The following is a 57,671-nucleotide window of genomic DNA, read 5'->3' as shown; positions in this document are numbered from 1 at the left end:
GGGTTGCCGTTAATGGTACATATCGGTTCAGCACCGCCAGATATCAGAGAGGTTATGCCCCTTTTGCAGCGTAAGGATATCGTGACCCATTATCTCAACGGAAAAGAGAATAATTTGTTTGCTGCGGATGGTCAGCCGCTTCAGGTACTGACTGAGGCCATTGAACGGGGAGTTCATCTCGATGTGGGACATGGAACAGCAAGCTTCTCTTTTAAGGTAGCTGAGGCTGCTAAACGTAATGGTATTGGACTGAATACGATTAGCACGGATATCTATCGAGTGAACCGAATGAAGGGACCAGTCTTTAGCATATCTAATGTACTTTCCAAGTTTCTATGTTTGGGCTATGCTCTGGATGAGATTGTGGCAGCGGTTACTTCCAATGCGGCGGAATGGCTGGGCAGGCCGGAGCTGGGCCGAATTCAGGTGGGAGATCCTGCAAACTTGACTCTCTTCACCCTGCAGCATAAGTCTGCAGTGCTTGTGGATTCTGAAGGAGAAGAAAGAATGACGGATAAAGTAATCCATGCAAAAGGAGTGGTTATAGGTGGGGAATTCATTAAATGCGAAATACGGGCTTAAACGCGTAATCAATGCAAGCGGCAGAATGAGTATCCTGGGGGTGTCGGCTCCGTCTGACACAGTGATGGAGGCTATGAAGCAAGGCGGACAGAGTTATGTGGAAATAGCGGATCTGGTGGATAAAGCCGGAGATTACACGGCACGAATTCTCGGCGCTGAAGCAGCGCTTATCGTTAACTCAGCCTCCAGCGGTATTGCATTGTCCGTTGCGGCGCTAGTGACCCAAGGCAATCGGCGCCGCAGTGAACGTTTGCACCAAGAAGCCATTCCACGCAATGAAATCATCATTCTGAAGGGGCATAATGTACAGTACGGAGCTCCTGTGGAAACGATGGTCTATCTAGGTGGTGGGAAACTAATTGAGGTCGGTTATGCGAATGAAGGCCGGGCCGAGCATATAGAGGATGCCATTTGTGAGCAGACGGCTGCCATTCTGTACGTAAAGTCCCACCATGCAGTTCAGAAAAATATGTTATCCGTCGAAGAAGCATGGGAGATCGCAAACCGTAGGGGCATTCCACTAATCGTAGATGCCGCAGCGGAAGAAGACCTCTGTAAATATGTGAAATACTCTGACCTGGCAATTTATAGTGGTTCTAAAGCTATTGAAGGGCCTACATCCGGTATTATCGCCGGCAAACGTAATTATGTGGAATGGGTTAAGGTCCAATTGTATGGAATAGGACGCAGTATGAAGGTTGGTAAAGAAACTTCCTTTGGTCTGCTGCAAGCATTAGAGGAATACATGGTCAAGGAAGACAAGAGTGACACCGAGAAAGCGTCTTTGCAGGGATTGATGGTGTTGAATGATCTTCCGGGAATTCGTGTAACCATTGTGCAGGACGAGGCGGGCCGTGCCATCTATCGCGGCCGGGTTCAGGTTGATCCACAGCAGGCCGGAATTACGGCGAAAGAATTGGTAGAGGGGTTGCAGCAAGGCGAAATTGCGATCTATACCCGCGATTATGGAGTGAAGCAGGGATATTTCGATATTGATCCACGGCCGCTTCTGGGGGATGATCTGCACGTGATTGTAGACAGCATTCATAAATTAATAGGGGGACAATAAGATGACGATTTCACAACGTTTTTATAAGGGCCGCACCGCATTAAATGTACTCGCTAAAGATATCGCTAATGCTAAAGAGATTTATGAAGCGGCGGAAGGATATGTGCTGGTCGGTGTGCTCTCTAAGGATTATAAGTCGGTAGAAGAAGCCGTAACAGCCATGAAGCAATATGGTCAAGAGATTGAAGATGCGGTATCCATTGGCCTAGGTGCAGGAGATAATCGCCAAGCGGCAATTGTGGCCGAGATTGCTAAGCATTATCCGGGTAGTCATATTAACCAGGCATTCCCGGTGGTTGGAGCTACACGCGCTAATCTTGGTGGGAAAGACAGTTGGATCAACAGCATGATCGCCCCTTCTGGTCACGCTGGTTATGTGAATATTTCTACAGGAGTCTTCAGCGCTGCGCAGAGTGAAGCGGCGATTGTACCTATAGCATCGGCAATTGCGCTTGTTCGGGATATGGGTGGTAATGCACTGAAATATTTCCCGATGGAGGGATTAAGCCGTGAAGAGGAATACCGCTCTGTCGCTAAGGCCTGTGCTGAGGTAGGGTTCGCACTCGAACCAACCGGTGGAATTGATATGGACAATTTCGAGGCTATTCTGGAGATTGCGCTTGAAGCAGGGGTGCCACAAGTGATTCCGCATGTCTACTCATCCATTATCGATAAAGAATCGGGCCAGACCCGGACCCAGGATGTGCGTGATTTGCTTGGAATTATGAAGAGGCTGACAGATAAATATGCCTAAACGAATCGGGGCATTCGGAGAAGTGATGATGCGTCTGCAGGTGCCGGGAGTTCAGCTGCTATCCCAGGGAAACAGCTTAAACTATTCATTCTCTGGTACCGGGGTTAATGTCAGCGCTGCACTGGCACGCTTCGGGCATGAAGGTTATTTGATTTCCCGTTTGCCGACTACTTCCTTGGGAGAGGCCGCCGCCGCGTATTTGCGGAAGCTGGGCATCTCTTCTAGCCTCGTTATACGAGGAGGAGAATATCTGGGCTTGTATTTCTTGGAGAACGGATTTGGTGCACGTCCAAGCAAGGTAACTTACAGCAATCGTCTGGAGAGTAGCTTCAATACGGCTCCTGAGGAAACTTATAATTATGAAGAGATTGCGCGAAGTCTGGATGTGATCCATTTCTGCGGCATTACGCTGGCTATGAACGATAGTGTACGTCATCATATGAAATCCTTGGCTAGAGCTGTCAAGCAGCAGGGTGGGACTGTGATCTTTGATTGCAACTATCGTCCGTCCTTGTGGGGACCGGAAGGCTATTCACAAGCGAAGCCGCATTACGAGGAGATGCTGCAGCTGGCCGATATCGTAATGATGAATGAGAAGGACGCAATCTTTATCTTGGGGATCAGCACTGAACAAGCTGAACGTGAAGAGCAGCTGATCGAACTGATTCCAGCAGTTGCGAAGCATTACGATATCTCGGTGATCGCAGGCACCCATCGCAGTATTCATGGCGACAACTCACATTCACTGCGTGGGTTTCTTTATAAGAATCAGAGCTTCTTCTTTTCGGATACGCTGAGATTTCTCGTCTATGATAGAATAGGGGCTGGAGATGCCTATACGAGCGGAATTGTGCATGGCGAGCTAACAGGATTTACACCTGAGCAGACAGTACGGTTTGCCGCTGCTGCTAGTATGTTAGCCCATACTGTCGAGGGCGACACTCCCATGGCTTCAGAAGCGGATATACTTCGAGCTATGACTCTATCCGTAGGCGATGTAGAAAGGTAGTGAACCTCTTGAGTTTGTCCCGAAAAGATAAGCCCTTATATATGCAAATTGCAAATATTATAAAGGATCGGATTCTACACGGAGTCTATCCTATTGGATTGAATATTCCTTCCGAGCCTCAGCTAGAGCAGGAATTCAATGTCAGCAAGATCACTGTACGCGGTGCCATTCAGGAGCTCGTCCAAGAAGGATTTCTGGAAAAGGGGAGCGGCAAGGGGACGAAGGTGATCCGTAATACCTCATCATCCAAGCTGTCCAAGTGGAAAAAATTCACGGAAATTCTAGTGGATGAAGGGCACCAAATTCGGAAGCAATGGCTGAAGGCGGAGCGAGTATATAATGAAGTCGAAAGCGAAGCCTTTCGTTTATTCGGCGAACGTTGTATACGCTTGGAACGCATATATAGTCTCAATGATATTCCATACGTTCATTACACGCATTATTTAGTAAATGGTATGGATGATTTGGATCTACTGGACTTAAATGCCCAGTCCTTGTATGAACTGCTTGAAGAGCGGAGCGTTTCCTTAGAGAAACTGCGTGATGAATTTTCCGTTGCCGTTCCTCCGCCTGATGTAGAGGAGATATTGCTCCTTGATAAGAAGTGTCCCTTGCTGAAGCGAACTCGTTATTCTTATGATGAGCTGGGCAAGGTAACTGAGTATAGTGTAGGCTTTTACAATACAGAGCTGCAGAATTATGTAGTGAACTATGAGGTGTAGTTAAAACGACTCGTGATATCGCGGGTCAATGATTCATTAGCAAGAAAACCATGCTCAATCACATCTCCAACATAATGCAGAAATTAAAAGTTAAAGGCCGTTCACAAGCGGTTGTCGAGCTGATTAGGCTTGGGGAGCTAAAAGTGACGCATTTATACCTTCTCCACCTTTACGGGTGTGGGGAGGTTTTTTGTTGTAGAGGAAAACTAAACCAAGCGATTGCTGTCCACTGATGGATGTCATCGCTTGGTTTAGTGTTTAAGATCGATATTCATGGTGTCAAAATCAACCTTGCATTTAGCTCTTATCATAAAATCAATACCAACAATTCCATCAAAGCCATAAGGCTCTTGTATCGAACCAAGCTGAATTGGTAAATCAGTCAAAGTAATATGTTCAATGAGTATGTCAGGAATCTGCTGCTCATAGCAAATTTCGCTAGTCCCCCCAACCCCATACATTCGTTTTGCTCGTCCATTAATAAAATCAATATGGATGCCTATTACAGCTAATGCATCGGTATCAAAGACGGTTGCCGCACTCCTAAAAAAAATTCTTCTATAACCTCAACGTCGTTTCTGCTCGTATGAAATACATACAACTCACGCGTCGGATGAAGCTTGTGTAGTTTTTTGTAGCCGCTCCAAGCTTCTTGCGGATTATCGTAGTCTTGAATGATCGATATATAATGGAAGTGAATGTTATAATTGTAGTTATATGTGCGGTTGATAAGACCTACATAAATTTCTTATATCTGAATCAATACCATATAAGCGATTGTACCGAATGCTATGGATAATAGCATATTTCTTCGCCAGAGATGAAGCAACGCGACGATTGCGACGGATATTAGCTCCGGTAATCCGTGATTACCGGACAATACGTTAGTGTTCTTTAGGCTATAAATAACAAGGAGTCCAATCGTTGCTGATGGAAGAACTCTACCTAGGTATTGAATGTACTTTGGGGTTGGACGTCCCGGTGGGAAAATAATGAACGGAATAAAACGTGTCATCATCGTGCCTAGCACAACCATGGCAATTGTAATGATCTGCTGAAAAGTAGACATCGTCATGCGGTTTCACCTACCGGTTCCTGTTGTTTACGAGTGATCGTAAGTGCTGCAATAATCAGGATCATTGCGGGGATCATAAAGCTGTCACGTCCAAATATGATAAGGCACAGTATGGAGATAACAACGCCTACTAGAGCACTTCTATGGGTCGATCCACTCTTCCATTGCTCAATAAAGATAACAACGAATAGTGCTGTCATCACAAATTCGAGACCTTCCATATTCATGTGAAAAATCGATCCGAATACTCCCCCGATACAAGCGCCTACGACCCAATAGCAATGATTTAGCAGCGTGACGAAGAACATATACCAACCGCGATCCACTCCTTCAGGGATCTTCGCGGAATAATTGATGGTGAATGATTCATCACAGAGACCAAAAATCAAATAAAGCTTCTTCAGCCCCGTACCTTTAAACTTCTCCAGCATAGATATGCCATAAAATAGATGTCGTGCATTAACCATTAAAGCAAACAATAATGCACTTAATGGATGATAAGCACCTAATAACAAGTGAACCGTTAGAAATTCCATCGATCCAGCATAAATAAGCGAGCTCATTAGAAAGGTATAGATCACATGAAACCCTGATACATTCATGTAAATTCCGTAGGCGATCCCCAAGAATAAAAAAGCGGCAAGAATGGGAAAGGTAGCGGGAGCCGCGGTGCGGAATGCTACATAAAGTTTGTTATTGTTACGCATGTTACTTACAACCCCTTAGCTTATGTCCATGTCATTGTAGCAGTGCGAATCCATACAATCAACGGTATAATTGTATGGATTACAATTTTGTGGGAGGACAATATGCCGATCAATTCTTTTGTTAATTACCCGATGTCGTGGCGACCTGACAGACATACGCTGAAGCGTCCGATCTATCATTCCATAGCCTCATTGCTTGAACAAGATATAGCTAGCGGTCTTTTGGTACCCGGAACGAAGCTTCCCCCTCAACGTGAGCTAGCGGATTTTTTAGATGTTAATTTCACAACAATTACACGCGCTTATAAGCTATGCGAAGCTAAAGGACTCATCTATGCTATTACAGGAAGTGGTACCTTTGTGGCAACGAATGCAACGCGCTCGATAGCAATATCGAAGGACAAAATTTCTCATGACTGTATTGATCTGGGGCTAGTTGCTTCGTTTGAGCAGAGTAACTCGATCGTAGCTCAGGTCGCAAGAAGGGTTATGCATAGAGGCAATATAGAGGAACTATTAAATTACAATGATCCTACAGGAATGCCACATCATAAACTGGCAGGCCTATCATGGATGCAAGCATTTGGAATACAGGCAAATATCAATAACATCGCAATTGCATCCGGTGGCCTGAATGCGTTGGTCATTACGTTATTTGCTCTCTTCGAACCTGGACAACGGATTGCCGTTGATGTATTCACCTATTCTAATTTTATTGAGCTTGCCCGAATGTATCGTATTCAGCTTGTTCCAATTCCAGGCGATGCCTCTGGAATGCTACCGCAAGTGCTGGATAACCAGTGCCAGCTGCTGGATATACGTGGTATATTCCTGATGCCTTCTTGTACGAATCCTACAACCGTTATGATGACTGATGGGCGGAAGCGTGATATTGCTAACGTTATCCAGAAACATAACTTGCTGCTCATAGAAGATGATATTCATGCGTTCTTAACGGCAGGTCATTTAGAAGAATACAAACAACCGATGTACTCATTGCTTCCTGATCAGACCATCTATATTAGCAGTACGACAAAATCTATTTGCTCTGGACTTAGGATCGCTTATATCGTATTTGGAGAGAAATTCAAAGAGAGAATTGAGCGGGCTATTTTCAATATTAATGTGAAGACATCCTCCCTAGATGCCGAGATTATTTCTGAGCTTATTGTATCGGGTAGTGCTGCTGAGATTGTCGCATATAAAAAAGAACTGGTCCAAGCTGCGAACAAGCTATTTTCGACATATTTTCCACAAACAGCAGCAGAAGGGCACCCCTTAAGTTTTTTTAAATGGATTCCCTTATCAGGATACCGTACAGCCGCTGAACTGGAGTCAGAACTGTTACAACAAGGCGTTCGAATATACCATTCCGATTGGTTTCTTAGTGGTGCCAGCACACCGGACAAGTATGTACGTGTAGCCTTATCGTCATCATCCTCATTGGATGAGCTGGACACTGGACTGAAGATTCTGAAGCAACATATGTCCTTAGACTAGGATATGTCTGAAAGCTCAGCTTACAGAGAGATTCTCTGTGGGCTGATTCGGATTTTTTGCATCTTAGTATGTGATAAATATAACTATTTAAATTTATGAATATACAAGCTGTGATGACTGATGTAAAATTACACTACCTGAAGCGTTCTGGAACAGCTTAAGGGCTTTTTGCATGCTCTTTTGCAGATTGCAAAGAATAGGGGCATGTCTACTATAGAAAGATTAATGGAGGTAGGAGAGTTTTATGAAGAAAAAAGCATTAAAAAGAATGTTGATGTTGTCGATGATGGTCGTTGTCGTCGCTGTACTTGCAGTAGGTTGTGGTTCAAAGAATAACACGAATACAGCATCGACAGAGGGTAACGCAGCAGAGGACTCAAAAGAAGCTGTTACTTTGTCGCTTGGCTTACTGCCTTCGATTGATGCGATTCCTTTTGTAATTGCTCATGAGCAAGGTTTTGATAAGAAGCATGGAGTGAACCTAGATATCCAAACGTTCAAGAGTGCAAAAGACCGTGATGTCGCCTTTCAAGCAGGCAAGTTAGAGGGGATCAGTGCTGATTTGGTTGCAATTTCTATCTACAATGAAGCCGGGCTGGATGTGAAGATTACTAGCACAACTTTTGGTGAATTCGATTTATTGACTGGGAATGACGCCATCCAAGATGTGAAGGATCTGAAAGGAAAAACCGTGATTTTGTCCAAAAATACCTCCACACAATATACTGTGGCAATGATGCTGAAACAAGCGGGTTTAACGGAAGATGATATTACGGTAACTGAGGTTCCACAAATCCCTACCCGTTTAGAATTGCTTAAGAACAATAAGGCGGATGCAGCTATTTTACCTGAACCATTTGTAACTATGGGTAAAGCTTCAGGTTTGCGCGTGCTTAGCTCCACGCATACAGCGGGAGTGAATCCATTTGTACTGGCTTTCCCACAAACCGCTATTGATGCTAAGGCAGATGCGATTCGCAACATGTATGCTGCTTATGACGAGGCTGTAGCGTATATGAAATCTCATGATCAATCCGAATATATCGATCTTGTGATCAAAGAAGTTGGTTATCCAGAAACGTTGAAAGATGAGATCAAGGTACCTGATTATGTCCCTGCCAATCAAGTGGATGTGAAAGAAGTAGAAGCCGCATTTGCATGGGCACGGGAAAAAGGTTTGCTTAGCAAAAATATCTCGGCTGAAGATGTGATTTCTGATGTCCAATTCAAAAAATAAGGGACTCGTCATTAAGGGTCTTAAAGTAGAGTACAAGACAGGTCAACTGGCCTTAGGAAAGATGGATCTATCTTTACCGGAACATGGGATTTACACGATCATCGGACCCTCTGGCAGCGGAAAATCAACTTTATTACGGGCGATTGCGGGCTTGCTGCCAAGCTATATGGGGCAAATTCTTTTTAATGAAAAATCCGTGCATGATAAAGAAACTCTGATCGGCCTGGTACCGCAAAACTACGGGCTTCTTCCATGGAAGACTGTACATGATAATATTCAAATCGCGATGAAAATCTCGCATACTGCGAGCACTTCCAAGCAAGAACGGGAGAATCAGATTAATCAGTGGCTGTCATCGATGGGAATCTCTGATTTAGCTGATCGTTATCCTCTTTCTCTTAGTGGAGGACAGCAGCAAAGAGTGGCAATCGCCAGAGCGTTCGCCATTTTGCCCACTATTTTACTGCTGGACGAGCCATTCTCCGCACTGGATGCGATTACTAGGGAAACGCTACAGATTCTCTTTTTGGATAACTGGTTAGCGCATCCGGCGACTACCTTATTTGTTACCCATGATGTGGAAGAAGCTATTCTGCTGGGGCAGAAAATTATTGTTATGCCGTCTAATAAAAAAGAAGCTCCGGAAATGATCGATAATCAATTAGTGTTTCAGATGAAGCATGAGGATAAGCGGGACAGTGTAGATTTCTTTGAGCAGACTAAGCGAATCAGAAAGGTAATGCAGGAGATATGGTGAGAAAAAATCGGATTCATCACATAATAAGACTGTTGTTTGTGTTCTTTTGTATGAATGTGGTTTGGTATATTGCCTATTTGCTTATGAATCATTCGATTTTGCCGAGTCCATTCGCGGTATATAACGCTATGTTTCACTTAGGTGGTCAGGAGATTGCTTTAAATGTAGGGTATAGCTTGTTCAGAATTTTTGCAGGTGTAGTGCTAGCATTAATCATTGGACTGCTCATTGGTCTTCTGATGGGACGTTCGCTGACCTGGAATAAGCTGCTTGACCCTGTGGTCTACTTGACCTATCCTGTTCCCAAAATCGCCCTGCTTCCCGTTGTGATGCTATTCTTCGGACTTGGTGAAACGTCCAAAATCTTAATGATCATGCTGATTCTCTTGTTCCAGATTATTATCTCCGTTAGGGATGGTGTGAAGGCTATTCCTGAGAATACCTATGATGTCTTAACGAGTATAGGGGCAAGTACAGTGCAGAAATTCTGGCATGTGACACTGCCAGGTGCACTGTCGGTCATTCTGAGTACGATTCGTATTTCACTGGGAACAGCGATATCTGTACTCTTTTTCACGGAGATTTATGGAACTGAGCATGGCATGGGCTTCTTCATTATGGATGCTTGGTTAAGACTGGATTATCCGGAGATGTATGCGGGAATTATGCTGTTCAGCTTGGTGGGATTTGTCCTCTTCTTACTTGTTGATTATCTTGATTACAAGTTTATGAAGTGGCGGAATTAAATATAGTTGAAGATTTAACTATAGCTTTCCTTTGTCGATTTTAGGCAAGGGGGAGCTTTTTTATGTGATTTTTGAGTGGAAATAAAGGGTCTTCAAATTAGTACGTCAATTCGGTTAAGATGGATAAGTATTCGATAAACTGTAATAGAGATACACATCCAAACTAAGGGAGTAAAACGATGAATAAGCGCACATCGGGATTTGAGCACAGCACAGCATCCTTTGCTGAGAAGAAAGTTACCTGGCTGGAACTATTTTATGATCTGCTTTTTGTAGCTGCAGTTTCAAAAGCGAGTCATGTCTTGTTGCATGTAGAAGCGGGTACAATTCCACTTGAATATTTATCTAAATTTATCTTAATATTCATTCCGATCTGGTGGGCCTGGGTGGGACAATCTCTTTTTGTAAATCGGTTTGGACGGGACATCTTTTCACACCGAATATTTCTGATTCTACAATTATTTTTTGTATTAATAATGACGGCCAGCTTATCGGTTAACTTTGATCAATACTATATGCCATTTCTAATCGGTTATGTTGGCTTAAGAGCTATGACTGCCATTCAATATCTTACGGTAAATAAGAATGAAGCAGCTGATAGAAAGGACACTGCCCGTTACCTGGGAAGTCGTTTTTGGATTGGATTAGTGATCTCTGCTTTATCACTTTTCTTTGACTCTTGGATACGTTATGTAGTTTTGTATACGGGAATTACTATAGACATTTTGCTTCCATTAATCGGTCGGAGATACTTGGTGAAAAGCCCGATAAACACTCATCATTTATTAGAACGTTTCTCGTTGTTTACCCTCATTCTACTTGGCGAATCAGTGGTCAGTATACTTGCAGTCTTACAGTCTAGCCACTGGACGTGGCAATCTATTTTATTTGCATTATTAACTTTTCTATTAATTATAGCTATGTGGTGGCAATACTTTGATAATGTTGAAAAGAAAGTGGACAAAACCATAGAGACTGCCGGGCAAACTATAATTTATGGGCATTTATTTATTTATGTATCCTTAAGCATGATTGCAGCTTCAATCCAACTGCTATTTTTAGAACAATTAAATTACACATTTATGGTATGTTTTATTTTTGGATCGGTCCTGCTCTACTTCTTCTCTACCTCACTGGTCTTCCATAAATATAGACGTATACAGCAACGGTTAGGGATATTTCATTTGGCGTTATTATTAGGTATACTTGGAGTTTTTTTCGCAGTAGATTTGTTGTTCCTTATACCCAATTACCTGATCATTGGAGAAATGGTGTTATTTTTTGCTGTGTATGCAAAATTAACGACTTGAGCTTCGTTGTATCGAAGCTGAATAAATTGAAGAAGGAAGCCGGGTCATTGCAACCCGGCTTCCTTCTTTCATAATGGGAGTGTGCGGTATCCCCCTGTCGTTATTGCCCAAGAAGCGCTGGCACGATAAATCGGCCGAACACATTAGCTGGTGAGCCTTTCTTGTATTTATCCGCAGTAATGACTGCAACCAGCTCATAGGATGGAACCACAATAATATGCTGGCCCATGAAGCCAAGCGCAAAATAATAAGGGATCTCCTTTGGCTGCTGCTCCGTACCTGCATTGAATGATGATACCCACCAGTGCCATCCGTAGAAGCCCTTCTGTGGTAGCGTGGCTGCGACATAGGGGCGAGTGGACTTCTGAACAGTACCCGAATGAATGAGCTGTTGATCCTTCCAGCGCCCTTCTTGCAAATAAAGGAGACCAAATTTCAGCATATCCTCAGGCATCATATAAAGGCCAAACCCACCAGTATGTATGCCTTGTGGATCACTGTCCCAGCGATAGCTTTCGATGCCAAGCGGCTGAAATAGCTGATCTTCAGCAAATGCTGCAACGTCTTGTCCAGAACATTCACGCAGGATAGCGGATAAAATCTGGGAGCAGCCGGAGTTATAGTTCATCTCAGTGCCTGGCGTATGAGATAGCGGCTGGGCGAGCACAAACTTTATCCAGTCTGCGGTTCTAGTCATAGTCGGAAAGGAATTTTGCCCCCCAAATTCTGTCCAGTTAAAGCCTGCTGTCATTGTTAATAAGTGACGGATAGTGATTTCTCTTTTTCGTTGATCTTGATCCTCTTTTAATAAAGGGAAAAATAGAGAAATAGGTGTATCAGGTGGCGGAACGATTTGTTTATCTATGGCTATGCTGACTAAGGCGGCGAGCACGCTTTTGGTGCATGAGTTAATTTTACCTAGCTCTTTAGCGATTTCAGGCTCACGATAATGCTCCAGTATAGGTTTTCCATGTTGAACGATTAGACAACTGCGAATTTCTAGGTCAGTAATACCGTCTATAAGCGGCTGAAGGTTCCAATCAGTGATGTGAATGGCCCCCTTTCATAGATGTTTAAGCTGTAGCTGCCTACCATTATAGCTTATATAGTATACATTACATAAACCTTGTAATTTCCTGTCGTTAATTAAATATGGAAAATATAAGTAATTATCTGTATAATGTTATGAATCACGTGTTAGAGGAGGATGAATTCTTTTGAAAAGCAATAATACTCACTTTGTTCATCAGACAGCTAAAACGGTATTGATTACTTCAGTGGCGCTCGCGTTATTATTACCCCCTGGCTTGGCCGCAGCCGATTCTACATCTGTTAGTAGCAACACTACGGTAACACAGGTTAGCACACAAGCGCCGGTGACTACAACGAACTCTGAGGCAGATCTTACAAAAGTGAAATTCACGCAGGAGCAAGCGATTGCGAAGCTAAAAGAATTATTCCCATCCCTAAAAGATGCAACGGTAAACAATGTACAACTGGGATCTAATCAAAGCTACCCCCCTCCAGCAAATCAAATGATCTGGAATATTCAGTGGCAGATTCAAGAGGGGAGTATGGGATATGGCTTTAGCAGTGAGGTAGATGCCATTAGTGGAGATATCATTAGTACGTATATTTCATACCCACGTGAGAATAACGAATCCTATTATCCTCCGAAAATATCGCAGCCTCAGGCACTGGAGATCGCCAAGGCTTTTGTGGCTAAGGCAGCCACATCGGTTAAGAGCAGTGATCTGCAATTAAATGAGAATGCTGGTTATAATTATTTTTCGAACACTTTATTCGGTCCTGTTCAATACAGCTATTACTTCAGTGTCATGAAGAATGGTCTTCCTTCTGGATCGGATAACATTAACATAGCTGTGGATGGCAACGGTAATGTAATTCAATTCTCTAAGTTTTCTCAAGGACTTGAGTATCCATCTGCACAGCCGAAGATTACCTTGGAGCAAGCACAGAAGCAATTTGCTGAACAGTTTGATGTAGGCCTTTTTTACATTCCTACTTATAAGAACGGAAAACCTAACAACTGGATCCTAGGCTGGCGTCCAGTGGATCAGTCTCTATATCCTATCGATGCATTGACAGGCAAGAGAATAGATTATGAAGGAAAAGAATCCGTATCTACCGCAGTCGTGTATTCAGATGTAGCAAAGAGCAAAGATGTCTTTCAAGCAAGAACTTCAACTACAGAGCTTACTGCAAAAGAAGCGGAACAGCTTGTAAAGAAGGTTGCATATATTCCAGCAGATCGTAAATTGATCTCCCAAAGCTTGAGAAATGACTATCAGGATACGAATCGGAAGATCTGGCAGTTATACTGGGGTGGTAGTGGAAATGAACGTTTCATTGGGGCTGGCTTTCCAGAACAATCCTCTGCTGAGATCGATGCAAAGACCGGTGAAATATTACAGTACCAGATTCAAACATATGGTGCTACTCAGGATAATAAGAAGGAAGAACCGGCTCCTGCTGGAGGGAAGAAGCTTAGTGAGGCTGAAGCTAAGACTAAAGTACTTAGTATAATTAATAGCCTGTATCCTCAGGCGAGCCAGAAGCTAAAGCTTTTAGAATATGGAGATAACTCAAGCGTGACTTCAGACGGAACAGGATTTAGATATCAGTTTATTAGATATCATCAAGGGATTCCTGTGAGTGACAGTAACCTTACGGTAAGCTTGGATCTTTACGGCAGACTGATTTCTTACATGGGGAATCGGATAGACGGTATCGATGAAATTACACTATCGCCGAAGGCTACAATTTCCAAGAAGGAAGCGCTCGAAAGTTATAAACCTAAATATCAGACTAAGCTAAGATACACTCAGGTTGGAGGATACTATAGTTATAATAGCTATGCCGCGCCAAAGGTGAAGCTGGTATATGATACAACTTTTGATGAATCTAATGGATTATATCAGGTTTTAGATGCAGCCACTGGTAAATGGGTTGCGGTCTATGATTACCTCGGTCAGCAAGATGCTCAAATATCTGCAACGGATATCAAAGGTCATGCAGCAGAACAACCATTATCAGAATTAGTAAAATATCATGTGATTACTCCGGATGCCGATGGTAAAGTAAACCCAGATCAAGAAATAACAGTTGGCGATTGGTTAACATATCTTGCCAAGGCTTCTAATCCGAATTTCAGCAGTTATATTGCTAATAATGAACGGAAAACTGTGGCAGGTGTGAAGCCTGAGAATTCATATTATGATGTTGTTACTTATGCAGCAGATCGTAAGTGGATCAACAAGGATCAAAGCCTGCAAATTGATAGTAAGTTAACCCGGGAACAGCTTGCTGTTCAGCTGGCTAATTTTTTGAAATACAACAAACTCACAGCCTATCTTGATAAAGATGTAACGGTAAGTCAGTTCAGTGATAGTGCATCTATAAACAATAAGGGTGCAGTGGCTCTTGTTGTGAAATTGGGAATCCTCAAGGATGACAACGGCAAGTTTAATCCGCAGCAGACGGTAACGAAAGCACTGGCGGCTACGGTGATTATGAAGCTAGTGGAACTGCAAGGTAAGACTGATCAGATCATAGGTCAATAAGAATATATAATGCAGAGCCTGCTTCCCATTTGATGGTGGAAGCAGGCTTTTCTGTATGAGGAGCAAAATAGGGAGTAAAAGAAAACAACCCGAAAGACAAACACCTTTACAGAAGGGGTGTGTCTTTCGGGTTATATTTGTTTTTGCTATTCAAATACAATTAATGGAGCTGTTTATCTACTTCTTTAACTGGATTCTCGTTAGCATTCTCTTCTACCTTGCTGCTCATAAACCAACCGATTGCAGCGATGAGCACGAGTACAACATAGAAGGTAACCTTCCAAATGGTACTATGCGCGAAATCCTCGGAAAGAACACCAAGTGAAGGGTGTGCCAAGGTAATGACTGCGAGCTTAACACCGACCCAGCCTACGATGAAGAAGGCTGCAATTTCAAGACCTGGACGGGTGTGAAGCAGCTTAACGAAGAAGGAAGCTGCAAAACGCATAATGACCAATCCGATAAATCCGCCGGCAAAGATGACGAGGAATTGTCCACCGTCAAGGCCTCCGATTTTTGGAAGACCACTTGCAGGTAGTGCAACCGCAAGTGCAACTGCGGCTAGGATGGAATCCACCGCGAAGGCGATGTCAGCAACTTCTACTTTAAAGACAGTAAACCAAAAGCTGGATTTCTTTTTGTTGACTGCGCCGTCTGTACCGCTTTCAGCTGCTTCATCCGTAACGGGCTTCTTGATTAATAGTTTTCGGAAGATATGGTTCCCCGCGATAAACAGTAAATAAAGTGCGCCGATGGCTTGTACTTGCCAAATATCAACCAGGTAAGAGATGACAAATAGTGAACCGAAGCGGAACACGAAGGCTCCGGCTAATCCGTAAAATAGTGCTTTTTTTCTTTCCTCATCAGGAAGGTGTTTAACCATAATTGCCAATACCAGTGCGTTATCTGCGGCTAGTAGTCCTTCAAGTGCTACAAGAACTAGTAATACCCAGCCGTACTCTAATAATAATCCCCAATCCATTACTGTTGTCCTCCCTTTTCTTATGCAAATATCTACTAAAAGATACTTACCTTACCATTTTAACCAATTTTATATAAAAAAGACCTTTACCAAACAGATTAGCCTTTGGAATAAAGGTCTAACCTGATTGGTAAAGGTCTCGCTAACAATGTTGAATTGCCAATAAAGCCGGAGAATATCCTCATATTCTCGTATTGACGACTTTATTTAACAGCTACTCCCCTTTACGGGATATATTAAATTTTTGATTTAATTCGTTGTGATTTTGCCTAAGGAGATCATATACGAGTTGAAAGTTAATGTCAATAAAATGTTGGAGGAATAAGAGTTGATAGTAAGGGAATGTTGGAGGCTGTAAATCTGGATTGCATTGCTAGGAATAGGAGAGTTTAATTTTTCTGAGAGGGAGATTAAAAGTACATGTATGTCTTTTAATCTATGCTGATAATCAATGAAGAAGTTTATTTAAATAACAAATAAAAGGGCACTTACTAGACGAATATCTATGTTCTCCTATAGGTAATTGGAGTAGTATACATTAGGTTTTCGTGGAGGTGCTAAAAATGGGCCATTCCAATCACATATCTAAGAAAAGCTGCAAAAAAAATGATTCTCCGTCAAAAAGAAAATATCATTTGGTTAAAAAATGTTCTTCAAAGAACTATTGTTGTAAGCGAAAAATCATCAAAAAGAAATGTGCTAATAATCGCACCCGCGGCATCACCGGAGCAACGGGCCCTACCGGAGTCACGGGAACGACAGGCTCCACGGGAGCAGCTGGAGTCACGGGGACGACAGGCTCCACGGGAGCAGTGGGAGTCACGGGAACGACAGGCCCCGCCGGAGTAGCGGGAATCACGGGAACGACAGGCTCCACGGGAGTAGCTGGAGTCACGGGAACGACGGGTCCGTCCGGAGTAGCTGGAGTCACGGGAACGACAGGCCCCGCGGGAGTAGCTGGAGCCACGGGGACGACGGGCTCCACGGGAGCAGCTGGAGTCACGGGAACGACGGGCCCCACGGGAGCAGCTGGAGCCACGGGGACGACGGGCTCCGCCGGAGTAGCTGGAGCCACGGGAACGACGGGTCCCGCTGGAGTAGCTGGAGCCACGGGAACGACGGGCTCCGCTGGAGCAGTGGGAGCCACGGGAGCGATGGGCCCCGCGGGAATAGCTGGAGTCACGGGAACGACGGGCCCCGTAGGAGTAGCCGGAGTCACGGGAGCGACAGGCCCCGCGGGAGCAGCTGGAGTCACGGGAACAACGGGTCCGGCAGGAGCATCCGGAGCTACGGGGACGACGGGCTCCGCCGGAGCAGTGGGAGCCACGGGAACGACGGGCCCGGCCGGAGTAGCCGGAGTCACGGGAGCAACAGGCCCCGCGGGAGCAGCCGGAGTAGCTGGAGTCACGGGAGCAACAGGCCCCGCTGGAGTAGCTGGAGTCACGGGAACGACAGGTCCAGCTGGAGCAGTGGGAGCCACGGGAACGACAGGCCCCGCCGGAGTATCCGGAGTCACGGGAGCAACGGGCCCCGCCGGAGCAGCCGGAGCCACGGGAACGACAGGTCCAGCTGGAGCAGTGGGAGTCACGGGGACGACGGGCCCCGCCGGAGCACCCGGAGCCACGGGAACGACAGGTCCCGCCGGAGCAGCCGGAGCCACGGGAACGACGGGCCCCGCTGGAGCAGTGGGAGCCACGGGAACGCCGGGTCCCGCCGGAGTAACCGGAGCCACGGGAACGACAGGCCAAGCGGGAGTAACGGGAGCCACGGGAACGACAGGCTCCACGGGAGCAGCAGGAGTCACGGGAACGACGGGCCCCGCCGGAGCAGCCGGAGTCACGGGAGCAACGGGCCCCGCCGGAGCAGCCGGAGCCACGGGAACGACAGGTCCAGCTGGAGCAGTGGGAGCCACGGGAACGACGGGCCTCGCCGGAGTAACGGGAATCACGGGGACGACAGGCCCCGCTGGAGTAGCGGGAGTCACGGGGACGACGGGCCCCGCCGGAGTAACCGGAGCAACGGGAACGACAGGCTCCACGGGAGCAGCTGGAGCCACGGGAACGACGGGCCCCGCCGGAGCAGACGGAGCCACGGGGACGACGGGCCCCGCAGGAGTAGCGGGAATCACGGGAACGACAGGCCCCGCGGGAGATGTCGGCCCCGCTGGAGCAGCAGGAGCCACGGGAACGACGGGCCCTGCAGGAGCAGCAGGAGCCACGGGAACGACGGGTCCGGCCGGAGTAGCCGGAGCCACTGGAGCTACAGGTGCCGCAGGCGGAATAGCTCAGTTCGGGTATGTTTATAATTTAGGGGCTCAGGTGGTTCCAATAGAGGCGGATGTCTCTTTTGATACAAATGGACTTCTAACACCTGGAATTACACATGCCCCTGGGACCACTACAATCTCGGTTACTAATACGGGTAATTATGAGGTTGATTTTTCAGTTTCAGGTGTGGAGCCCAATCAATTCGCATTATTCTTAAATGGCGCCGAGGCTGCAGGTACGGTATATGGTTCAGGTGCTGGCACTCAGCAAACTAATGGGCAGGCGATACTCGCTCTCTCATCGGGCGATGTTCTTACGCTGAGAAATCATAGTTCAGCTGCTGCAGTTACTTTACAGACATTGGCGGGAGGCACTCAGGCAAACGTCAATGCTTCTATAGTTTTAAAGCAATTAAGCTAGGCAACAAAGAAATAGATTCTTCAGCATTAAAAAAGCGTGCAGGACTCTATTAGAGTTCTCCACGCTTTTTATGTTAGCCCTTAACCGCTCCAGCGGTAATTCCTTTTGTCATCTGTTCTGTGAAGAGCAGATAGATCAGGATGGTTGGGATCGCAATGATCGTCATAACAGCAAACTGAGCACCGTAGTTGGACGAGTATTCTCCGGCGAATTTCATAATGGAGAACGGAATGGTTTTGAGATCCTCCGAGGTGAGGAAGGTGTTCGCCATAATAAATTCATTCCATGTGCTGATGAAATTGAGTACACAGATGGTAGCTAGTGCGGGTTTCGTAATTGGAAAGATGATGCGGAAGATCACACCGTAAATGCCGCAGCCATCGATAACCGCTGACTCTTCAATCGCACGAGGGATGGTCTCTAGAAATCCAGTCATGATGAGCACACTCATTGGGATGACAATAGCCGAATAAGGCAGAATCAGCGTGTACATATTGTTCAGCATTCCGAGCTTGTTAAACAGGATAAAGTTCGGCAGCAGTGTCGCGTGAATGGGAATAATCATGCCCATCATGATAAGTGACAACACGATACCACTTAGCTTCCATTTCATACGAGTGAACGCATACCCCATCATTAGTGACACTAGTGCGGACAGTGCAACGGTAATTACTGTAATGATAAGACTGTTGGCAAAATAGCGTGGTACACGCCCATAGGTAAAAGCGTTTCTATAATTCTCCCATTGCGGGGGGGATGGCCATTTCAGAAAAGAGCTTCCGAAAAAATCACCACTCTTTAGCAGGGAGTAATCGATCAGCCAGATGAGCGGAAATAACTGAATTAAAGCAATGAGACAAAGAAACAACATCATTAGGATTTTGCCAGTTGTAGGTTTACTGCGCTTCTGTTTATGAAGCTTCAGATTGAGGGGCGAAGCGGCAGGTGCTAATGAATTATTCATATGATTTCCTCCGGTTACAGGGATTCTAAAACTCTCCGATATCTTTCTTCAGAACCTTGTTGAGTATTACGGTCAGTACAAGGCAGAACACAATGAATAGGATGGATATGGCATTACCGTAGCCGTATAGCGACGAGGAGAAGGCGGTTTTGTAAAGGTAGTTTCCTAAGAATTGCGTGCTATTAGCCGGGCCACCGTTGGTCATTAAGAACACGGTTTCCATTTGCTTAAGACAGGTTGTAACCGCGATGATAATGGCAACTCGCATCATAGGCGAAAGAAGCGGTATGATGATGCGCGTGTAGAGAGTATAGTTGTTCGCGCCATCGATCTTTGCGGCTTCGCTTAGATCACTTGGAATGCCTTGCAGACCTGAATAATATAGCAGCAGTGCGTATCCAAAACCTTGCCACATTACAACAATGATGATGCACCAGATCGCTGTCTTCGGATCTCCAAGCCAATCATGTGTGAGTGAATCCAGCCCAACGCCGCTAAGCAACTTGTTAAGCAATCCGTAATTGGGATGGAAAATCCCGCTCCACAGCTTGGCTGTAACTACAACAGAAATTACCGCGGGGATAAAAAAGATCGTCCGGAATATTTTTTCGTATTTACCGGAATTGGTCAGGAATATCCCTATGAGAATAGCAAAGGGATGCTGTAAGAATACAGTGGCAGCGGTTAGTAACAGGGCATTGCCCAGCGAGGTCCAGAATACTTTGTCATGAAATAGGATTTCGCGATAGTTATCAAAGCCAATAAAATTGTACTTGCCGATTCCGCCCCAGTCTGTAGAGCCGTAATAAGCGCTCATGAAGATAGGGATGCAAATCATAAAAGCAAACAGGAATAACCCGGGTGCGATGAGTAGAAATATCGCTTTTTTGTCGCTTAACACTCTGTGCATGGAAATCTCCGTCCTTTGAAAGAGTAATCTATCTACTACCATCGTAACGGGAAGCTAGACCCTGGAACATGCCGTATATTTCAGATGATTGTACACATTTTTTAAATTATGAAATGATAAATTTGTTGACGGCGAAGGCGTTTATACTCGAACAACAAACCCCCGGCCTCTGGGGGGAGTCGGGGGTGTGTACGCTACTATTTATGATGCTAATTCAGAAGCGTCAAGATTCATGTTCTTAGTAGTGTTAGAGCTTATTTACCAGCCAATTTATCGGACGCAGCGTCAAGCGCTTTGGCGAATTCCGCTGTATTCATAGCGCCGGAGAGCAGGCTTTGGTGAGCCTCCATTACCTTTTGCTTGAACTCGTCGTTACCAATATCCTGTAGCGGAGTTCCGCTAGAAGAGGTCATCGAGCTGAAGACATCCACTAGTTCTTTTTGGAGTTGAGTTTCATTACCAGTTAAGAATTCATCGAATTTTTGCGCAGGTGTACCCGCGCCAGCTTGCCATAACATCTTGGACCAGTTCTCAGGAGCGAAGAAATATTTCAAGAAATCAACAGCAGCTTCAGGATGCTTGGAGTTTTTACTTACGGCATATCCACCACCGTACCAAGCAGCATCATCCGTTGATTTACCTTTATCTGAACCAGGGAAAGCGAATGCGCCTACATTATTGCGGAATTCTTCAGAGAAGTTCACATCTGTAGCTAGGCCAGACTCCCAAGCGCCCATAAAGAACATAGCGGCTTGTCCTTGTCCGAACAAGTTACGCGCTGCGCCGTAATCGGCGGTCAGCCAGCCGTCGGCAAAACCTTTAGCATTTGCGAAATCTTGCATTTCAGTTGCAGCTGCAACAAGACTAGGATCATTAAAGGATATTTTACGAGCAACAGCTTCATCCATCTTATTAAAATCACCATTTTGACGTTGAGCAACAAACTCATACCAGATTGGCAGTGTCCATGCATCCATACCGTTCATAGCGATAGGGTTAATCTTGTTTGCACGTAATGTTTTGACAGCTGCGAGCAGGTCAGCGGTAGTCTTTGGAACCTCGATGCCGTTGTCAGCAAAGATTTTCTTGTTATAAAACATAACCATATAGTCGGCACTACGTGGCAATCCATACAGTTTGCCATCTTTGCTGAAGCCGTCCATGGAACCAGAAACAAACTGATCACCTTCGAAGTCAGCGCTGTTCAGTTCAAGCAGTAAGTCATTATCGAGCAGAGGACTCAGGAAAGAAGGCTGACCCCAAGCTTGAATGATATCAGGCATCTGATTGCTGGAAGCATATACTTTGATTTTTGATTTATAAGGCTCATCTTGAAGCGCTTCCACTTCTATCTTGACGTTAGGGTGCTCTTTCATATAAGCGTCGATAATGTCTTGCTCCACCTTGCCTGAACCGTTTGCCCGATCCGCAAGTGCGGTGAAGAACTTCAGTGTAATTTTTTCGGCTGGTGCGTTCGCTGTGGCCTCGGCAGTAGCTTCGGCTTTGTCATTTGCAGGAGCGTTTGTAGCTTTCGCATTGTTATTTCCGCCACCACAGCCTGCAAGCAGAGCTGGAAGCATTAGACTCATAAGCATTAGCTTGATTCCTTTACTTTTCATCAAAAACCCACCTTTTTAGAATGATGTATTTTGAAGAAACGATTGTTATCCATCAAGGAAGACGACAACGTCGTTTCTTCTTGAAATATAAGAATGTATAAGTTTCACGCTATACATTATCCTTATATTTCTCGCATAAACGCTGACCGTCTATAAGAGACGTCGAAGGCGTTTTTGCTTGCATCCTCATCTTAAGAGTTTCTGGCTAATAGAAACATGGTCCATATTTAAGAATGATGTAGGCATTTTTTAGCGAATGTAAAAAGCCGGTTCAGGGTGTAATGATTTCAGTTATACTTGGTTTACACATCTTTCTATTATATAAGAAGGTGGTTCTCATGAATCGAAACTTTCGCTTAGTCAGCCGTTATCGCCATCTTCCGCTCCAATTTAAGCTGTTGTTATGGTTCGTCCCCCTGCTTCTGGTGACCATATTCGCTATGGGCTGGAACTCGTATCAGATCTCTTCACAGCAGGTGGTGGAGAAAATGAAGCAGTCGCAGGATCATCTTACCAAAAAAACAGCAGAGCAGATCGATGAGATGGTACGGGGCATGATATCTTTTTCGAATACACTCTTTCTGGATGAAAGTGTGCAGCGGCTCTTAGCATCGTCTGAAGCACAAAAGGAACGTAATTCTGTATTTAAGACCGTTACCAATCTTATGGTTGCAGGCAATTCAATTCAATCGCTGATTCTGTATTCTTTAGACGATAACAATGGAGCAGAGCCTTTTGCTGCGAATCAGGCAGGATTGACGACAGGTATGAAGTACTCAGATTTTATCAAAACCTCGTATTATAAAGAAGCTATTAAAGCAGCAGGTAGCCCAACCTTTGGACTCTCCAGGCCGACTGACGGCATTTTTGTAGGCGATCATTATCATAAGATTGTGCTTTCCAGAATCATCATGAATATTTACACCTTAAAGCCGGCAGGACTCGCTGTGATCGGTGTGGATGCAGGGAAGATTGGGAGCCAATATCTCGACAATGCTGAAGATGATGTAGATATGTTCGTAATTGATCGGGATGGGCTGATTATTACGGCTTCGAATCCGAGCTGGATTGGCAAAAGAGATCTGGAACTTCCGTATTTTGCGGACAGCGACCCTAAGCTGACTGTGAAAAAAAGGCTGGAATCTACAGCGGATCATAAACAGTGGATTGTGTCGCATCTGCAGTCGGAGACGACAGGCTGGTATGTGGTGGTGGCTCATTCCAAGCGGCAGCTTGTTAAAGAGCTCGGTCAGATTTTACAGGTCACGATGACGATTGCTGTTCTGTGTTTAGTAGTTAGCCTAATGGTTACCTGGCTGGCAGCTGCTGCTATCACGAAACCACTGAAGAAGCTTTCCCGTTCGATGCGCAGACTGCAGACAGGTGATTTCACGCAGCGGGTATTTTTTGAAGGAAATGACGAGATCGGCTTACTCGGGCATGGTTATAATCTAATGGTGCAGCGGATTAAATCGCTCATCAATGATGTATACGCCTCAAGAATGAAGCAACAGGAAGCAGAGTTGAAAACGCTTCAAGCCCAAATCAGGCCTCACTTTTTATATAACACGTTAAATACAATCTGTTGGGAAGCTGAGAAGAAGGGAGATAAAGAAATTGCCGATATGGTGTATTCTCTCTCTCAAGTGTTCCGACTGAGCTTAAATGATGGACGGGATACGTTTACTTTGGAGCAGGAAGTAGAGCTGGTGACCAATTACTTGTTCCTGCAGAAAAATCGCTTTAAGGAGCGTTTTGAATTCGAAATTTCTCTGGATGAGAGTATCAAGGATTTCACAGTACCAAAGCTGCTGCTGCAGCCACTAGCCGAGAACGCAGTGATTCACGGGATTGAGCCGCTGTCTGGAAGTGGGCTGATATCCGTTCGAGCTTACCGTATAGAGAAGACTATTGTGCTTGAGGTACAGGATAATGGTGCAGGGATCACTGCAGATAGACTTCTAGAGCTTCATCAACGTTTAGCAAGGGGAAATTCTTTACCTGAGGAAGACAATGTTGGACGCACAGGATTTGCGCTCATGAATGTGCAGGAACGACTGGCCTTATTTTTTGCAGGAGCCTCTTTACAACTAGAGAGTGTGGAAGGGGCAGGCACACGTATTATTATTCATATCACTGTGGAGGGGCCATAAATGATGAAGCTGCTGATTGCTGAAGACGAAGATACGATCCGTGAGGGCATTGTGAATATGATTGATTGGAAGTCACATCAGATTGAGGTCATGGGTGAGGCGGGGAACGGAAGTGAAGCGCTGGCTTTGATGGAGAATGAACAGCCCGATCTTTTGTTAACGGATATTCGTATGCCACAAATGGGTGGTCTCGAGCTGATTGAAGTCGCACGGCGTAGAGGTTACGGCTTCCGGTCGATTATTTTATCCGGGTATAACGAGTTCTCTTATGCGAAGCAAGCGATCTCCCTGGGTGTTGTTGATTATGTGCTGAAGCCATGCCGACCTGAGGAAATTCTGAAGACGGTACTGAAGGCCAAGGAACTTATTGAAAGACAACGATATCAGGAGGATGAACAGCTTAAAAGAGATCGTTCTTGGCATAAAAATGCACCGCTTGTCAAAAGCCAGGTTCTGTCTCAATGGATTTATCATCCCCCGGTTCCGCTAGAACGGCGACAGGAGCTGATCGGCGAGTTATCTATGGCGATTGGCTTTGAAGGACCACAAATTGGTCTGGTCAGTTTTGATTTTGACCCACCCTCTGCTACAGGAACAGGACAGGATTTTGTACTTCTACGTTACGCAGCGTTAAATATTATTAGTGAGACCTTGTCTCCTATCTATAGAGGAAAAATAGAGACTTTTCATGATGGCAATAACTTGCTATGGATTGGCAGCGGATTAGCCGGAACCGATTCTCGCAAGCCTTACCGAGCGCCCCTCCAATTGAAAGAGCAGATTGAGAAGCTGCAGAGTAATTTGGAGAAATATCTCAAACTGTCGATCAGTATTGCCGTTGGCTCCTGTCGTTCGGATATTTCTGAAGCGCATCTGTCGTATAAAGAAGCCCTTCAGGCGATGGAATCGCGATTTTTGAACGGAAAAGGCGGTGTCTATTACTATACAGAAGGAACAGGAGTAATAGGTGGCGCTCCACAGGAAATCGGGATTTTAGATGATTCTGAATTAAATGTGCTGGAGGATGAAATGCTTGTGGCGGTGGGGGCTGGGAGCAATGAGCTCGCGCTCGATCTGCTGGAGAAATGGCTGGATCGTTTTCGTAGCAATCCGGGATGTCTTAAGCAAGAAGTGAATATTCGGGCAACTGCTTTTGTAGTTCGATTAAAGAGACTCGCGCAGGAAAAACAAGTCGCTGGCTTCGAATGGAAGCAGCATTTGGTCAATTGGATGGAGCAGGCTCCACAGATAGAGACGTTGGAAGAATTGTCTACGATTTTGAATAAGGTCATGCAGAATGTGGTGGAGGCTTTTTCTAAACATCGTCCACTACATCGCACAGTAGTCACTGCTATGGAGATCATCCGCAATAAATACAATACCAATCTGACACTAGAGTATGTCGCGAAAGAAGCCTATGTTTCTAATACTTATTTAAGCTCACTTTTCCGTCAGGAGCTTGGTGTGAATTTTCTCGATTACTTGCACCAATACCGGGTAGAAGAAGCGAAAAAGCTGCTCCGCCAAAATCTAAAGATGTACGCCGTTGCAAAATTGGTAGGGTACGGTGAAGAGCGTCACTTCAGTGCTACTTTTAAAAAATGGACTGGACTTACACCTTCACAATATCAAAAGGGATTAGGGAAGTAGGGGGGATTTGTTATCTACTAGGCTCTGTGTGGTTAAACTCTACATATAGCTAAATAGGAGGTAACCGAGTTATGAACCCCAAATGGTGGAAAGAAAGCGTCGTGTATCAGATTTATCCGATCAGCTTCATGGACAGTAACGGAGATGGAATCGGAGATTTGCAAGGTATTATATCCAGACTGGATTATTTACAGGATCTAGGTGTAGATGTGATCTGGGTCTGTCCTATTTATAAATCACCTAACCATGATAACGGGTATGATATCAGTGATTACTGTGACATTATGAAGGAATTCGGTACGATGGATGATTTTGACCGGTTGCTCAGGGAGTTGCACGCACGTGGAATGAAGCTGATGATGGATTTGGTTCTGAACCACACGTCACATGAGCATCCTTGGTTTGTAGAATCCAGGTCGTCGAAGGACAATCCTAAACGGGACTATTATATTTGGCGAGAAGGTAAAAATGGCGGCCCCCCGAACAACTGGGAGTCTTATTTCAGTGGCTCGGTATGGGAGCTTGATCCGCGGACGGATGAATATTATCTACATCTCTACTCCAAATACCAGCCCGATCTGAACTGGGAGAATCCTGTGGTCATTGATAAGCTGCATGAAATGGTGGAGTGGTGGCTGAAGAAGGGTGTGGATGGATTTCGTTTTGATGCGATTGCACATATCGTGAAGACGAAAGGGTATCCAGATGCAGACAACCCGAACGGAACACCTACGGTAAGGGCCTACGGTATGTTCTCCAATCTGGAGGATGTACATACCTTGCTACAGAATCTATACGATAAGGTGTTATATTTCTACGATATTATGACGGTAGGAGAGACTTCGGGACTCGGACCAGAGCAGGCGCTGGATTATGTAGGTGACGGACGCCGGGAGCTGAATATGACTTTTCAGTTTGAACATATGTTTCTGGATGCCGCTTCGCCGGGTAGTGGGAAATGGGATGTGGTTCCCTGGAGTCTACTTGAACTGAAAAAGATCATGAGTAGCTGGCAGACAGTTTTACATGAGAGAGGCTGGAATGCGAACTATTTATGTAACCATGATCAGCCGCGTTCGGTGTCTCGGTTCGGGAACGATCTCTTTTACCGGATTCCTTCGGCTAAAATGCTTGCGACCTTTATTCATATGCTGGAAGGCACACCTTATATTTATCAAGGAGAAGAAATCGGCATGACGAATGTTTGTTTCGATTCCATTGATGAATACCGGGATGTGGAGACACTTAATTATTATGAAGAAAAGCGAAAAAACGGTGTTCCAGAAGAGCAGATTATGTCTGCGATTCATCATAAAAGCCGGGACAATGCCCGTACCCCCATGCAATGGGACGATGGACATGCAGGTGGCTTTACAACAGGGACACCCTGGATTGAAGTGAATTCCAACCATATGGAGATTAACGCTGGCAATGCGGTTAAAGATCCGGATTCTATCTACAACTACTATAAACAGCTGATAGCGTTAAGAAAAAAATACAAGGTGATCGTGTACGGATCATATGAGCTACTGCTTGCAGAGCATACTGAGATTTATGCGTATTCCCGAACTTTAGAGGATCAACGATTGTTGGTTATTTTGAATTTTTTTGATAGAGAGCCTGAATTCGAATGGCCAGCGGGGTTCGATCCCGATCAGCTGGAGTTATTAATCAGTAATTACCCGGAGTCAAAAGATCAGGATATTCGTTCTTTCAAGCTTCGTCCTTATGAAGCAAGGGTATATTTGCAGCAGCGTGTGTAAAGGAAGTTTCAATAAGAGTTGTCATTAAAGCCCAAGAGGTCAAGATGATGACTCTTCTTTGAGTTTGTCAGCAAAAGACTGTACAATGGCGATACATTAGCATACATGAAGTGGAGTTGCGGGATGACGCCTGTAGGAGGAGAGGAGAGACAACATGACTGAATGGTATGAAAAGAGCTTCGGAGAGGATTACCTGATCGTGTATAAGCACCGGGATTTCGGTGGAGCACGTAAAGAAGTAGATCAGATGATCGCCTGGCTGAGACTGCCCCCAGGTTCGAAAGTGCTGGATTTATGTTGTGGGATGGGACGTCATTCTCTGGCACTTGCGAAGGAAGGGTACGAGGTTACCGGAGTGGATTTGTCGGAGGTCTTGCTGCGTGAAGCTCGGTCTCAAGTCGGGGCGGAGAAGGTAACCTGGATCCGTTCCGACATGCGCGATTTACCACTAGATGGAGGATTCGATGCCGTAGTTAATCTGTTCACTTCTTTTGGTTATTTTGAAAAAGATGAGGAGCAAGTAAAGGTTCTGCGTGAAATCTATCGTCTGCTGAAGCCAGGTGGCAAGTTCGTTATTGATTTTTTGAATCCTGCGCATGTGATTCGTCATCTGGTGCCGCATTCTACGCGTGAGGACGGAGAGAATTCGATAGATGAGTCACGCCGGATTGAGGATGGTTATGTGAAGAAGGACATCATTATAACCACTAAGAATGACCCTACGCCTCGTCAATATCATGAGCGTGTGAAGCTTTATTCACTGGAGGAGTTCAAGGAAATGATTGAGAAAGCGGGCTTGCAGCTCGAAGCTGTACATGGCAGCTATGAAGATGAGGTTTATGATGCAGAAAGGTCCACGCGGATGATCTTTGGTGGAACACGTCCCTAAATGGTTTCCGGAAAAAGATTTAAAGGTGGTGAACGCTCCATGTCTAAGGCAGAGCTTACTTCATGGGACAAGAACATTCTCCAAGTCTCGGTACCCATGGACTCGCCTCTTCGTCAAGTGAACAGCTATATCCTCTCGGATGAAGATGGTAGAGTAACTATTATCGATCCGGGCCCGCGCAGCCCGGATACAGAGAATTGCTGGCTCGGGATTTTGCAGGAGCTGGACTTGTCGTGGATGGATATACGGGATATCGTCGTTACGCATCACCATCCCGATCATTACGGATTAGCCGGCTGGCTGCAGTCGCAGAGTGGTTGTAAGGTGTGGATGACGGAGCGCGCCCATGCGGAGGCAAGGTTGATGTGGGGCTTGGGCACTGTTGAAGATCTGGGGAATGACGTGGATGAAGATCCAGGTGAAGATACGGGAAATGGCGTAGACAATGATGTAGGCATAAATGAGATCTTACCGGATTATTTCATCCGGCATGGGATGACGGAGCAGTGGTCGAACGGGATTAAAGCCCACTTGGAAAGCTTTAATTCCCAAGTGGAGCCGCAGCCTGCCGTTTCTTATTTCAATGTAGCGGAGCCCTTCAAGATGGGCGGCCGTGAATGGCAGCTCATTATTACCGGCGGACATGCACCGGGGCATGTGAGCCTGTATCATGCTGACAGCGGGCTTATGATCTGTGGGGACGCTGTGCTCCCGCAGATCTCGCCCAATGTCAGCCTGCTGCCGGGCAGCGATCCACAGCCGCTGCAGACGTTCCTTCAGGGGCTGCGGGAACTGGGCAGCTACCCGGTCAGCATGGCGTTCCCGGGGCATCGAGAGCCCTTCGCTGGCTTCGCGCACCGGGTAAACAGCCTGCTCGCTCATCATGAGGAGCGGCTGGATACAGCGGCGGCGCTGCTCACCAGCGGCCCGCTGAGCGGATTCGCGGTGTGCGAATTTCTGTTTCGCAGCCGAGTAACGACTGTTCATCAGATGCGCTTTGCGATGAGTGAGACCCTGGCGCATTTGGCGGAATTAGTGCGCCGGGGACGGGCAGTCATGCTGGAGGCAGAAGGCGGTTTCTTGTTCGACGCAGCTGAAAGTGTTGGAGAACATATCAGCTAGAGAGTATCTTGCAAGATCGAAGTGAAGTAGATGAGTATAAAGTTTAAGAGCAGTCCTGCATTGCGGGGACTGCTCTTTTTGTATTTAAGTAACCTTGTCCCTCCGTCCCTCTATTCATCCTTCGATCGCTTCCATATTCATGCGTTAGCGTATGTATTCGGACTCAAGTGACGCTATTCGTGGATTTTGGGGCTTTTGAGGTTAGTATCGGACCGGAAAGGCGTTATTACTAGTGCAGAGTAGTGGTTTTGGTCATTTTTGAGCGAGTAGAGTCTCTGGAGTCTGAAAGTGTTCAAATTAAGGGTGATTTGTGAGTATAGCGTCTCCTGAGTCCGACAACGTGGGCAAAACGCTTTAAAAGTCGTGCAACTAAATGATGTATGTCGTGCAGCTAAATATTGGTAGTAATTATAGGGAATTTCACCCTATAATTTTGGGTTTAATGATTTTAGAGCTGTTTATAGGGAATTTCTCCTTATAATTCTACCGATTTGGCTATAGATTGAGATTTTCATAGAGATTATAGGGAAGAATTCCTTATAATCTCTGGATTTGAGTCAAAATCATTATTTTATAGGGAGGATTTCCCTATAGCAACCCCCCTGTAGAACCCCACCGTAGAACCCCCACTGTAGAACCCCTCGCCAGCTACCCACAAAAAAGCGATTGTCTCAGCAGCCCGCAGGGCTTGTGAAACAATCGCTTTTTCCTCAGAGTTTCATATAGTCGATCTGAAACTCATCATTCTAGTGTACCTAAAACTCCTCACTCCGGAGTTTCATCATATTCCGCAAGTTTCCTAGCGGCCTCTTCGCGATCCTCTGGTGTGTGTGGCAGATCCAGCTCAATTTCGCGCTCCGCTTGCTTGCGGTGTGCGATTCGGCTACTGGCTGCAGCCGCCACGGCTCCGACGATGTCGTCGAGATAGGTGTGGATCTGTCCGGTGCTTTTGTCATTTAGCCTTTGAAGAACGCCTGGCTTCAGCTTGTCCACATAGCCATAGTTGGTAAATCCGATACTGCCGTATACGTTCACGATAGAGAAGGCAAGAATCTCATCTACGCCGTACAATCCCTCATCATTTTCGATCATATCTTGAAGTGGGGAGAACAGCTTGCCCTCTTCTGCCAGTACATCTAATTGAATGCCTGTTAGTACAGCATTTTGTACTTCTCGCTTGCTAAGCACCATCTCTACATTATGGATACATTCATCCATCGTTAAATTCGGATAGTATTTCTGTTGCAGGAACATAACGAGTTCCGCGATTTCTTCCAGGGTTACTCCACGCTTGTTCAGCCAGAATTTGGTCGCATCTGCGACGGCCTTGCTGTTCAGACTGTACGGAATTTTTTCGATTTTGTCATCAGCCATGTTCAGTCACCTCGTTGTTTAGTAAGTCATTTCATTACAGCAAACGTTAGTATGATGTTAAGGACTGTTGTTACCTCAGATTGTACGTTTACTGGAAGTATTTGTCCAGCGAGGGAAGTTTCAGCGAACTGAAATCCAGGCCCTACTTGAGATGAAGAAGTAGTTCACAGGCTTTTCCAACAATTTAGGATAAGCTGTTGTTATTTTTTGGACAAAGGTCTCGTATACATAGCAGTACAAATGATATCTAACCTTGAAAGGGGTAATAAATGATGAAACCTATGCAACAAATCCGCGGAATCTCCGCAGTATGCTTACTCGCAGTTCCACTGGCACTGTCCGGCTGTGGGCTGTTTGGTTCAGAATCGGCATCGATTGATGCTCCGCCACCAGAGGTTGAAGCACAAATGTTACAGACTAGTGGAAACACTACGTTGGATTCAGGTGTATTCGGTCCTGTGACACAGGATGATACACAGACAGCGGTTAAAGGCAGCACCAAAACTTCACAGGGCAATGCTTCCGGAGATCGGACAACTGTATTTTTGGAAGATGGTAATGGATTACTCGCTCCTGTATCCCTAAGCTTGCCAAAGAGCAAAGATTCCAGCGCACTCAAAAACTCGTTAATGGCATTAGTGAGCAAGGGAGAATATGCCTCATCAGTGCCTGAAGGCTTCCTAGGCGTTCTTCCAGCTGGAACGGAAGTCCAGAGTGTTACGGTAGACAAGAAGTCGAATTTAGCTGTAGTGGAATTTAATAAAGAATTTAATAACTATGATGCTGCGGATGAGCGTAAAATCCTCGAAGCTATCACTTGGACGCTGACCGGTCAAGATGACATTAAAAGCGTACAGCTCTGGGTAGATGGTAAAAAGCTCACAGAGATGCCGCTTCAAGGAACTCCGCTGGATCGTCCATTAACCCGCACAATGGGCATTAACTTGCCGAAGCAAGGTCCACTTCTGATGAACTCCAGTGCGGTTACTGTTTATTTTTCCACAACATCTCCTGACGGTATCCAATATTATGTACCTGTAACCCGCTTTGTACCCGCCGGACAAGAACAGCTGACTGCTGCTTTGAACGAATTGATTGCAGGTCCTGAATCCGGAAATGGGCTGGAAATGGTCATGACACAGGGGACGATACTTGATTCCGTTGATGCTGGGCAGAACGGTGTAGTTACCGTGTCCTTGACGGATGATATGTTCACAGATGGTAAAGGTGTACCCGCTGAAATGCTGGAATCGGTCGTACTGACGGTTGCGCAAAATTCGGATGATTCTCTGGTACAAATTCGCTTGAACGGCAAGGAATCGATTACGGATACAGATAATGTGGACTACAGCAAACCTGTTTCCGCACCTGAATATTTGAATGAGATCCCGTTATAGAATGACCCTGTAAGGTTTAAAAGATGCTTTTGTGCCTCCTCTTTGGTAGAATAAAAGTTGCTCAAAAAGACGTTACGTCCCAAGCATTGTGCTACTCGGTATTTATGACGGGGAAATGGGACTCACGCTAAACTTTTAGCTATACGATGTAGGAGGCAGAAAAGATGAGATCAAACGGGCGAAACGACGACCAATTACGGCCGCTGACAATAACAACCCAAACGAATAAATATGCTGAGGGCTCCGTGATCATTGAAATGGGAGATACCAAAGTCATTTGTACGGCTACTGTGGAGGAAAAAGTGCCTCCGTTTCTTAAAGGGCAAGGAAAAGGCTGGGTAACCGCTGAATATTCGATGCTTCCTCGGGCAACTCAATCCCGTAATCAGCGTGAAGCTGCACGTGGTAAGCTTACCGGACGGACTATGGAGATCCAACGGCTGATCGGACGAGCGCTTCGTTCCGTAGTGAATTTACAAGCGTTAGGCGAGCGTAGTATTACGCTGGATTGTGATGTGATTCAGGCGGATGGTGGTACGCGGACCGCTTCGATTACAGGTGCTTTTGTTGCTATGGCATTTGCTATTAACAAAATTGCACTTCAGCACAAGTTGCCTGTGTTTCCTATAACAGATTTCTTGGGAGCAATCAGTGTCGGTGTTGTAGGGGATAAAACGCTGCTCGATTTGAATTATGAAGAAGATTCCAAAGCAAAAGTAGATATGAATGTTGTTATGACTGGCGGCGGTGCCTTTGTTGAACTTCAAGGGACTGGCGAAGAAAGACCGTTCACTCGTCAAGAGTTGGATCTTTTGCTGGGTCTAGGTGAGAAGGGAATCTATGAACTGATTGCTGCGCAGAAAGAAGCGCTTGGAGCGATTGCTCTGAAAATCCCTTCCGGCCAGCCGGGCCAAGAGGTGTAGCATGAAGTCTGACGGCGGTATTCTTATTGTTGCGACGAAGAATAAGGGGAAAGTACGCGAATTCGAGCATGCTTTTGCCCCGCTAGGGCTGACAGTGAAAAGTATGTACGACTATCCGGATCTGCCCGATGTGGTGGAAGACGGAGCCACTTTTGCCGAGAACGCCTTTAAAAAATCCAAAGCCGTAGGTGACGCCCTTGGAATCCCGGTACTCGCCGATGATTCGGGTCTTTGCGTAGACGCTTTGGATGGCCAACCGGGTGTGTACTCTGCACGTTATGCAGGGGAAAATGCAGGAGATGAAGAGAACAATCTGAAGCTGCTTAGCGAACTTGAGAAGCTAAAACAGGGTGAGGATACCGGACAGCCTTTGCTAAGTACAGCCCGTTTTGTCTGTACGTTGTCCTTATACGATCCAAGTTCGGGACGAGAATTAACCGCTGAAGGCACAGTGGAGGGATGGATCACATCCGAACCTGCTGGTGGTGGAGGCTTCGGCTACGATCCGTTGTTTTACTTGGCGGAATATGAAAAGACAATGGCCGAGCTAACGCTCGAAGAGAAGCAGCGGATTAGCCACCGAGGAACTGCGCTAAGGTCGCTGACTGAGAAGGTAGCTGCTGCTAACGACTTGAATTCCTAATCTAAGCGCTCCTTGCGGTCGCATGAGAGATAAAATAAAGAAGCTTGCAGATCCAAGGTGGAGTACCTTGATTTGCAAGCTTCTTTTGATTTGTAAGGCTAGGCTGATAATTTTATTGAATTAGTTCAGCTTCCAGAGTGCAGGTGTTGCTGTCGGTTCCCAGCCCAGAAGTGAAGTGTGGGGCTGCAGACATGTATACGTTAACCCGTTGTAGCTAACCTTATCACCCGCTTTGTATGCTACTCCTGCTGCCCAGGCAGATATTCCCGGACTCGGTGTTGCAGTTGGCGTTGGTGTTACGGTTGGTGTTGAAGTAGGTACTGTAGTTGGTGTCGGCGTTGGTGCAACGGTTGGCGTTGGAGTAGGTGCTATAGTTGGTGCAACGGTTGGTGTTGGAGTAGGTGCTATGGTTGCAGTCGGCGTCGGTGTTACAGTGGGCTTCGGTGTTGGCGTTGCGGTTGGCGTCGCCGTTGGTGTTGCTGTCGGTGTCGCTGTTGGAGTAGGTGTAGGCGTTGGAGTGATGACTCCATACAGTTTGTCGTATTCCTGCTGGGACGAGCTTCCGTTCAGCGTAATTCGCTGCGGACCTCCCGAGAAATTCAGCTTCATCATGCCCGGAACTTCCAATGTGGCTCCGTTTGCAATCGTTTGGGATGCCGTTCCGGTAATACGATAGCGGTTAAAGTCCCAAGCCGTCGAGATTTGCTCTACAGTTCCTGCTCCCCATGCAGAAGTCAGGGTTGTTGTTGTCGGTAGATCGAATTCCAGCTTCCAGCCACCGGAGATATCCGCGCCTGTGTTATTCGTTATTTTCAGGGAGTAGGTATAATTCGGATGATCGTAAGCGCCACTGAAGCTAAGACTGAAGTTCGTAGGTGCAGGTAGTTGTGGCTTCGGAGTTCCACCTGGCAGAGAGGCTGTCTTAAGCTGGTCATAGGCAAAATCGGTCAACGAGTTGCCGTACGTAAAGGTGCCATCACTCTTTTCAGAGTAGTCGCCGGTCAGTTCCCAGAACATCATCCCTCCCAAGCCTTTTTGCTTGATATAATCCAGTTTGTAGCCGAGTGACTCCTTATCTTCATACGTAAGAAAGACCTTCTTGTCAGCGTTGTACAAGTATGGGGTTTTGGTAACGGGATCGAAATAACGTTTGTTCGCTGGATCTTTGAGCAGATTCAGCACATGCCAGATTGGATTTGCGCCGGCCGGCTGCTCTGGTGCAGGATCATTCCAGATTCCGTATACGCCGTCGGCTCCCCCTCCGGTTGTAGGAGCTGTACCATAAAGACCGGTGTTGTTGATGCCTCCATTTACATTCTTCCAGCCACGTGAGTAATAAGGAACTCCAATGACGATTTTTTCTGGAGGAAGCGTACCCAAATAGTATCGAACGGCCCAGTCGGTATTCAGAACCGGAGTGCCCAGCGCAGCTGTTTCAGTATCACGAGAATCCGGGTACAGGGCGGAATGCGGCCCAACATATCCATTCCAAGCGCCGTGGAAATCATAGGTCATAAGGTTCGCCCAGTCCAAATACTGGTTGGCTTCCCCTAGCTTCATTCCGCCCAGAATCCAAGAGGAGGCGGTTGCGGCAATGGTTAGGTCATATTTCTGATTGTCCTGTGTGCCTGCCTGATCCAGCTTTTCACGAAGCTTTTTCATGAGGAGAACATAGTTGTTGTAATTCACTGTGCGCAGCGGCTCAGCCACACCGAAGTCATTCGGGTTACCGGATTGACCAGTACCGGATGGGTACTCCCAATCAATGTCCACACCGTTGAATTGGTAGGTACGTAGAAAATCTACAACACTGTTGGCAAAGGTCTCGCGGCCAGCTTCCGAATTGGCCATGTTATAAAAACCACCAGAACCCGACCAACCACCAACCGAAATCAGGGTGCGGACATCGGGATATAACTGCTTATACTTTACGAGTTGATTAAAATGTCCTTTATACGGCAAATTAGTTAATTGGTCAGGGTAGTCTTTTTCGATAGCTGCTGTACGGTCCATCAGATCAATCTTGTTCGTTTGAGGGTTTACCTTGGCGAACGCATAGTTAATGTGAGTGATTTTGCCCCACGGTATTTTGTCGACAGTATAAAATCCTTTGTTCTCCTGATCTCCCCACTCCGGGAAGTAAGCTACAATTTTACGCGGATGATCTGCAGCCGGAGCTGGAGCAGTAGGCGTCGTCCCTGCTGCTAAGGCTACTTGCGACGATCCACCTGCACTTGTGTAAAGTGGAAGCAGAATGATGGCGCTCATTAAGGCCGCAATGTAGCGTGCGGATTTACTTCGCCTATTACGTGTACTTATATTCATTTAACATTCCTCCAAAAGGGATAATATGACTGTGGGAGTAGACAGGAACGGTGATCCTTTCGCGTTAATAATGAGTCTTAATTCAGCTTCCAGAGTGCGGGTGTGGTCGCCGGTTCCCAGCCTTGAAGTGAAGTATGGGGCTGGAGGCAAGTATATGTTTTGGCGTTGTAGCTAACGATGTCACCCGTTTTGTAAGCGATTCCTACAATCCAGCTAGAACTCCCAGGGGTCGGTGCAACAGTTGCCGTCGGTGCTACTGTTGCAGTTGGCGCTGGAGTTGCCGTCGGTGCTACTGTTGCTGTCGGTGTTACAGTGGCCGTTGGTGTTGGAGTTGCGGTTGGTGCCACTGTTGCCGTTGGAGTCGGAGTTGCTGTCCCGCATACGTTGATGAATTTCCAGACTCCAGCAGCACCGCTAAGGTCGGGACGATCGCCTTGAGTCCACCATTTAGCTTCATAGACTGAACCGTTGTAAGAAACTTGCTGGCCGCCAGTATATACGGCAGTCTGGTTCCACGCCGCTGCGCATTGTCCCGGAGTAGCCGTCGGCGTTGGAGTTACCGTAGGAGTCGGAGTTGCGGTTGGAGTTACTGTTGCCGTTGGTGTTGGAGTTGCTGTTGCGGTTGGTGTCGGAGTTGGTGTCGGCTGTACCACTCCTCCGCCAAGGTCGGCGTTCAACTTATTGGTCAGTGTTTTGTTCCGGTCACCACTTGTCTCCCAGAACATGGCACCCGCTAAGCCTTTTGATTTGAGATAACTGATCTTATGGCCAAAAGATTCTACGTCGTCATAGCTGATATAAGTTTGGTTCGTTGGATTATAGAGATAAGGCACTTTAGAAATGTCATTCCAATAGCGGGTATAGCCGTTTTTGTTAATGTAATTAGCTTCGAGGTCATAGAAGTCATAACTCCCCTTTTCCCATGTGCCCGTGGACGAAATACCAGCGGACAATTGATATTGGCCATTTCCTGCGGCAGGAGCACCTCCCCAACCACGGCCATAGAATCCCATACCAAGCACTAACTTGTTCGCGGGTACGCCATTGGCTAAATAGCTGGTTACCGCTTTATCGACATTGAAATTTTGCGGTTCGGTCAGGCCTGATGCAGAAGCGGCTGGATCATAGTACAAAGGAGCATTGTGACCGGTGGTCTTATTCCAGCTCCCGTTGAAGTCATAGGTCATAATATTGATCCAGTCAACAATGGAAGCAATACCTGCAAGATTATTGTTATTGACGTACGTCGGTCCTGCACCGGAAGCAATGGTCAGCAGGTAGGTTTTGCCATCGGTCTGACCGGCAGCATTTAGCTTCTCACGAATTTTTTGCAGTAGAAGTACATAGTTTTCCTTATCTTCGGGACGATAACTGTTGCCTGCGAGCCCACCGCTGACTGGGTACTCCCAGTCGAGATCGACCCCGTCCATTTTATATTTACGAATGAAGTCTACCGCTGAGTTGGCAAAAACCTCACGGGTTACGGCTGTAGCCGCCACATCCGAGAAACGGTTCGACCAGGTCCAGCCCCCAACGGAGATCAACGTTTTCAGGTTCGGGTTCTTTTCTTTCAGCTTCCATAGTTGCTTCAGATTACCTTTGATGGGGTCATCCCATTTGTCATCCCCGAAGCTCTTTCCGGTGTCAATCCACGGGTCACCCAGAACAATCGTGCCGTTCGGAACGTTAATGGTCTGTGCTTGCTCATTTTGACAGCTCCATGTTACCGGATTAGGGCCGGTAGGGTCAGGGTTGCCGTGAATGCCATTCCAACAAATATCTGCGAAGGCGTAGTTAATGACATTCATTTTGGTAGGATCGATATCTGATACATTGTAAGCCCGCCCGTAAGCGGCCCAAGAAGCGTAATAACCAACCAGTTTATAATCCTGTGCGGCGTTGGCCGTTTTGGCACTACTACCCAGGGCTGAAAAAAGTGTAAGAACAAGCGCGGCGATCATCGCGATCGCAAAGGTCTTACGTGAACTTTTTTTCGTGAATATCATTGATTTTATACCTCCAAGGTTCAATGTGTAGTTCGAAATTCTTTTCGGCAAGAAACCCTACCTTCACCTCCCATAATTTGAAATTCACCTGTACCTTCACCCTTGCATATCTCTCATTCTACTGACACCCATTTCATAGATTTAGCAGCAAAAAAATAGCGGTCCACATAAAGCTCACACAATAAGTAAGCGCTTTCTAAACTGCTGTTTTAAGGATTCCTTTTTGATAAACTTGTAGATGTAACATTGTTGAAGGGGTGTAGGGTGAGTAGAAGAGTGGGTTTGGAGTTCAATAATTAGGATTAATTTCTTATTTATGGGTGAAGGCATTTCTTATTTTCAAGCATAGAGAGCGATTATGCTAGGGATAAAATTCAGTAATATAGGGGGACATTTTTCTAATTCATGGATACTTGTTTAGGTGAACTTTGATAGAAAAGGTGTATGTCCTCTTTTTAAGGAAACTCATGCAGAACACATAACCTCCGATGTTATGAATATAAATTATATACATGCCTGCAATATTTTTACGGAATTACGCAACGCATCGCTGTTTCTTTTCGTTATAGTAGTATCATAAGGAAGGTGGTGGGTTCACCGATGGTTGTGTTTTGGTTGATCGCAGCCGGTGTCCTGTTTGTTGTAGAGATGATGACGCTTACTTTTTATCTGCTATGGCTTAGTATTGGTGCGTTGGCCGCAGGTGTGGTGTCGATGATTGTTCCTGAAGCCATTTTGTTTCAGGTGATCCTCGGATCACTGGTCGCACTTGGTCTGACTATATTCTCGAAACCACTGGTTTCTAAATTTCGCAGTTCACGTGGGTTCAAGGATACAGGCACAGAAATCGTAGGCAGGCAAGGAGTCGTCATTGAGCCGATTGAGCAAGGGCGCTATGGGCAAGTGAAGGTAGGCGGAGATACGTGGAGCGCGAGCTCTGACCAGTCTTTGGGCAAGGACGAAGTAGTCAGAGTAGTGAAGAGAGGCACGACCATTATTGAAGTAGAACGATGGGGGGATATGAACTAATGGAATGGGCAATTATTTCAATTATTCTAGTGGTAGTCGTAGTATTTGTGGCATTAACGATCAAAATCGTACCGCAACAACGGGTAGGTGTAGTGGAACGTCTGGGTAAATTCAATCGTCTACTGACGCCGGGTCTGAACATTCTGATACCTGTGATTGATCAGGTGCGTACTTACCATGATCTAAGGATTCAACAAGCGAATGTGCCTCCGCAAACGGTGATCACGAAGGATAACGTGCAGGTGCAGATTGACACGATTATTTTCTATCAGGTAGTGGGACCAGAGGAAGCTACGTATGGCATTTCCGATTATGTATATGGGGTAAGAAACATTTCAACGGCAACTATGCGGCAAATTATTGGTAAGCTAGAATTGGATGAAACGCTGTCTGGGCGTGAAAAAATCTCAACTGATATTCGTCTGGCGCTTGATGAGGCTACAGAGAAGTGGGGCGTAAGAATCGAGCGTGTGGAAGTCATCGATATCAAGCCGCCGCTCGATATTCAAGAAGCAATGGATAAGCAGATGAAAGCAGAGCGGAGCAAACGGGCGATTGTTTTGGAAGCGGAAGCTGCCAAGCAAGATATGATCCTGCGTGCTGAAGGGGATAAGCAGAGCAAGATTCTGAAAGCGGAAGGCGACAAGGAAGCACGTATCCGCCAAGCAGAGGGTTCAAGACAAGCACAGGAGCTGGAAGCTCATGGTGAGGCGAAAGCAATTCAAGCCGTGGCTGAAGCAGAAAAATCACGCATTGAGCTGATTCGCTCAGCAGGTCTGGATGAGCATGTGCTCGCATATCGCTCCTTCGAGGCTCTGGCTGAAATCGCCAAAGGTCCTGCAAATAAAGTATTCTTGCCAACAAGCGCTGTTGAAACGCTGGGAAGTCTTGGGGCGATTGCTGAGGTATTCAAAGCGAGCAAGGATAGTAAATAGATTTTACAATTCGTGCTTATTCCGTTAAAGTAAAAGCAAAAACAACCCTATGCATACGAAGCTATTGTTGCTCATGCAAACTTTGAAGGAGAGAAGCTACCGTGACACAAAAAGAAATCTCACCGTTAGTTGAACTGCTCGGATTACAACCCCATGTTGAGGGCGGTTGGTACAAAAGACTTTGGAACTCCGAATTTGAAATTCCGCAGGAAGTGCTTGGGGATAGCTATTCCGGATCGCGCCATTCGGCATCTTCGATTTATTTTTTGCTACACGAGGGGGAACAATCTGATTGGCATACTGTTTTGTCCGATGAAGTTTGGTTCTGGCATTCCGGTAGTCCAATAGTGCTTAGTCTCGGAGGTAATGGAGATAAGCCTGAGGATGTGCAGGAAGTTATTCTGGGTCTCGATATTGCTGCAGGTCAACAGCCGCAGGTCGTAGTTCCAGCAGGCGTATGGCAGGCGGCTCGTCCGTTAGGATCAGAACCAGTACTGGTATCCTGTATCGTTTCTCCTGAATTCCATTTTGATGATTTCAAACTGATTGAGAAATAAAGAAGAGCGGGGGCTTTATATATGCCTCCGTTTTTTTATGAGGATTTTGGGAATGATGAAGCAGTCTGCTATACTTTTGTGGTAGCGCTTGCTTCTGAAGCGTGAATTTAGGTTAAGTAAGATTAATGAAATAACAATAAGCTTGGAGGGTTAAGCGATGAGTGAATTGAATGCACCGTTCTCGGGAGGTCCGACTTTAAATGATGGAGTGACCATGCCGTGGCTAGGCCTTGGCGTGTATCAGACTAAAGATGGGGAAGAGGTTATTCACGCGGTCAAGACCGCAGTGGAGCTTGGATATCGCAGTATTGATACAGCTGCTGGCTACAATAACGAAGAAGGTGTAGGTCAGGCTATTCGTGAATGTGGAGTGGCCCGTGATGAACTGTTTATTACGACGAAAGTGCGCAACCCTGATCAAGGCTATGAATCAACGCTGAAAGCGTTCGAAGTTAGCCGGCGCAAGCTGGGGCTGGACTATATAGATTTGTATCTTATACATTGGCCGGTGGCAGGAAAGTATCGGGAGACTTGGAAAGCTCTGATTCATCTGCAAAAAGAGGGTCTCATCAAATCTATCGGTGTGAGCAATTTTCAGATTCATCATCTGAAGGATATCATCGAGGACACTAGCGTAGTTCCAGTGGTAAACCAGGTGGAATTCCATCCGCTATTGACTCAGCGCGAGTTGCTGAAGTATGCCAATGAGCAAGGAGTCCAGCTTGAAGCTTGGAGTCCGCTAATGCAAGGGAACTTAGATCTCCCCCTCCTTAAAGAGCTGGCTGGAAAGTATGATAAGACCCCTGCTCAAATTGTACTTCGTTGGGATTTGCAGCAAGGCGTCATTACGATTCCGAAATCAGTACATGCGGATCGAATCAAGGAGAATGCGGGATTCTTTGACTTCACGTTAAGTGATGAGGATGTTAAAGCCATCGAAGATTTGAACAGAGACCATCGTTTCGGTCCGGATCCGGACAATTTTAATTTCTAAAAATTACGAATACAAGCCAAACAGCAAGCCACCGATACGGGGACTTGCTGTTTGGCTTGTCGCTTACTGGATGGAGACGTTATATTTACGCAGCCAGAGATCTACTTGAGCTAGGTAAGCAAACAGCTGAGGACCGGACATGAGCTGACCGAACCAAGGCAGATTGGTAGAGGATTCTGGGGAAGCGGCGATCTCACGGATTTTGGCGGCATCGATTAAAGGAAGTATTGGCGAAGTAGAGTCATCTAGAATGTTCAATACTTGTGTTCGTACTGCGTTTAAATAGGCTGGATTGTGGGTTTTCGGGTAAGGACTTTTTTTACGATATAGCACATCATCTGGAAGAATTCCCTCAAGCGATTTGCGCAAAATCCCCTTTTCACGACCGTTCAGGTTCTTGATTTCCCAAGGAATATTAAAGACATATTGAACGAGCCGATGATCACAATAAGGAACACGTACCTCTAGTCCGGCGCCCATACTCATTCGGTCCTTACGGTCGAGCAAAGTAGGCATGAAGCGGGTGATGTTTAAATAGGACATTACGCGCATTTGTGCTTGTTTACCTGTCTCCCCATCCAATGTTGGGACTTCGGCTACTGCATCACTGTATCTGTCACCCAAATATTCCAGCGGCCGAATCCATTCATTAACTTCAGGGGATAATAGACTTGCACGCATTTTAGGAGCAACTGACCAAGGAAAAGTGCCCGAGGAGAGCATCTCCTCCCGATGGAACCAAGGATATCCGCCAAAAATCTCATCGGCAGCTTCGCCGGAAATGGCTACAGTAGCATTCTTTTTAATCTCACGGCAAAATAAATACAAAGAAGAGTCAACATCGGTCATCCCAGGTAAATCGCGTGTGTACAGCGCATTATCAAGTGCTTCTACAAGCTCTGGCGTATCAAATGAGATATAGTGATGGTTCGTATTTAATTCATCGACCATTCGCTTAATCCATGGACCATCTGCTCCGGGCTGAAAAGTATGGCTCTTGAAGTGCTTGTCGTTGTCGACATAATCGACGGAATACGTATCCACTCGTCCCTGGCCGTTTCGGTTGTAGTAATCGACTGCAAGTGCTGTTAGCGCACTGGAGTCCAGCCCTCCTGACAAGAGCGAGCAGACTGGAACATCTGAAACCAGTTGGCGTTCGAGCGTATCCTGTAGCAGTTCACGTACTTTAGCGGCTGTCTCTGCTTCATTGTCAGTATGTTTTGCGCTTTCCAGCTTCCAATAAGCGTAACTGCGCAGACCTTCGCGGCTATAGATCATGGCATGCCCCGGACGAAGTTCCTGCATATCCTTATAAACACCGTGTCCTGGCGTACGGGCTGGACCGATAATGAAAATTTCCGCTAACCCTTCGGGCCCGACTATTGGCTGTACCTTGGGGTGCTGCAGCAGCGCCTTAGGCTCTGATCCGAAAACTAAGACGTCATCCACTTTACTATAGAACAGAGGCTTCACACCTAAGCGGTCACGTGCAAAAAAGACCTGATCCCGAAGTCCGTCCCACACTGCAAAGGCAAAGATCCCATTGAGCTTCTCTGCACAATCCGGTCCCCATTCGATATAGGCATGCAGCAGAACCTCGGTGTCACATTGGGTACGGAATTGATGACCCCGCTGCTTAAGTTCTTGTTTGAGCTCGGGTGCGTTATATAATTCGCCGTTGTACACAATCGCGTATACCTGTTCTTCATGGCGGGTGATCATAGGCTGCGCGCCGTTCTCTGGATCGATAACGCTAAGTCTGCGGTGACCGAATGCGCAAGGACCTGAAATCCAAGTTCCAGCTGCATCGGGTCCGCGGTTTGCTAAAGTTTCAGTCATTTTGACCAGCAACTGCGAGTGCTGCGTGAGATCTCCGCGCCACTGGATAAATCCGGTTATTCCGCACATGATGGTTCATCCTCTCTTTTTGTGCGATTGTTGTCCTTACTTTTTTGCCAAGTAATACAGATATATGCCGAAGGAAGGCATAAAATGTATGTCCTTATCCGAACACTAGGGGAGAGAGGAATTTGCCAGGAGGGAAGGATGACAGGTGTATTACATTAAAGATGCCAAAATTCGCAGAATGATGGAGTATGACGGTGCGCCTTGTGCAGAAGTAGGTGTATTGCCAGGTGCTGTTAGTGATCCTGCGCTTTTGGTGTATATCGTAGAAGATCAGCGCGAAGAAGGCTATGAGATTGTCCGTATCCTCACTAACGACGCAGATACTTCTACCGATTGGTTTGATAACAATATGCATGATGCTTTTAAAGATGTGACTTCTAGCGCGTTTACAGGCAGTATGATTATGACGCCAGAAGATGAACGTTCCAAGTTTCAGAGAGAATTAATGACATACGGAGATTTAAAAAAGCAGCTGGAGCAGCATTTTCGGAATCTGGAGTAATATGGAGTAGAAATAAGGGTATCCGTAAGCTATGAAAATAGCTAGGATACCCTCGTTATTATCAAATTAGGATTAAGATTACTTATTTTCCAAAATGTTTGATCTTGAAAATTCTGCTGAATAAGGTATAATAAATATCGTTGCGTCAATACATATCATTAATTCTTATGTGTCCCGGTAGCTCAGCTGGATAGAGCATGCGCCTTCTAAGCGCACGGTCAGGGGTTCGAATCCCTTCCGGGACGTCAAGTAACAGCCTTCCTTCGGGAAGGCTGTTTTTGCGTGCAGAGCATCCTCGCCAAAGTAAGTAAACTGAAGCTCTGATAGATAATTAGGGAAAATCTCCCTATAATTCAGAGCTTTCTACTCAATAGACTAATAATTAGGGAAATCCTCCCTGTAATTTAACTAATTCGTTGGCGAATATAGATATTCCCCCGATTTTTAGGGAGGATTTCCCTCTTTTCATTCATTTCAAGCAATTATCGGCTAAATAGAGGGAGCTTTTCCCTAATTACTCTCAAAAAGGCCACCTTATAATTTGGGTTGGCCTAATTATACGAAAAGAAGGTGCCGAGAAAGTAGCCTCCACTACTTTCTCGGCACCTTGAGCCTTCCCGTGAGAAGGCTGTCTCGCATATGCCCACCGCTAAAGAAGCGGCCAGATCTCCTCCCAGACAGTGTCTAGAATAGCTTGCATATTATCTTCCATACTGTTAATAGCGATTACCACTTGTGCATCCGGTGCAACAATGCAGAATTGACCATGAGCGCCATCGGCACGATAAGCATCGTGCGTACACAACCAGAATTGACAGCCGTACCCTTGGCCCCAATCACCAGCTCCGTCATTTTCGATCTGCTTTTGTGTAACTAAATCAACCCAAGCTGCGGGAATAAGCTGCTGTCCCTTCCACATTCCTTTTTGCAAAAGAAGCTGTCCAAATCGGCTTAGTTCTTCCGTATTGATCTGAAGTCCGGCACAACCGAGGGTGATCCCTTGAGGGGCCGTTTCCCAATCGACGTTTTCTATGCCTAGTGGGGTAAAGAGGCGGGGAACGAGGTAATCTTTTACGGTTTGTCCGACACGGGCCTGAACCATTGCAGAGATCATAATGGTATCCCCGCTACTGTAGGTAAACTGTTCCCCAGGAGGTCTGTCTAAAGATAGTGATAGATAATGTTGTATCCAATTTACATCCTTCAAGGCCAATCTTTCTTCAATCCAAAACGGTGGGGAATCATGCCCTGTACTCATACGTAGTAAATCGAACAAGGTCAACTCCCCAGGTTGCATGGAAGGAAGGGCCTCTTTATGAGCAAATGCATAATCTGGAAACACATCCTTAAGTGTTGTATTTAGTGATAGTTTTCCTTCTTCGATGGCTAGACCCACCGCCATGCATGTAAAAGATTTGCTGACCGAATGCTGCAAGCGCCGAATATCCTCTGCGAGATCCACTTTTCCCACTAACGTTCCATTTTGAAGCACACGAACATTGAACACATTCAATCCACGTTCGCGGATCTGGGCTTCGAAGCGAGTCATGTTTAACATAAAATGTAGCCCTCTCTTTCTTAGATTCCAAGCTGGGATTAGGAAGTTTGGTAGTCGAAATCATTGAAAATGATGTGGAAACGTTTCCTCTGACTAGATATTAAATAGCTAAATCGATGCTATTCTATTCTTATTTTAAAGTCAATGCAAGCAGAAAGACTACTATTTAACATCGAAACAATTAAAATTTAAAACGAATTTGAGATGCGAATCATTTTTAGTCAAAAATCATAGGTTGACTTCTAAAAAATATCTGTCCATAATGAACGTATTAAGCGATTTAGATCCGAAAACAGTCAAAATGATGTCATGGGAAACGTTTCCCATCATTTTATGCGTTTCCACTAAGCTGATTATATCAGGTGCAGGGGGAGCTCATTATAGGGGTGAAACAGGGGGAATTATGAATATCAAGGATATTGCAAGGCTATCAGGCGTTGGTATCGCCACGGTCTCCAGGGTAATTAATAACTCCGGTGTCGTAAGTGATGCAACCAGAGCTAAAGTAATGGCTGTTGTAAGAGAACATAATTACATTCCAAATGGAAATGCAAGCAATCTGAAAAAAACGCGTTCTAATACGATAGCGCTTATGGTTAAGGGGATTGCAAATCCGTTTTTTGCAGACATGATCAAAGAAGTAGAGCGTCAAGTGAATCTGCGCGGCTGCCCGCTTCTGATCCAGCATGTTGAAGATGGAGTGGATGAGATCAATGCTGCTCTTCAGCTTGTGAAGGAAAAGAATTTATACGGGGTAATCTTTATGGGTGGTACATATGACCATTCTGAAGAAAAATTCAAACAATTGCCGATCCCATTCGTTTTGACTACCATCACGACTACGAAGGATGTTGATCCTGCCGTATTCTCCAGTGTGATCATTGATGATATGCAAGAGTCTTATAAAGCTGTGAGCTATCTAATTTCACTCGGACACCGGAGCATTTGTTTTTTGGCCAGATTTCCTCTGGTTCAGCATACTACCGGAAACCGTCGTCTTATGGGTTATATTAAGGCGCTTGAGGATCATGGGATTGAGTATGATGCTTCCTTGGTAGAGGATTGTGAATACAGTCCAAGTTCTGGTTTCACGGCTACGAAAAGACTGCTTAATAAGAAAAAAGATATCACCGCTGTATTTGCCGCATCAGATACCATCGCTATCGGAGCTGCCAAGGCTTTATTGTCTTTGGGTCTATCGATTCCAAATGATATTTCGATCATCGGATTTGACGGTATAGAGATGGCAGAATACTATCACCCATCGCTGGATACGATTAGCCAACCTGGGGTGGATATGGCGAAAGCCAGTGTTGAAATTCTGTTTGACCTGATTTCGGGACAATCGGAGAACAAACATGTGGTATTCGAGTCTGTTTTGGTAAAGCGGGGATCTTGTAAGAAGATTAATAAACAAGCATAAACGCCTTTGGCGTCCTTATAAGGACGGTAAGCGTTTGAGCGAGAAATAGAAGGATAATTTATAGCGTAAGCATATAATTTCTTATATTTTAAAAAAGGTTCCGTAAGGAGATGACATATGGCACTTCTAACCGTTGAGACTGGTTCTCCTACCTTAAGAATGACAACGTCCATCAGTATCATCTCCCCCGTTGATTCGGGCAATACCACCGGAGGAACGCTCTATCTGTTACATGGTGCTGGCGACAATGCTAGCACATGGTACAGGCTGACCACCATTGAGCAGTATGCTAACAAGTATGGCTGTACAGTCATAATGCCTCAGGTAGGAAGAAGCTATTATACAGATATGGAGTACGGACTGGATTACTTCCACTATGTTACGCAAGAGCTTCCTGAGCTTTGTGGCCGAATGATGAGACTGGATGATGATCCGCAAAAGACGTATGTTACCGGACTATCAATGGGCGGATATGGGGCGCTAAAATGTGCACTTACCTATCCTGAGCGTTACAGCAAAGTAGTTTCCTTATCAGGCGTTACAGATATTCAGAAAAGATTGAAAGACCCGCAAATGTCTTCGGATATGGCGAGGGAGATGGCAGGCACTTTCGGAAAACGCTTACAAGTTAAGCTGGATCAAGATCTTTATGCTTTAGCGGCTAAATTGGTCGACGATAAACGTAAGCTGCCTTCAATTTTGACCTGCTGTGGCTCGGAAGATCCATTTGTGGAGATGAACCGGGAATTTGCTTCTCATATGCAAGCGAGTCCCTATACATTTCAATATGTTGAGACTCCGGGAACACATGAATGGAGATTCTGGGAGGAGCATCTGAAGACAACTTTTGATTTCTTGTACAACTAAGAGCAATGAGCAATTGCAGAAAGAGATATTATGGAGGATTTGAGATGAAAGACCAGCAACTGACGTCCCTGTTGAACCAGATGACGCTTGAAGAGAAAATAGCACAATTGCAGCAGCTAGCTGCTAATTTCTATGAAGGAGCGGAAGAAGGAGGGCAAATCACTGGCCCTATGGCATCCATGGGGATTACGGATCACATGATTGAGAACAGTGGTTCAGTACTTGGACTTTCGGGCGCAGAGCAAGTCATTGCCGTCCAAGAAGCTCATTTACGTAAAAATAGATTGGGTATTCCACTGCTGATGATGGCGGATATCGTGCATGGCTTTAAGACGATTTTTCCGGTGCCACTGGCGATTGGTTGCTCTTGGGATATGGAACGGGCGGAGCTAAGCGCTGAGATTGCTGCTAAAGAAGCGGCAGTATCTGGTGTACACGTTACTTTTGCACCTATGGCGGACCTTGTTCGGGACCCGCGTTGGGGAAGAGTGATGGAGTCTACCGGCGAAGATCCTTATTTGAATGGTAGGTTTGCCCGTGCATTTGTACGCGGGTTTCAGGGAAATGACTTGACGGGTGATGTAAGTCGTCTTGCGGCTTGCGTTAAGCACTTTGCAGCCTATGGTCTATCCGAAGGCGGACGGGATTATAATACGGTCGATTTATCAGAACGTCAGCTACGGGAATATTATCTGCCAGCCTATCGTGCAGCACTGGATGAGGGTGCAGAAATGGTTATGACTTCGTTCAACACGATTGATGGGATTCCAATAAGCGGAAACGTTAAGCTGCTTCGTCAGCTGCTGCGTGAGGAATGGGGCTTTGACGGCGTGTTGATCTCCGATTGGGGCGCGGTGAAGGAACTGATCCCGCATGGTGTCGCCGAGGATGAGGCTGAAGCAGCACTTAAAGCTATCAAAGCTAGCGTGGATATTGAGATGATGACAGAGTGTTATGTGCACCAATTGCCAGCTCTTGTAGCTGACGGGCAAGTGGATGAAAGTATCATTGATGAAGCCGTACTTCGTATTTTGAAATTGAAGCAAAGACTGGGCTTGTTTGAGAATCCGTTACGTGGGGCAGATATAGAGAAAGAGCGCGAGGTAATTTTCTGTGATGCTCACCGGACAGCAGCGAGAGAATTAGCGGTTAAATCCTGCGTTCTACTGAAGAATGATCAGGTTCTGCCGCTTGCGACAGAGCAGCGGATTGCGCTAATCGGACCGTTTGCTAATAACGGAGATATTCTTGGACCATGGTCCTGGTTGGGTTCAACAGAAGAAGCTAGCCGTCTTGCACCAGCTTTTGAAGCTCGTGCAGCTGCTGGTAAGGTTACCGTTGCAGAAGGCTCCGGGATTGAGAGCTTTACAGAAGAGCAATGGCTGGAGGCGAAAGCGGCAGCGCTGGAAGCCGATGTGATTGTGCTGGCGCTTGGAGAACATTCAGATATGAGTGGAGAAGCTGGAAGTCGTTCAGATATCCGCTTGCCGGAAGCGCAGCGTGAGCTTTTGCAACGTATGAAGACGCTGGGTAAGCCTGTTGTGGTGGTGTTGTTTAACGGACGCCCGCTGAATCTTAGTGGTGTGATCGAGAACGCGGATGCTATTCTGGAAGCCTGGTTCCCAGGAAGCGAGGGCGGCGCGGCGATTACCAGTCTACTGTATGGTGACGAGAATCCGTCAGGAAGATTAACGATGTCTTTCCCTGTATCTGTTGGGCAAATTCCGGTCTATTACAATCATTTCAACACTGGACGTCCTCTACATGCACCGGGTGCGGACAAGCGTTATGTCTCACAATATCTGGACATTCCTAATGAGCCGTTCCTGCCATTTGGCTTTGGTCTTAGTTATACGACATTTGGCTACAGTGAACCGATCCTTTCCGGTGAAATAATGACGAAGGATCAGCCTATTAAAGTAACTGTTACGGTGACTAATACGGGTAATGTACAAGGTGAAGAGGTAGTGCAGCTCTATATCCGAGACATTTCAGGAGAAGTTGTCAGACCAATGAAGGAACTGAAAGATTTTGCCAAGATCAGCCTCTCCCCGGGAGAAAGCCAGGAAGTGAGCTTTACGCTTACAGAAGAACAGCTTCGTTACTATCATAGCGACTTAAGCTTTAGCAGTGATCCGGGACAATTCAAATTGTTTGTGGGTCCAAATAGCCAAGAGGTTAAAGAACGCGATTTTCGCTTAACATTAGCTTAAGTAGAATATATACGACACAGGCTGTCGTAATAGAGGAGTGCAAGAATATGACTACTAATATGAATTCTAACATCCATTTAAACGCTGGAGACTTATCATTCACTTTTACAAACAGTGGGGACTTGTTCCAAGTTCTCCATGAACGGACAATGATCAATCAATTGCTGCCTAATATCGTGGATGGCTCCTTATCCAACCTATATTTACGCATTCATAGTAATGGAAGCATTCAAGCTGTTCCTTTGCTGGGCATTCATTCCTCAAGCACTGTACGTAAGGCTGGGAACCGCTTGGTTTGGGAAGGTACTGCGGAAAATATCGAGTATCAGGTTATTTTTACTCCGACGGCTCAAGGCGCTTGGTTCTGGGACGTGAAGCTTAAAGGGCAAGATGCAGATGTGGATCTCGTGTACGGACAAGATGTGGGTATTGCCGATATCGGTGCTGTTCGCAGTAATGAAGCCTATCTGTCACAGTATATTGACCACGCCGTATTCGAGGATCAGTCAAAGGGATATGTAGTATGTTCCAGACAGAATCAACCGCAAGGTGGCAAATTTCCATATCTACAACAGGGTGCAATCACTAAGGCAGCAAGCTTCTCAACAGATGGTTTCCAATTCTTTGGATTGTCTTATAAAGAGACCAATCAACCAGAAAGCCTGAGCCGTGAGCAATTAAGTAATGAAATCTATCAATATGAATTCGCTTATACTGCGCTGCAATCGGAGCGGGTGAAGCTGAGTGGGGAAGCCCGGTTTGTATTTTATGGATTGTTCAAGCAAGATCATCCAGAAGCGATTACCTCGTTAGAATTCACGAAGGATGTTGCTGCGGCTTGGGAAACGGTAAAAGAGTTGCCTTTAGAAGCTGAAGCACCGCTCGAGCGTTCTTTCTTGACAAAAGAGCTGGGAGCACCACTAGCTGCAAATTCTCTGACGAGCGAAGAGATCGAAGCCTTGTTCCCGGTTCGCTATCAAGAGGAAAAAGAGGGAGACCAGCTTCTGTCTTTCTTCACGGAAAATTATGAGCATGTTGTATTAAAAGAGAAGGAACTTAAGGTAGAGCGTCCTCATGGTCATATTCTAATGAGTGGGGATAATGCCCGACTTAACGATAAGGTAATCACTACGACTTCCTATATGTACGGAATATTTAACTCTCAAATCGTTATTGGCAATACCAATTTCAACAAGCTCATGACCAATGCCAGAAATGCAATTAACATTCCAAAGGCTTCGGGACAAAGAATCTATGTACAGTGGAATGGCGAATATCGCCTCTTGACCATGCCTTCATTGTTCGAGGTTGGTTTCAACTATGCCCGTTGGTATTACAGAACAGATGGCGAATGCTTTATTATTACGAACTACACTACTGCAGATTCTCCGGAGATATTCCTGAATGTGCGTACGGAAAGTGGAAAAGCTTATCGCTATCTAGTCACTAATCAAATCACTATGAACGTTAACGAATACGAGCTTCCATATCAATTCAAACAAGAAGAGGGAACCGTAACCTTCTCGGCTGATAGAAGTGCACTAAGTGCAGGAGAATATCCTGATCTGCAATATAAATTCCAGGTACAGGGAGCGGATTTCACTCTTCAAAATGAAGGTAGACTTGTCTCTCATGCTGACCAGTCAGATGCGCCGCTAGCTATTCTGGAACTGTCGGAGAGCAGTGAATGGACATTGAACATTCAAGGTCTTCTGGATGGTAAGGAGATTCAATCGAGCAGCCGTACAGCCGAAGAGGAGATTTTCGCATACCGCGAGTTCTACAGCGGGGTTATGAATGGCTTCCGCTTGACGTTAGGTGATGGGTCAGAAGGTGAGTTGTTTAAGGTAAATGCTCTAGCTTGGTGGTATACACATAATATGCTCGTCCATTATTCAGTCCCTCACGGATTGGAACAATACGGCGGCGCTGCTTGGGGAACCCGTGACGTGTGTCAGGGACCAGTGGAATACTTCATGGCTACGCAAAAATACGATCAGGTTCGCGAAATATTGCTGACCCTGTATGCTCATCAATATGAAGATGATGGTAACTGGCCACAGTGGTTCATGTTTGATAAATATACGAAGATTCAGCAAGAGGAGAGCCACGGAGATATTATTGTATGGCCACTCAAAGTGCTTGGAGACTATTTGGCGGTAACGCAAGACTACAGTATTTTGCAAGCGACTGTGCCTTATACTCGTAAGCATAGCTTTGATTTTACAGAGGAAAAAGCGACGCTGCTGGATCATGCACGGAAGGAAGTTGCTTATATTAAGAATCACTTCCTGCATGACACGCATTTGTCTTCTTACGGTGATGGTGACTGGGATGATACACTCCAACCGGCTAATCCACAGCTGAAGCAGTACATGGTTAGCAGCTGGACAGTGGCGCTTACCTATCAGACATTGAATCAGTTCTCAGAAGTGCTTCATAAAGTTGATCCAGCAGGTTCGGAAGAGTTGAAAGCGATGGTGGAGGGAATCCGTGAGGATTTCAACACACATATGCTTCAATCTGAGGTAATTCCAGGCTTCTTGTATATGGAGGACCCAGAGCAAGTGAAGCTTATGGTACATCCAAGTGATACGGAAACAGGGATCCAATACCGTCTGCTGCCAATGACGCGCAGTATGATCAGTGAGCTGCTTACACCAGAACAAGCCGAAGCCCACTATGAAGTAATCCAAGATAAACTGTTCTGTCCAGATGGCGTTCGTTTGATGAACCGTCCAGCTCAATATGTTGGCGGCGTAAGCACCCATTTCAAACGTGCGGAGCAAGCTTCTAACTTTGGTCGGGAAATTGGACTTCAATATGTACATGCACACATCCGTTATGTAGAAGCTATGGCTAAGCTAGGGAAAACCGATCAGGTTTGGAATGGCCTAGCGGCGATCAATCCGATCGGAATCCGCGACGTGGTGCCAAACGCTGAACTACGTCAGGCTAACTCTTATTTCAGTAGCTCGGATGGTAAATTTAACACCCGTTACGAGGCACAGGAGAATTTCGATAAACTGCGTAATGGTGACGTAGCGGTTAAAGGTGGCTGGAGAATCTATTCAAGCGGTCCTGGGATCTACATGAACCAGTTGATCTCGAATGCACTGGGGATCCGTACGGAAGGCGGAGATTTAATCGTCGATCCAATTCTGCCGGAGTCGCTGGACGGAATGCGCTTTAGCTTTGAATATGCAGGCACTAAGGTAGACTTTATTTATCACCTTACGGGCTCTGATAACAGTCGGATTACTGTTAACGGTACAGAAGTTCAAGCCGAAGGTACGCTTAATCGCTACCGTAGTGGTGGTATCCGTATCAAACGTGAGGACTTTGATCGTCTCTGCGTAGAAGCTGGAAATGTGATAGACATTTATAAGTAAGATAATAAAAAAAGGGCAATCTCCGCGATAAGCGTGGAGATTGCCCTTTTTTTACTACATACGGCTCGGTGTCGGTAACCCAAGCACCTCTAGCACTTCACCTAAAGTGTCCTTAAATCTCGAAGTGAGCCAGAGGCGGAACGCGATGGTAGCCTCCGCACCTTTTAAAATCGGACATATAGAATAGAAGTTATTGAAAAGTGTGGCTAAGGTATGCGCGTATGTGCAGAGTATATTCGGCGTCAATTCTATGCTGGCAGAATGCAATGTCTCCTGCCAGAGGCTAAGCTGTCTCAGCAAAGCGAGCTCTGCTTTTTCCATTTCGAGTGGAAATTGAAGCTTTGAGGCATCTGTGCTGAATGGGATTGTAGATTTGCTCAAAACACTGCTGGCACGGGCATAGGTGTACATCAGATAAACCCCGGTATTACCGGATATTTCGGTAGCCTGTTTGAAATCAAACACGATTTCCGTTCCCAGGTTAAACCGCAGCAGATAATAACGAATAGCAGCAGCTGCAATGATATGGCTGGAAAGACCCTCTTTATCAGAGCGCGAATGTTCTATGTTCTGTTCCATAAGCTTTACTAAATCGCTCACCTTAACGCCGATTCCTTGGCGCCCGGACATGGCATAAGAAGATTTTCCTTCTGAAGTATCTATCCCCAGCTCAGCAGCAGAGGCCGGACTAAGAGAAACAACGCCATAACTTACATGATGGAGCTTCTCAGCCTGCTCGTTATATCCTAGTGCTCCTAAAGCCTGCTTAACCATTTGTTGCGGATATTCCTGTCTATAATCGATCACGTTAATAACACGGTCGGCATGTCCATAAGGCTCATGGGTTCCAGTTAATCCTGTGGTCCATAAACCAGACGAGAATTCACTGTAGGTAAAATCTTTGGATAGTAGACCGAATTTCCAGAGATGATAAGCAATGTCTTTGGCTGTGTACGTCAAAATCCCATTCGAACGCACAAGCACCTTATCCATCTGATGATCCTCTGACTCCGCTCCACTGCTAACCTCTGTCCCTTGCTTTAGCACCCAGCAGCCCGCAAGCTTGCCTTCAGTCTCCTGTACAAAAACTGCCGTTTGCTTCAATAGCTCAGATGCGGCTGTCCAGAAGCCCTCTTTTAAAATATTGCTCTCCCACACCAGCAGGTCATAGTGAATACCAAAACGCTTCATTTCCGCTACATGTTCTCTCACAATACGTTCAGCAACTAGGTTGCCCAGCCACGCCTCATTACCATCACCCTGTTCAAGGGCATGCAGCATATCCGTGCGCTTGTGAGTGATCTCTGGATTCCGTGCATATTCTTTGTTCACTTTGGCATATAGATCCCAGCAATAATCACCGAAACGTTGATGTTTCCCTTCTAAAGGTACATTTAATAAACCAACGACTGTATCTGCCAGCTGGTTGCCCAGATCATCCACGTAGTTATGGACCTCTACGTTATGTCCGGTTCTTTTCATGATTCTGACCAGCGCATCACCGATGCAAGCGTTTCTCAGATGACCTACATGAGCAGCTTTATTTGGATTGATTGAAGTGTGCTCTATGATGACCTTTTCCCTTGTGCTGTCAGGCAGATTAAAGGAATGTTTAGCCCACACCTGCCAATTCATATACAAATTAATAAATCCAGGAGCAGCTACTTCGACTTTTTGTAAAAGACCCGTGTATCTCTCTTGTAATTTAATTTCTGCTTTTACTAACTCTGCTATGACGAGAGGGGATTTACGCAGGAGTTTGGCTAGCTGCATAGCAATATTGCAGGAATAATCACCATGCTCTAGATTAGCTGGCTGTTCGATCAGAATTGCAACATCGTTTGGGGAGGCAACTTCTAAGGTGTGGAATACTTTTTTTACACTTTGTTCAATGCTGTGTTTGATGATTTGACTTAACATTTTATACCCTCCTTTGAAAATACAAAAAAGCCCTCGTCTCAAAAGAGACGAGGGCTTTAGCGCTCGCGGTACCACTCTCGTTGCTAAACAGATCTTTAGCCACCTTACAGGATAACGGTCTTCAGCCGGGACTTCCTACTTAGGTTCAGAAGTCCATCTCACGGGTGCGCTTCATTAGGTGATCTGTACCGGCTTGCACTTACCCGGCTCGCTGTGGACTAGAACACGTTAACTACTCTCCCGCTCATCGATGCTTGAATAATTTTTATCAGTATAACGAATATTTCGAAAAAAGCAATAGGGTGTTAATCAGTAAAGTCTAGAAGAAGCTTGAGTTTTAGATTGTCCGATTAGTAGATTACAAATTCAAAGAATAGAAGGTTGTCTTTTTTTTCGGGTGGCAATTCCTTTGCTTAAATGTCCACACATTAATTTTAAATACAGAATATTACTATATAGAGCTATTAGTTATGAACCATGTTACTAGTGTTGTAGTTTTTAATCTTTCAAACTGCTGGTGGAAGGGAGGAGTGAATAAAGATGGCTTTATTTTCAACTGGACCTATAGATAATAGTCCAATTCTGGGGATCAGACAGACGCAAATCGTAACAGTAAAAGTAGTTAATCGTGATTCTCTTAATTCTTATAATCTCGTCATTCAAGGCTTCTTACTAAATGGGTCAAGAACGATGTATGTGAATGAAATGGTAAGTCTCGCACCTAACCAAGTTCTAACTAGGAACTATTTTGCTGATTTAGACGCATTTGAATTTGAGTTTGTAACATTAGAAGAAGTTGAAGCAGAGATAGGGATCTCAGTCTGGGGAAAACAGGCTTCGGGAGAAATGGTAGATTCTCATCGTATAGTAGCGTGGGAAAAACATACAGCAATAATCTAAAGGAGTGTTGAAAATTGAGTTATTTATCTACCGGGCCGATAGATAATACCATGGTGGGAGGTATACGACCTACTCAACATGTTACGATCAAAATCGATAACCGAAGCGATGTTGTTTCTTCTACAGTTCTCGTCCAAGGATATTATATGGATGGGACAAGAACTTTATATGTTAGTGAGCTTGTTAACGTTATGCCTGATCAAGTTATAACAAAGGACTATTATGCGGATTTTGATGCGTTTGAATTTATTTTTACCACTTTAAGCCTGGTAGATGATCCTATTCAAATTTCAGTCTGGGGAAAAAATAGTGTAGGTCAAATTGTGACTGCTCACCGACTTGTCCATGCTGAATTACTTGGAGCAACGGTAGGGGCAACGGGTGCGGATGGAGCGACTGGAGCAACTGGGGCCGACGGAGCGACTGGTGCAACTGGAGCCGACGGAGCGACTGGTGCAACAGGGGCCGACGGAGCAGACGGGGCGACTGGAGCGACAGGAGCAACTGGAGCCGACGGAGCGACTGGTGCAACTGGCGCAGCCGGAGTGACTGGCGCAACAGGGGCAGCCGGAGGAGCGACAGGAGCAACGGGAGCGGACGGAGCGACAGGGGCAACAGGAGCCGACGGAGTGACAGGGGCAACAGGAGCAACAGGAGCAGATGGAGTGACTGGAGCAACGGGAGCGGACGGAGTGACCGGAGCAACGGGAGCGGACGGAGTGACTGGAGCAACGGGAGCAACGGGAGCGGATGGAGTGACCGGAGCAACAGGAGCGGACGGAGTGACTGGAGCAACAGGAGCAGATGGAGTGACTGGAGCAACAGGAGCAGATGGAGTGACAGGAGCAACGGGAGCGGACGGAGTGACCGGAGCGACTGGAGCGGATGGAGTGACCGGAGCAACAGGAGCGGACGGAGTGACTGGAGCAACGGGAGCAGATGGAGTGACTGGAGCAACAGGAGCAACTGGAGCAGATGGAGCGACTGGAGCAACTGGAGCAGTTGGAGTGACTG

At 45.9% G+C, this 57,671-nt stretch carries 45 protein-coding genes, 1 tRNA gene, 1 pseudogene and 1 other annotated feature (1 of these 48 cut by a window edge); of the genes and pseudogenes, 33 read left to right on the top strand and 14 right to left on the bottom strand.

The genetic code is table 11. The features are described from left to right. From ACFWMP_RS28735 to ACFWMP_RS28710, 6 genes and pseudogenes are all read left to right on the top strand, one after another. Positions 1-582 carry the 3' portion of an amidohydrolase/deacetylase family metallohydrolase gene (locus ACFWMP_RS28735; protein ID WP_340972654.1) on the top strand. Its footprint begins 531 nt before the window's first position, so only the last 582 of its 1,113 coding nucleotides appear in the window; its start codon lies beyond the left edge, outside the window; it ends in the stop codon at positions 580-582. Continuing rightward, positions 548-1,651, top strand: a complete 1,104-nt coding sequence (locus ACFWMP_RS28730) for a DgaE family pyridoxal phosphate-dependent ammonia lyase (RefSeq protein WP_081951195.1) — start codon at positions 548-550, stop codon at positions 1,649-1,651. The genes ACFWMP_RS28735 and ACFWMP_RS28730 overlap by 35 nt, the downstream gene beginning before the upstream one ends. A 1-nt stretch (position 1,652) precedes the next feature. Beyond that, complete coding sequence (dagF, locus tag ACFWMP_RS28725) at positions 1,653-2,405, top strand: 2-dehydro-3-deoxy-phosphogluconate aldolase (protein ID WP_379425678.1); 753 nt, start codon at positions 1,653-1,655, stop codon at positions 2,403-2,405. After that, positions 2,398-3,414 (top strand): sugar kinase, encoded by a 1,017-nt coding sequence (locus ACFWMP_RS28720; RefSeq protein ID WP_042191359.1) that lies wholly within the window; start codon positions 2,398-2,400, stop codon positions 3,412-3,414. Before dagF ends, ACFWMP_RS28720 begins: the two co-directional genes overlap by 8 nt. Before the next feature lie 8 nt (positions 3,415-3,422). Next, on the top strand, positions 3,423-4,136 hold the full coding sequence (locus ACFWMP_RS28715) for a GntR family transcriptional regulator (RefSeq protein ID WP_076286037.1): 714 nt from the start codon (positions 3,423-3,425) through the stop codon (positions 4,134-4,136). 2 nt (positions 4,137-4,138) lie between these two features. Continuing rightward, positions 4,139-4,282, top strand: a pseudogene (locus tag ACFWMP_RS28710) (LuxR C-terminal-related transcriptional regulator); the annotation flags it as partial. A 105-nt stretch (positions 4,283-4,387) separates the two neighbouring features. On the opposite strand, the gene ACFWMP_RS28705 reads toward ACFWMP_RS28710, so the two are convergent. The 3 genes from ACFWMP_RS28705 to ACFWMP_RS28695 form a co-directional block, all read right to left on the bottom strand. Further along, positions 4,388-4,597 carry a hypothetical protein gene (locus tag ACFWMP_RS28705; RefSeq protein ID WP_081951193.1) on the bottom strand — a complete coding sequence of 70 codons (210 nt, stop codon included), beginning with the start codon at positions 4,595-4,597 and terminating at the stop codon, positions 4,388-4,390. Between the two features lie 287 nt (positions 4,598-4,884). Further along, positions 4,885-5,211, bottom strand: coding sequence for a branched-chain amino acid transporter permease (locus ACFWMP_RS28700; protein WP_042191355.1), 327 nt, complete (start codon positions 5,209-5,211; stop codon positions 4,885-4,887). Next, on the bottom strand, positions 5,208-5,918 hold the full coding sequence (locus ACFWMP_RS28695; RefSeq protein WP_042191353.1) for an AzlC family ABC transporter permease: 711 nt from the start codon (positions 5,916-5,918) through the stop codon (positions 5,208-5,210). Before ACFWMP_RS28695 ends, ACFWMP_RS28700 begins: the two co-directional genes overlap by 4 nt. Before the next feature lie 102 nt (positions 5,919-6,020). Between ACFWMP_RS28695 and ACFWMP_RS28690 the strand changes: the two genes are divergently transcribed. From ACFWMP_RS28690 to ACFWMP_RS28670, 5 genes are all read left to right on the top strand, one after another. Continuing rightward, positions 6,021-7,418: an aminotransferase-like domain-containing protein gene (locus ACFWMP_RS28690; protein ID WP_379425674.1), complete on the top strand. Its 1,398-nt coding sequence runs from the start codon at positions 6,021-6,023 to the stop codon at positions 7,416-7,418. Positions 7,419-7,662: 244 nt separating this feature from the next. Next, positions 7,663-8,655 (top strand): ABC transporter substrate-binding protein, encoded by a 993-nt coding sequence (locus tag ACFWMP_RS28685; RefSeq protein WP_339798340.1) that lies wholly within the window; start codon positions 7,663-7,665, stop codon positions 8,653-8,655. Further along, positions 8,636-9,412, top strand: a complete 777-nt coding sequence (locus ACFWMP_RS28680) for an ABC transporter ATP-binding protein (protein WP_341129076.1) — start codon at positions 8,636-8,638, stop codon at positions 9,410-9,412. Before ACFWMP_RS28685 ends, ACFWMP_RS28680 begins: the two co-directional genes overlap by 20 nt. A gap of 50 nt (positions 9,413-9,462) precedes the next feature. Continuing rightward, on the top strand, positions 9,463-10,158 hold the full coding sequence (locus ACFWMP_RS28675) for an ABC transporter permease (RefSeq protein WP_231573342.1): 696 nt from the start codon (positions 9,463-9,465) through the stop codon (positions 10,156-10,158). A 179-nt stretch (positions 10,159-10,337) separates the two neighbouring features. Next, entirely contained in the window at positions 10,338-11,468 is a 1,131-nt protein-coding gene (locus ACFWMP_RS28670) for a low temperature requirement protein A (protein ID WP_379425671.1), read from the top strand. 100 nt (positions 11,469-11,568) lie between these two features. On the opposite strand, the gene ACFWMP_RS28665 is transcribed toward ACFWMP_RS28670, so the two are convergent. Beyond that, complete coding sequence (locus tag ACFWMP_RS28665; protein WP_379425724.1) at positions 11,569-12,516, bottom strand: serine hydrolase domain-containing protein; 948 nt, start codon at positions 12,514-12,516, stop codon at positions 11,569-11,571. A gap of 169 nt (positions 12,517-12,685) precedes the next feature. Between ACFWMP_RS28665 and ACFWMP_RS28660 the strand changes: the two genes are divergently transcribed. Further along, complete coding sequence (locus ACFWMP_RS28660; RefSeq protein ID WP_379425669.1) at positions 12,686-15,052, top strand: YcdB/YcdC domain-containing protein; 2,367 nt, start codon at positions 12,686-12,688, stop codon at positions 15,050-15,052. A 160-nt stretch (positions 15,053-15,212) separates the two neighbouring features. Here ACFWMP_RS28660 and ACFWMP_RS28655 read toward each other — a convergent pair whose 3' ends face one another. Further along, positions 15,213-16,034 carry a TerC family protein gene (locus tag ACFWMP_RS28655; RefSeq protein ID WP_042191342.1) on the bottom strand — a complete coding sequence of 274 codons (822 nt, stop codon included), beginning with the start codon at positions 16,032-16,034 and terminating at the stop codon, positions 15,213-15,215. Between the two features lie 563 nt (positions 16,035-16,597). Between ACFWMP_RS28655 and ACFWMP_RS28650 the strand changes: the two genes are divergently transcribed. Continuing rightward, positions 16,598-18,721 carry a collagen-like protein gene (locus ACFWMP_RS28650; RefSeq protein ID WP_379425667.1) on the top strand — a complete coding sequence of 708 codons (2,124 nt, stop codon included), beginning with the start codon at positions 16,598-16,600 and terminating at the stop codon, positions 18,719-18,721. Between the two features lie 73 nt (positions 18,722-18,794). Here ACFWMP_RS28650 and ACFWMP_RS28645 read toward each other — a convergent pair whose 3' ends face one another. From ACFWMP_RS28645 to ACFWMP_RS28635, 3 genes are all read right to left on the bottom strand, one after another. Next, positions 18,795-19,685 carry a carbohydrate ABC transporter permease gene (locus tag ACFWMP_RS28645; protein WP_081951192.1) on the bottom strand — a complete coding sequence of 297 codons (891 nt, stop codon included), beginning with the start codon at positions 19,683-19,685 and terminating at the stop codon, positions 18,795-18,797. A gap of 25 nt (positions 19,686-19,710) precedes the next feature. After that, a complete protein-coding gene (locus tag ACFWMP_RS28640) occupies positions 19,711-20,595 on the bottom strand; it encodes a carbohydrate ABC transporter permease (protein WP_042130723.1) in 885 nt (294 codons plus the stop codon). Positions 20,596-20,849: 254 nt separating this feature from the next. Continuing rightward, on the bottom strand, positions 20,850-22,214 hold the full coding sequence (locus ACFWMP_RS28635) for an ABC transporter substrate-binding protein (RefSeq protein ID WP_042191338.1): 1,365 nt from the start codon (positions 22,212-22,214) through the stop codon (positions 20,850-20,852). A 338-nt stretch (positions 22,215-22,552) separates the two neighbouring features. On the opposite strand from ACFWMP_RS28635, the gene ACFWMP_RS28630 reads away from it, so the two are divergent. The 5 genes from ACFWMP_RS28630 to ACFWMP_RS28610 all read left to right on the top strand — a co-directional run bounded on the left by ACFWMP_RS28630 (position 22,553) and on the right by ACFWMP_RS28610 (position 29,791). Further along, on the top strand, positions 22,553-24,367 hold the full coding sequence (locus ACFWMP_RS28630) for a sensor histidine kinase (RefSeq protein ID WP_076286046.1): 1,815 nt from the start codon (positions 22,553-22,555) through the stop codon (positions 24,365-24,367). Further along, on the top strand, positions 24,368-26,017 hold the full coding sequence (locus ACFWMP_RS28625) for a response regulator (protein WP_076300464.1): 1,650 nt from the start codon (positions 24,368-24,370) through the stop codon (positions 26,015-26,017). 71 nt (positions 26,018-26,088) lie between these two features. Next, positions 26,089-27,780: a glycoside hydrolase family 13 protein gene (locus ACFWMP_RS28620; RefSeq protein ID WP_379425662.1), complete on the top strand. Its 1,692-nt coding sequence runs from the start codon at positions 26,089-26,091 to the stop codon at positions 27,778-27,780. A 154-nt stretch (positions 27,781-27,934) separates the two neighbouring features. Continuing rightward, entirely contained in the window at positions 27,935-28,669 is a 735-nt protein-coding gene (locus ACFWMP_RS28615) for a class I SAM-dependent methyltransferase (RefSeq protein ID WP_379425660.1), read from the top strand. A 39-nt stretch (positions 28,670-28,708) separates the two neighbouring features. Further along, positions 28,709-29,791, top strand: coding sequence for an MBL fold metallo-hydrolase (locus ACFWMP_RS28610; protein WP_379425658.1), 1,083 nt, complete (start codon positions 28,709-28,711; stop codon positions 29,789-29,791). Positions 29,792-30,556: 765 nt separating this feature from the next. Here the strand turns inward: ACFWMP_RS28610 and ACFWMP_RS28605 are convergent. After that, entirely contained in the window at positions 30,557-31,165 is a 609-nt protein-coding gene (locus ACFWMP_RS28605; RefSeq protein WP_339798329.1) for a phosphatidylglycerophosphatase A family protein, read from the bottom strand. Positions 31,166-31,437: 272 nt separating this feature from the next. On the opposite strand from ACFWMP_RS28605, the gene ACFWMP_RS28600 reads away from it, so the two are divergent. The 3 genes from ACFWMP_RS28600 (at position 31,438) to ACFWMP_RS28590 (ending at position 34,128) form a co-directional block, all read left to right on the top strand. Then, on the top strand, positions 31,438-32,562 hold the full coding sequence (locus tag ACFWMP_RS28600; RefSeq protein ID WP_197071326.1) for a GerMN domain-containing protein: 1,125 nt from the start codon (positions 31,438-31,440) through the stop codon (positions 32,560-32,562). A gap of 164 nt (positions 32,563-32,726) precedes the next feature. Further along, positions 32,727-33,485 (top strand): ribonuclease PH, encoded by a 759-nt coding sequence (gene rph / locus ACFWMP_RS28595; RefSeq protein WP_042130710.1) that lies wholly within the window; start codon positions 32,727-32,729, stop codon positions 33,483-33,485. Position 33,486: 1 nt separating this feature from the next. Beyond that, positions 33,487-34,128, top strand: a complete 642-nt coding sequence (locus ACFWMP_RS28590; RefSeq protein ID WP_379425655.1) for an XTP/dITP diphosphatase — start codon at positions 33,487-33,489, stop codon at positions 34,126-34,128. 120 nt (positions 34,129-34,248) lie between these two features. Here ACFWMP_RS28590 and ACFWMP_RS28585 read toward each other — a convergent pair whose 3' ends face one another. Both ACFWMP_RS28585 and ACFWMP_RS28580 read right to left on the bottom strand, forming a co-directional pair. Beyond that, the gene (locus ACFWMP_RS28585) at positions 34,249-36,453 is read right to left on the bottom strand and encodes a glycosyl hydrolase family 18 protein (RefSeq protein WP_379425653.1); all 2,205 of its coding nucleotides are present in this window, start codon (positions 36,451-36,453) and stop codon (positions 34,249-34,251) included. Between the two features lie 77 nt (positions 36,454-36,530). Further along, positions 36,531-38,459 (bottom strand): glycosyl hydrolase family 18 protein, encoded by a 1,929-nt coding sequence (locus tag ACFWMP_RS28580; protein ID WP_339243343.1) that lies wholly within the window; start codon positions 38,457-38,459, stop codon positions 36,531-36,533. Between the two features lie 600 nt (positions 38,460-39,059). Between ACFWMP_RS28580 and ACFWMP_RS28575 the strand changes: the two genes are divergently transcribed. The 4 genes from ACFWMP_RS28575 (at position 39,060) to ACFWMP_RS28560 (ending at position 41,974) form a co-directional block, all read left to right on the top strand. After that, positions 39,060-39,488, top strand: a complete 429-nt coding sequence (locus ACFWMP_RS28575) for an NfeD family protein (protein ID WP_149644740.1) — start codon at positions 39,060-39,062, stop codon at positions 39,486-39,488. Continuing rightward, positions 39,488-40,423, top strand: a complete 936-nt coding sequence (locus ACFWMP_RS28570; RefSeq protein ID WP_042191323.1) for an SPFH domain-containing protein — start codon at positions 39,488-39,490, stop codon at positions 40,421-40,423. The genes ACFWMP_RS28575 and ACFWMP_RS28570 overlap by 1 nt, the downstream gene beginning before the upstream one ends. A 101-nt stretch (positions 40,424-40,524) precedes the next feature. Then, the gene (locus ACFWMP_RS28565; RefSeq protein WP_042191321.1) at positions 40,525-40,980 is read left to right on the top strand and encodes a cupin domain-containing protein; all 456 of its coding nucleotides are present in this window, start codon (positions 40,525-40,527) and stop codon (positions 40,978-40,980) included. Positions 40,981-41,137: 157 nt separating this feature from the next. Next, entirely contained in the window at positions 41,138-41,974 is an 837-nt protein-coding gene (locus ACFWMP_RS28560; RefSeq protein WP_042191319.1) for an aldo/keto reductase, read from the top strand. A 63-nt stretch (positions 41,975-42,037) separates the two neighbouring features. On the opposite strand, the gene asnB is transcribed toward ACFWMP_RS28560, so the two are convergent. Next, complete coding sequence (gene asnB / locus ACFWMP_RS28555) at positions 42,038-43,882, bottom strand: asparagine synthase (glutamine-hydrolyzing) (RefSeq protein WP_076300472.1); 1,845 nt, start codon at positions 43,880-43,882, stop codon at positions 42,038-42,040. A 145-nt stretch (positions 43,883-44,027) separates the two neighbouring features. Between asnB and ACFWMP_RS28550 the strand changes: the two genes are divergently transcribed. Both ACFWMP_RS28550 and ACFWMP_RS28545 read left to right on the top strand, forming a co-directional pair. Further along, positions 44,028-44,384, top strand: a complete 357-nt coding sequence (locus tag ACFWMP_RS28550; protein ID WP_076286059.1) for a hypothetical protein — start codon at positions 44,028-44,030, stop codon at positions 44,382-44,384. 171 nt (positions 44,385-44,555) lie between these two features. Continuing rightward, positions 44,556-44,629 (top strand) — tRNA-Arg (locus tag ACFWMP_RS28545). A gap of 404 nt (positions 44,630-45,033) precedes the next feature. On the opposite strand, the gene ACFWMP_RS28540 is transcribed toward ACFWMP_RS28545, so the two are convergent. Continuing rightward, positions 45,034-45,942: a serine hydrolase domain-containing protein gene (locus ACFWMP_RS28540; protein ID WP_379425648.1), complete on the bottom strand. Its 909-nt coding sequence runs from the start codon at positions 45,940-45,942 to the stop codon at positions 45,034-45,036. 403 nt (positions 45,943-46,345) lie between these two features. On the opposite strand from ACFWMP_RS28540, the gene ACFWMP_RS28535 reads away from it, so the two are divergent. From ACFWMP_RS28535 to ACFWMP_RS28520, 4 genes are all read left to right on the top strand, one after another. Then, a complete protein-coding gene (locus tag ACFWMP_RS28535) occupies positions 46,346-47,365 on the top strand; it encodes a LacI family DNA-binding transcriptional regulator (RefSeq protein WP_076300475.1) in 1,020 nt (339 codons plus the stop codon). 117 nt (positions 47,366-47,482) lie between these two features. Further along, positions 47,483-48,232: an alpha/beta hydrolase gene (locus tag ACFWMP_RS28530; RefSeq protein ID WP_379425646.1), complete on the top strand. Its 750-nt coding sequence runs from the start codon at positions 47,483-47,485 to the stop codon at positions 48,230-48,232. 44 nt (positions 48,233-48,276) lie between these two features. Beyond that, positions 48,277-50,445 (top strand): glycoside hydrolase family 3 N-terminal domain-containing protein, encoded by a 2,169-nt coding sequence (locus ACFWMP_RS28525; RefSeq protein WP_379425644.1) that lies wholly within the window; start codon positions 48,277-48,279, stop codon positions 50,443-50,445. Between the two features lie 47 nt (positions 50,446-50,492). Further along, positions 50,493-53,837: a GH36-type glycosyl hydrolase domain-containing protein gene (locus tag ACFWMP_RS28520; protein WP_379425642.1), complete on the top strand. Its 3,345-nt coding sequence runs from the start codon at positions 50,493-50,495 to the stop codon at positions 53,835-53,837. 54 nt (positions 53,838-53,891) lie between these two features. Here ACFWMP_RS28520 and ACFWMP_RS28515 read toward each other — a convergent pair whose 3' ends face one another. After that, on the bottom strand, positions 53,892-55,757 hold the full coding sequence (locus ACFWMP_RS28515; protein ID WP_379425640.1) for an arginine--tRNA ligase: 1,866 nt from the start codon (positions 55,755-55,757) through the stop codon (positions 53,892-53,894). A gap of 40 nt (positions 55,758-55,797) precedes the next feature. Further along, positions 55,798-56,014 (bottom strand) — a binding site (T-box leader). A gap of 283 nt (positions 56,015-56,297) precedes the next feature. Here ACFWMP_RS28515 and ACFWMP_RS28510 point away from each other — a divergent pair. Both ACFWMP_RS28510 and ACFWMP_RS28505 read left to right on the top strand, forming a co-directional pair. Beyond that, the gene (locus ACFWMP_RS28510) at positions 56,298-56,657 is read left to right on the top strand and encodes a hypothetical protein (RefSeq protein ID WP_339243336.1); all 360 of its coding nucleotides are present in this window, start codon (positions 56,298-56,300) and stop codon (positions 56,655-56,657) included. A 14-nt stretch (positions 56,658-56,671) separates the two neighbouring features. After that, on the top strand, positions 56,672-57,671 hold a 1,000-nt coding region (locus tag ACFWMP_RS28505; protein ID WP_379425637.1), incomplete at its 3' end, for a calcium-binding protein.

The sequence above is a fragment of the Paenibacillus sp. NPDC058367 genome, assembly GCF_042723305.1.
In the GTDB taxonomy this organism is placed as follows: domain Bacteria; phylum Bacillota; class Bacilli; order Paenibacillales; family Paenibacillaceae; genus Paenibacillus_AQ.
The sequence above is the reverse complement of the archived record's forward strand: the minus strand, read 5'-3'. Positions and strand labels throughout refer to the sequence as shown.

Excerpts from the sequence above, each read along its gene's own strand:
- dagF (WP_379425678.1), top strand. The coding sequence starts at position 1,653 with ATGACGATTTCACAACGTTTTTATAAGGGCCGCACCGCATTAAATGTA.
- ACFWMP_RS28720 (WP_042191359.1), top strand. The coding sequence starts at position 2,398 with ATGCCTAAACGAATCGGGGCATTCGGAGAAGTGATGATGCGTCTGCAG.
- ACFWMP_RS28705 (WP_081951193.1), bottom strand. The coding sequence starts at position 4,597 with ATGTATGGGGTTGGGGGGACTAGCGAAATTTGCTATGAGCAGCAGATT.
- ACFWMP_RS28700 (WP_042191355.1), bottom strand. The coding sequence starts at position 5,211 with ATGACGATGTCTACTTTTCAGCAGATCATTACAATTGCCATGGTTGTG.
- ACFWMP_RS28695 (WP_042191353.1), bottom strand. The coding sequence starts at position 5,918 with ATGCGTAACAATAACAAACTTTATGTAGCATTCCGCACCGCGGCTCCC.
- ACFWMP_RS28690 (WP_379425674.1), top strand. The coding sequence starts at position 6,021 with ATGCCGATCAATTCTTTTGTTAATTACCCGATGTCGTGGCGACCTGAC.
- ACFWMP_RS28685 (WP_339798340.1), top strand. The coding sequence starts at position 7,663 with ATGAAGAAAAAAGCATTAAAAAGAATGTTGATGTTGTCGATGATGGTC.
- ACFWMP_RS28680 (WP_341129076.1), top strand. The coding sequence starts at position 8,636 with ATGTCCAATTCAAAAAATAAGGGACTCGTCATTAAGGGTCTTAAAGTA.
- ACFWMP_RS28675 (WP_231573342.1), top strand. The coding sequence starts at position 9,463 with ATGAATGTGGTTTGGTATATTGCCTATTTGCTTATGAATCATTCGATT.
- ACFWMP_RS28670 (WP_379425671.1), top strand. The coding sequence starts at position 10,338 with ATGAATAAGCGCACATCGGGATTTGAGCACAGCACAGCATCCTTTGCT.
- ACFWMP_RS28655 (WP_042191342.1), bottom strand. The coding sequence starts at position 16,034 with ATGGATTGGGGATTATTATTAGAGTACGGCTGGGTATTACTAGTTCTT.
- ACFWMP_RS28650 (WP_379425667.1), top strand. The coding sequence starts at position 16,598 with ATGGGCCATTCCAATCACATATCTAAGAAAAGCTGCAAAAAAAATGAT.
- ACFWMP_RS28645 (WP_081951192.1), bottom strand. The coding sequence starts at position 19,685 with ATGAATAATTCATTAGCACCTGCCGCTTCGCCCCTCAATCTGAAGCTT.
- ACFWMP_RS28640 (WP_042130723.1), bottom strand. The coding sequence starts at position 20,595 with ATGCACAGAGTGTTAAGCGACAAAAAAGCGATATTTCTACTCATCGCA.
- ACFWMP_RS28635 (WP_042191338.1), bottom strand. The coding sequence starts at position 22,214 with ATGAAAAGTAAAGGAATCAAGCTAATGCTTATGAGTCTAATGCTTCCA.
- ACFWMP_RS28630 (WP_076286046.1), top strand. The coding sequence starts at position 22,553 with ATGAATCGAAACTTTCGCTTAGTCAGCCGTTATCGCCATCTTCCGCTC.
- ACFWMP_RS28625 (WP_076300464.1), top strand. The coding sequence starts at position 24,368 with ATGATGAAGCTGCTGATTGCTGAAGACGAAGATACGATCCGTGAGGGC.
- ACFWMP_RS28620 (WP_379425662.1), top strand. The coding sequence starts at position 26,089 with ATGAACCCCAAATGGTGGAAAGAAAGCGTCGTGTATCAGATTTATCCG.
- ACFWMP_RS28615 (WP_379425660.1), top strand. The coding sequence starts at position 27,935 with ATGACTGAATGGTATGAAAAGAGCTTCGGAGAGGATTACCTGATCGTG.
- ACFWMP_RS28610 (WP_379425658.1), top strand. The coding sequence starts at position 28,709 with ATGTCTAAGGCAGAGCTTACTTCATGGGACAAGAACATTCTCCAAGTC.
- ACFWMP_RS28605 (WP_339798329.1), bottom strand. The coding sequence starts at position 31,165 with ATGGCTGATGACAAAATCGAAAAAATTCCGTACAGTCTGAACAGCAAG.
- ACFWMP_RS28600 (WP_197071326.1), top strand. The coding sequence starts at position 31,438 with ATGAAACCTATGCAACAAATCCGCGGAATCTCCGCAGTATGCTTACTC.
- rph (WP_042130710.1), top strand. The coding sequence starts at position 32,727 with ATGAGATCAAACGGGCGAAACGACGACCAATTACGGCCGCTGACAATA.
- ACFWMP_RS28590 (WP_379425655.1), top strand. The coding sequence starts at position 33,487 with ATGAAGTCTGACGGCGGTATTCTTATTGTTGCGACGAAGAATAAGGGG.
- ACFWMP_RS28585 (WP_379425653.1), bottom strand. The coding sequence starts at position 36,453 with ATGAATATAAGTACACGTAATAGGCGAAGTAAATCCGCACGCTACATT.
- ACFWMP_RS28580 (WP_339243343.1), bottom strand. The coding sequence starts at position 38,459 with ATGATATTCACGAAAAAAAGTTCACGTAAGACCTTTGCGATCGCGATG.
- ACFWMP_RS28575 (WP_149644740.1), top strand. The coding sequence starts at position 39,060 with ATGGTTGTGTTTTGGTTGATCGCAGCCGGTGTCCTGTTTGTTGTAGAG.
- ACFWMP_RS28570 (WP_042191323.1), top strand. The coding sequence starts at position 39,488 with ATGGAATGGGCAATTATTTCAATTATTCTAGTGGTAGTCGTAGTATTT.
- ACFWMP_RS28560 (WP_042191319.1), top strand. The coding sequence starts at position 41,138 with ATGAGTGAATTGAATGCACCGTTCTCGGGAGGTCCGACTTTAAATGAT.
- asnB (WP_076300472.1), bottom strand. The coding sequence starts at position 43,882 with ATGTGCGGAATAACCGGATTTATCCAGTGGCGCGGAGATCTCACGCAG.
- ACFWMP_RS28540 (WP_379425648.1), bottom strand. The coding sequence starts at position 45,942 with ATGTTAAACATGACTCGCTTCGAAGCCCAGATCCGCGAACGTGGATTG.
- ACFWMP_RS28535 (WP_076300475.1), top strand. The coding sequence starts at position 46,346 with ATGAATATCAAGGATATTGCAAGGCTATCAGGCGTTGGTATCGCCACG.
- ACFWMP_RS28530 (WP_379425646.1), top strand. The coding sequence starts at position 47,483 with ATGGCACTTCTAACCGTTGAGACTGGTTCTCCTACCTTAAGAATGACA.
- ACFWMP_RS28525 (WP_379425644.1), top strand. The coding sequence starts at position 48,277 with ATGAAAGACCAGCAACTGACGTCCCTGTTGAACCAGATGACGCTTGAA.
- ACFWMP_RS28520 (WP_379425642.1), top strand. The coding sequence starts at position 50,493 with ATGACTACTAATATGAATTCTAACATCCATTTAAACGCTGGAGACTTA.
- ACFWMP_RS28515 (WP_379425640.1), bottom strand. The coding sequence starts at position 55,757 with ATGTTAAGTCAAATCATCAAACACAGCATTGAACAAAGTGTAAAAAAA.
- ACFWMP_RS28510 (WP_339243336.1), top strand. The coding sequence starts at position 56,298 with ATGGCTTTATTTTCAACTGGACCTATAGATAATAGTCCAATTCTGGGG.